The sequence below is a fragment of the Mediterraneibacter massiliensis genome (genome assembly GCF_001487105.1).
Taxonomy (GTDB): Bacteria; Bacillota; Clostridia; order Lachnospirales; family Lachnospiraceae; genus Mediterraneibacter; species Mediterraneibacter massiliensis.
Genome location: NZ_LN913001.1, coordinates 308698 through 366368, shown reverse-complemented (window position 1 = coordinate 366368; position 57671 = coordinate 308698). Strand labels below are relative to the sequence as shown.

At 41.1% G+C, this 57671-nt stretch carries 54 protein-coding genes (1 of these 54 running past the window's edge); 28 read left to right on the top strand and 26 right to left on the bottom strand.

The genetic code is table 11. The annotated features are described in order from the left end of the window. The 6 genes from guaA to spoIIID all read right to left on the bottom strand — a co-directional run. Positions 1-1246, bottom strand: the 5' portion of a protein-coding gene (guaA, locus tag BN3282_RS05910; protein WP_059067414.1) for a glutamine-hydrolyzing GMP synthase. It extends 302 nt beyond the left edge of the window; the window shows 1246 of its 1548 coding nt (coding positions 1-1246); its start codon is at positions 1244-1246; its stop codon lies off the left edge, out of view. Positions 1247-1421: 175 nt separating this feature from the next. Next, positions 1422-2780 (bottom strand): MATE family efflux transporter, encoded by a 1359-nt coding sequence (locus BN3282_RS05905; RefSeq protein ID WP_059067412.1) that lies wholly within the window; start codon positions 2778-2780, stop codon positions 1422-1424. Positions 2781-2883: 103 nt separating this feature from the next. After that, positions 2884-3111, bottom strand: coding sequence for an HPr family phosphocarrier protein (locus tag BN3282_RS05900; RefSeq protein WP_059067410.1), 228 nt, complete (start codon positions 3109-3111; stop codon positions 2884-2886). 185 nt (positions 3112-3296) lie between these two features. Then, positions 3297-4829: a response regulator gene (locus BN3282_RS05895; protein ID WP_059067408.1), complete on the bottom strand. Its 1533-nt coding sequence runs from the start codon at positions 4827-4829 to the stop codon at positions 3297-3299. Continuing rightward, on the bottom strand, positions 4817-6577 hold the full coding sequence (locus tag BN3282_RS05890) for a sensor histidine kinase (protein WP_242866608.1): 1761 nt from the start codon (positions 6575-6577) through the stop codon (positions 4817-4819). Before BN3282_RS05890 ends, BN3282_RS05895 begins: the two co-directional genes overlap by 13 nt. A 45-nt stretch (positions 6578-6622) precedes the next feature. Further along, entirely contained in the window at positions 6623-6886 is a 264-nt protein-coding gene (spoIIID, locus tag BN3282_RS05885) for a sporulation transcriptional regulator SpoIIID (protein ID WP_059067406.1), read from the bottom strand. 483 nt (positions 6887-7369) lie between these two features. Between spoIIID and BN3282_RS05880 the strand changes: the two genes are divergently transcribed. From BN3282_RS05880 to BN3282_RS05790, 20 genes are all read left to right on the top strand, one after another. Beyond that, complete coding sequence (locus tag BN3282_RS05880; RefSeq protein WP_008787610.1) at positions 7370-10423, top strand: SrtB-anchored collagen-binding adhesin; 3054 nt, start codon at positions 7370-7372, stop codon at positions 10421-10423. A gap of 234 nt (positions 10424-10657) precedes the next feature. Then, on the top strand, positions 10658-10984 hold the full coding sequence (locus tag BN3282_RS05875) for a YdcP family protein (RefSeq protein ID WP_005339720.1): 327 nt from the start codon (positions 10658-10660) through the stop codon (positions 10982-10984). Between the two features lie 15 nt (positions 10985-10999). Beyond that, positions 11000-11383 (top strand): YdcP family protein, encoded by a 384-nt coding sequence (locus tag BN3282_RS05870; protein ID WP_008787611.1) that lies wholly within the window; start codon positions 11000-11002, stop codon positions 11381-11383. A gap of 116 nt (positions 11384-11499) precedes the next feature. After that, positions 11500-12141: a DUF2178 domain-containing protein gene (locus tag BN3282_RS05865; protein WP_017143883.1), complete on the top strand. Its 642-nt coding sequence runs from the start codon at positions 11500-11502 to the stop codon at positions 12139-12141. A 3-nt stretch (positions 12142-12144) separates the two neighbouring features. Then, positions 12145-12348: a helix-turn-helix transcriptional regulator gene (locus BN3282_RS05860; protein WP_008787613.1), complete on the top strand. Its 204-nt coding sequence runs from the start codon at positions 12145-12147 to the stop codon at positions 12346-12348. 68 nt (positions 12349-12416) lie between these two features. Beyond that, on the top strand, positions 12417-13811 hold the full coding sequence (locus tag BN3282_RS05855) for an FtsK/SpoIIIE domain-containing protein (protein WP_008787614.1): 1395 nt from the start codon (positions 12417-12419) through the stop codon (positions 13809-13811). Positions 13812-13994: 183 nt separating this feature from the next. Then, on the top strand, positions 13995-15191 hold the full coding sequence (gene mobT / locus BN3282_RS05850) for a MobT family relaxase (RefSeq protein ID WP_008787615.1): 1197 nt from the start codon (positions 13995-13997) through the stop codon (positions 15189-15191). Positions 15192-15203: 12 nt separating this feature from the next. Beyond that, complete coding sequence (locus BN3282_RS05845; protein WP_017143882.1) at positions 15204-15338, top strand: DUF3789 domain-containing protein; 135 nt, start codon at positions 15204-15206, stop codon at positions 15336-15338. Then, on the top strand, positions 15339-15560 hold the full coding sequence (locus tag BN3282_RS05840) for a hypothetical protein (protein ID WP_002323342.1): 222 nt from the start codon (positions 15339-15341) through the stop codon (positions 15558-15560). 89 nt (positions 15561-15649) lie between these two features. Further along, positions 15650-16270, top strand: coding sequence for a hypothetical protein (locus tag BN3282_RS05835; protein ID WP_008787617.1), 621 nt, complete (start codon positions 15650-15652; stop codon positions 16268-16270). Positions 16271-16379: 109 nt separating this feature from the next. Next, positions 16380-16676, top strand: a complete 297-nt coding sequence (locus BN3282_RS14615; protein WP_008787618.1) for a hypothetical protein — start codon at positions 16380-16382, stop codon at positions 16674-16676. Then, positions 16595-17098 carry an antirestriction protein ArdA gene (locus BN3282_RS05830; RefSeq protein WP_008787619.1) on the top strand — a complete coding sequence of 168 codons (504 nt, stop codon included), beginning with the start codon at positions 16595-16597 and terminating at the stop codon, positions 17096-17098. The genes BN3282_RS14615 and BN3282_RS05830 overlap by 82 nt, the downstream gene beginning before the upstream one ends. Before the next feature lie 17 nt (positions 17099-17115). After that, positions 17116-17619, top strand: coding sequence for an antirestriction protein ArdA (locus tag BN3282_RS05825; RefSeq protein ID WP_006857105.1), 504 nt, complete (start codon positions 17116-17118; stop codon positions 17617-17619). Positions 17620-17737: 118 nt separating this feature from the next. Next, entirely contained in the window at positions 17738-18136 is a 399-nt protein-coding gene (locus tag BN3282_RS05820; protein ID WP_059067405.1) for a conjugal transfer protein, read from the top strand. Continuing rightward, on the top strand, positions 18114-20564 hold the full coding sequence (tcpF, locus tag BN3282_RS05815; RefSeq protein WP_059067403.1) for a conjugal transfer ATPase TcpF: 2451 nt from the start codon (positions 18114-18116) through the stop codon (positions 20562-20564). Before BN3282_RS05820 ends, tcpF begins: the two co-directional genes overlap by 23 nt. Then, positions 20564-22768, top strand: a complete 2205-nt coding sequence (locus BN3282_RS05810) for a CD3337/EF1877 family mobilome membrane protein (RefSeq protein ID WP_059067401.1) — start codon at positions 20564-20566, stop codon at positions 22766-22768. The genes tcpF and BN3282_RS05810 overlap by 1 nt, the downstream gene beginning before the upstream one ends. After that, positions 22765-23772 carry a bifunctional lytic transglycosylase/C40 family peptidase gene (locus BN3282_RS05805; protein WP_059067399.1) on the top strand — a complete coding sequence of 336 codons (1008 nt, stop codon included), beginning with the start codon at positions 22765-22767 and terminating at the stop codon, positions 23770-23772. Before BN3282_RS05810 ends, BN3282_RS05805 begins: the two co-directional genes overlap by 4 nt. 16 nt (positions 23773-23788) lie before the next feature. Continuing rightward, positions 23789-24700 (top strand): conjugal transfer protein, encoded by a 912-nt coding sequence (locus BN3282_RS05800; RefSeq protein WP_059067397.1) that lies wholly within the window; start codon positions 23789-23791, stop codon positions 24698-24700. Positions 24701-24800: 100 nt separating this feature from the next. Further along, entirely contained in the window at positions 24801-25004 is a 204-nt protein-coding gene (locus BN3282_RS05795; RefSeq protein WP_039930565.1) for a helix-turn-helix transcriptional regulator, read from the top strand. Continuing rightward, positions 25001-25417: a hypothetical protein gene (locus BN3282_RS05790; RefSeq protein WP_059067395.1), complete on the top strand. Its 417-nt coding sequence runs from the start codon at positions 25001-25003 to the stop codon at positions 25415-25417. Before BN3282_RS05795 ends, BN3282_RS05790 begins: the two co-directional genes overlap by 4 nt. 177 nt (positions 25418-25594) lie before the next feature. Here the strand turns inward: BN3282_RS05790 and BN3282_RS05785 are convergent, their stop codons facing one another. After that, positions 25595-25879, bottom strand: coding sequence for a topoisomerase C-terminal repeat-containing protein (locus BN3282_RS05785; protein WP_008787627.1), 285 nt, complete (start codon positions 25877-25879; stop codon positions 25595-25597). On the opposite strand from BN3282_RS05785, the gene BN3282_RS05780 reads away from it, so the two are divergent. From BN3282_RS05780 to BN3282_RS05755, 6 genes are all read left to right on the top strand, one after another. Beyond that, the gene (locus tag BN3282_RS05780; RefSeq protein ID WP_008787628.1) at positions 25854-26279 is read left to right on the top strand and encodes a hypothetical protein; all 426 of its coding nucleotides are present in this window, start codon (positions 25854-25856) and stop codon (positions 26277-26279) included. The genes BN3282_RS05785 and BN3282_RS05780 overlap by 26 nt on opposite strands. Before the next feature lie 31 nt (positions 26280-26310). Further along, complete coding sequence (locus BN3282_RS05775) at positions 26311-26535, top strand: hypothetical protein (RefSeq protein ID WP_008787629.1); 225 nt, start codon at positions 26311-26313, stop codon at positions 26533-26535. 279 nt (positions 26536-26814) lie between these two features. After that, entirely contained in the window at positions 26815-27243 is a 429-nt protein-coding gene (locus BN3282_RS05770) for an RNA polymerase sigma factor (protein WP_008787630.1), read from the top strand. Continuing rightward, positions 27236-27475 (top strand): helix-turn-helix domain-containing protein, encoded by a 240-nt coding sequence (locus BN3282_RS05765; protein WP_025487352.1) that lies wholly within the window; start codon positions 27236-27238, stop codon positions 27473-27475. The genes BN3282_RS05770 and BN3282_RS05765 overlap by 8 nt, the downstream gene beginning before the upstream one ends. Positions 27476-27849: 374 nt before the next feature. Further along, positions 27850-28053, top strand: coding sequence for an excisionase (locus BN3282_RS05760; RefSeq protein ID WP_004613735.1), 204 nt, complete (start codon positions 27850-27852; stop codon positions 28051-28053). A gap of 77 nt (positions 28054-28130) precedes the next feature. Continuing rightward, positions 28131-29321, top strand: coding sequence for a site-specific integrase (locus BN3282_RS05755; RefSeq protein WP_009271880.1), 1191 nt, complete (start codon positions 28131-28133; stop codon positions 29319-29321). Between the two features lie 454 nt (positions 29322-29775). On the opposite strand, the gene BN3282_RS05750 is transcribed toward BN3282_RS05755, so the two are convergent. The 17 genes from BN3282_RS05750 to BN3282_RS05670 form a co-directional block, all read right to left on the bottom strand. Next, positions 29776-30549 carry a DeoR/GlpR family DNA-binding transcription regulator gene (locus BN3282_RS05750; protein WP_059067393.1) on the bottom strand — a complete coding sequence of 258 codons (774 nt, stop codon included), beginning with the start codon at positions 30547-30549 and terminating at the stop codon, positions 29776-29778. A gap of 101 nt (positions 30550-30650) precedes the next feature. Beyond that, a complete protein-coding gene (gene tkt / locus BN3282_RS05745) occupies positions 30651-32642 on the bottom strand; it encodes a transketolase (protein WP_059067391.1) in 1992 nt (663 codons plus the stop codon). Beyond that, positions 32639-33583, bottom strand: coding sequence for an ABC transporter permease (locus BN3282_RS05740; RefSeq protein ID WP_059067389.1), 945 nt, complete (start codon positions 33581-33583; stop codon positions 32639-32641). The genes tkt and BN3282_RS05740 overlap by 4 nt, the downstream gene beginning before the upstream one ends. Beyond that, a complete protein-coding gene (locus BN3282_RS05735; RefSeq protein WP_059067387.1) occupies positions 33580-34671 on the bottom strand; it encodes an ABC transporter permease in 1092 nt (363 codons plus the stop codon). Before BN3282_RS05735 ends, BN3282_RS05740 begins: the two co-directional genes overlap by 4 nt. Next, the gene (locus tag BN3282_RS05730) at positions 34661-36199 is read right to left on the bottom strand and encodes an ABC transporter ATP-binding protein (protein WP_059067385.1); all 1539 of its coding nucleotides are present in this window, start codon (positions 36197-36199) and stop codon (positions 34661-34663) included. The genes BN3282_RS05735 and BN3282_RS05730 overlap by 11 nt, the downstream gene beginning before the upstream one ends. A gap of 15 nt (positions 36200-36214) precedes the next feature. Then, the gene (locus BN3282_RS05725; RefSeq protein ID WP_059067383.1) at positions 36215-37048 is read right to left on the bottom strand and encodes a nucleoside phosphorylase; all 834 of its coding nucleotides are present in this window, start codon (positions 37046-37048) and stop codon (positions 36215-36217) included. 114 nt (positions 37049-37162) lie between these two features. After that, a complete protein-coding gene (locus BN3282_RS05720; RefSeq protein ID WP_059067380.1) occupies positions 37163-38260 on the bottom strand; it encodes a BMP family ABC transporter substrate-binding protein in 1098 nt (365 codons plus the stop codon). Positions 38261-38289: 29 nt separating this feature from the next. Then, positions 38290-39618, bottom strand: a complete 1329-nt coding sequence (locus BN3282_RS05715) for an amidohydrolase family protein (protein WP_059067377.1) — start codon at positions 39616-39618, stop codon at positions 38290-38292. 30 nt (positions 39619-39648) lie between these two features. Beyond that, positions 39649-40818, bottom strand: a complete 1170-nt coding sequence (locus tag BN3282_RS05710; RefSeq protein ID WP_059067375.1) for an iron-containing alcohol dehydrogenase — start codon at positions 40816-40818, stop codon at positions 39649-39651. Between the two features lie 15 nt (positions 40819-40833). Beyond that, on the bottom strand, positions 40834-41997 hold the full coding sequence (locus tag BN3282_RS05705) for a phosphopentomutase (protein ID WP_059067373.1): 1164 nt from the start codon (positions 41995-41997) through the stop codon (positions 40834-40836). Positions 41998-42033: 36 nt separating this feature from the next. After that, a complete protein-coding gene (locus tag BN3282_RS05700) occupies positions 42034-42471 on the bottom strand; it encodes a VOC family protein (protein WP_059067370.1) in 438 nt (145 codons plus the stop codon). Between the two features lie 16 nt (positions 42472-42487). After that, positions 42488-43015, bottom strand: a complete 528-nt coding sequence (locus BN3282_RS05695; RefSeq protein ID WP_059067368.1) for a DUF1097 family protein — start codon at positions 43013-43015, stop codon at positions 42488-42490. A 64-nt stretch (positions 43016-43079) separates the two neighbouring features. After that, positions 43080-44393 (bottom strand): transaldolase family protein, encoded by a 1314-nt coding sequence (locus BN3282_RS05690; RefSeq protein WP_059067366.1) that lies wholly within the window; start codon positions 44391-44393, stop codon positions 43080-43082. A 17-nt stretch (positions 44394-44410) separates the two neighbouring features. Next, complete coding sequence (deoC, locus tag BN3282_RS05685; RefSeq protein WP_059067364.1) at positions 44411-45106, bottom strand: deoxyribose-phosphate aldolase; 696 nt, start codon at positions 45104-45106, stop codon at positions 44411-44413. Positions 45107-45389: 283 nt separating this feature from the next. Then, entirely contained in the window at positions 45390-46307 is a 918-nt protein-coding gene (locus tag BN3282_RS05680; protein WP_059067363.1) for a putative ABC transporter permease, read from the bottom strand. Between the two features lie 3 nt (positions 46308-46310). Continuing rightward, positions 46311-46874, bottom strand: coding sequence for an HdeD family acid-resistance protein (locus BN3282_RS05675; RefSeq protein WP_059067361.1), 564 nt, complete (start codon positions 46872-46874; stop codon positions 46311-46313). Positions 46875-47112: 238 nt separating this feature from the next. Then, positions 47113-49212: a sodium-translocating pyrophosphatase gene (locus tag BN3282_RS05670; RefSeq protein WP_059067359.1), complete on the bottom strand. Its 2100-nt coding sequence runs from the start codon at positions 49210-49212 to the stop codon at positions 47113-47115. A 276-nt stretch (positions 49213-49488) separates the two neighbouring features. Between BN3282_RS05670 and rpoN the strand changes: the two genes are divergently transcribed. Further along, entirely contained in the window at positions 49489-50814 is a 1326-nt protein-coding gene (gene rpoN, locus BN3282_RS05665) for an RNA polymerase factor sigma-54 (RefSeq protein ID WP_162858219.1), read from the top strand. A gap of 410 nt (positions 50815-51224) precedes the next feature. Here the strand turns inward: rpoN and glgB are convergent, their stop codons facing one another. After that, complete coding sequence (gene glgB, locus BN3282_RS05660) at positions 51225-53150, bottom strand: 1,4-alpha-glucan branching protein GlgB (protein ID WP_059067354.1); 1926 nt, start codon at positions 53148-53150, stop codon at positions 51225-51227. Between the two features lie 173 nt (positions 53151-53323). Beyond that, the gene (locus BN3282_RS05655) at positions 53324-56272 is read right to left on the bottom strand and encodes a hypothetical protein (RefSeq protein WP_330382160.1); all 2949 of its coding nucleotides are present in this window, start codon (positions 56270-56272) and stop codon (positions 53324-53326) included. Positions 56273-56546: 274 nt separating this feature from the next. Here BN3282_RS05655 and BN3282_RS05650 point away from each other — a divergent pair. Then, a partial coding sequence (locus BN3282_RS05650) for an IS1634 family transposase (protein ID WP_330382159.1) occupies positions 56547-57671 on the top strand: 1125 nt, incomplete at its 3' end.

Here is a 57671-nt window from a genome sequence, read left to right as displayed (position 1 = left end):
CCTGTACCATTTTCACCTTCTCTGCCGTCACTTCTCCGATGATACGGATACCAAGTCCGGGACCTGGGAACGGCTGACGAAATACAAGATGTTCCGGAATTCCCATTTCCAGTCCGGCTTTACGAACCTCATCTTTGAACAAATCACGCAACGGCTCGATGATTTCTTTGAAATCCACATAATCCGGTAATCCCCCAACATTGTGGTGAGATTTAATCACAGCGGATTCTCCTCCCAGACCACTTTCTACAACATCTGGATAAATGGTTCCCTGTACAAGGAAATCTACTGCGCCGATTTTCTTTGCTTCTTCTTCAAACACACGGATAAATTCTTCCCCTATGATCTTCCGCTTTTTCTCCGGTTCTTCCACACCCTTTAGCTTTCCATAGAAACGCTCCTGGGCATTCACACGGATAAAGTTCAAATCATACGGTCCGTCCGGTCCGAACACAGCCTCTACTTCATCACCTTCATTTTTTCGCAAAAGACCGTGGTCGACAAAGACACATGTCAACTGATTTCCAATCGCCTTAGACAACATAACGGCAGCCACAGAAGAATCCACACCGCCTGACAATGCACAAAGGACTTTTCCGTCCCCCACCTTGGCACGGATCTCTTTGATAGAATTTTCAACAAAGGCATCCATTTTCCAATCGCCGGAACATGCACAGACTTTTTTCACAAAATTATTGATCATCTTTGTTCCTTCTGCCGTATGCAGCACTTCCGGATGGAACTGAATCGCATATAACTTTTCTGCCTCATTTTCTGCCGCCGCAACTGGACAATCCGCCGTATGGGCCGTAATCTCAAAGCCTGGGGCAACCTGCGCGATATAGTCAAAATGGCTCATCCAGCAAACAGTCTGTGAGGCCACATCCTCGAACACTTTAGACTGCTTTTTGTCAATAAGCACTTCTGTTTTTCCATACTCGCGTACATCTGCCCTCTTCACTTCACCGCCCAGTACATGCGTCATAAGCTGCGCGCCATAGCACAGACCCAGGACCGGTATACCCAATTTAAATAACTCTTCTGAGTATGTCGGTGAATCTGCCTCATAACAACTATTTGGCCCTCCTGTCAGGATAATTCCTTTCGGATTCATTTCTTTGATTTTCTGAATATCGGTCTTGTATGAATATATTTCACAATACACCTTACATTCCCTGACACGCCTTGCAACCAGCTGATTATACTGTCCGCCAAAATCAAGAACAATCACTAATTCATTTTTCACGGTTTCCCTCCCGTTATCCTACTATTTTCTTTTGTTCCCTGTCGGCATCTTACTGTCTATATCCATATATTCCCTATTTCCGCCAACGGTATACGTCTTTATTATAAGTGAGACTTTCTGCTTTTACAAGCATTTTCCCAAACCCCTGCCTATATTAAACACTTCACATCAACCATCAAATACTCCGGATCAATTTCCATTTACCGCTCTTGTACCGAATACTCATGCATATAGAACGGACGCACCAGTCAATTACCATAGCAACCCAGATACCAAATACCCCCATCTTCAGATAGCCTCCCAATACATAGCTGAATACGATTCTGAAGATCCACATAGATACCAAAGCAATCACCATTGTTACCGCCGCATCCCCTGCAGCCCGCAGTGTTGACGGCAAAGAGAATGATATTGGCCATATAAGCATACAGCTTATACTATGAAAATATAAAATCTTTCGTGTCATCTCTGCCGTAATATCTGACAGATTATATGCCCATAAGATCAGCGGAAGCAAAAAGAAAATCAGGATATTTACCGCCCACATACACAAATACGCCAATTTTATCAATTTTTTTGTAAAATATTGCACCTGTTCATAATCTCCCGCTCCGACACATCGTGCAATTACGGCTGTAATAGCCAGATTAATTGCCATACCGGGAAGGATCTGAAAATTTGCCACTGCGTTACTCACCGCATTAGCTGCGATTGCGTATGTGCCAAAAGTAGAGACCAGACTCAACACAATAATTTTCCCCAGCTGGAACATACTGTTTTCCAATCCGTTTGGAATACCAATTCCCAGAACCCTTTTTATCATCCTCCAATCAGGTCTGTACCGTAGAGATTTCTCTATATGAATGATTCTTTTCTCCTGTGCCAACAAACCGATGATCAATACTGCTGCAATAATTCGTGAAACTAATGTAGGAATCGCGACACCTTCTGTTCCCCTGTGAAAACCAAAGATCAAAACTGCATTTCCCGTCACATTGATCACATTCATAATAATAGATACTTGCATAGAAACTTTAGAATTCCCCATTACTCTGAAAATAGCTGCGCCGCCATTATACAGCGCAATAAACGGGATCGATGCCGTCACGATCAATAGATATGTATTTGCATGGGTCATTACATCTGCATCGATCTGTCCAAACACTACATGCAGGATAAACCACTTTGCCAAATAGAGGCATCCCATGATAATAAGCGACAATATTGTGATAAACCATATCATCTGCGTCGCAGCTTTACAAGATTCCTTTTCATTTTTCTGTCCCAAGTACTGACCCGCAATAACCGCTCCACCTGTAGCAAGAGCAGCAAACGCATTGATGAATAATATCATAATATTATCCACCAGCGACACTCCCGATACAGCTGCCTCTCCTACACTGGCAACCATGATCGAATCTGCCATCCCAACAAACACAGCCAAAAGCTGTTCTATGATCAATGGGATGATCAGTGCCGCCAATGCTTTATTATCAAATAAAAGCCGCTCTTTCTCTATTTTATATTTTACCATATCCTCCCACCCTTCCTTCTTTAGACGATCAAAAAACTTCTTAAGCAGAATAAAACTTCCCAACGTATATTATACGCCGGGAAGTTTTATCAAACAAGCAGTCCTATGCAGCATACTTGGAAATCTCTTGTGTTAGTTCTTCACAATTATCCTCATAGACCTGCAATTCGATTATATTATTGATCCCAAGATGCATAATACCTAGTAAAGACTTTGCATCTACAACAACTCTGCCCTTCTTCAGATCCATATCAAAATCATATTTGGAAACTGTGTTTACAAAATCAAGAATTTCCTCTGGATTTTTAAATGTAATTTTCATTTCACACATGATCATCTCTCCTCTTTTTCACTTCTCCTATAGTATACCCTTCCGGCGCCTCGTAATACATGCCTTTCAGGCAGACGGAATTCGTCCGGCAAGGTACATATTCTGTTATCTCTTTGAAGTCTTTCGTATCATAGCACATAATTCGCTAATGAAAAGGAAGAAATTTCTAAAAAAGGGGGAAATTTTTAATGAACTAACTTTCGAAATTCATTTGGGAGCACTCCTACCTCCTCTTTAAACACCCTGCTCATATATTTAGGATCTGAATATCCCGCAAGCTCTGCAATCTGATTCAATTTCAAATGCGTATTCAAAAGAAGCTGTTTTACTTTCTCTATCCTGTATTTTCGCATCGTCTCACTGAAACTTACACCTGTTTCCTTTTTCAGCTGCTGACTTAAATATTCTTCTGATACAAACAGACGGTCAGCGATCTCCTCCAGTGTAATTCCTTGATCATAGTATCGCCTCATCAGTTTTTTTGCTTTTTTGACCAGTACACTTAACTGGGCGTCTCCTTCCTCCTCTTGCGAATCTAGGAGAAGGATCCGGAAAAATTTTTCCATTGCCCTTCGTATTTGTTCCCAGCTGATCGCATCCGCGATCCTCCCCATGACTCCCTGTATCTCCAGCTCAGATTCCAATTCTTTTATCGTCTTATATGTATTGACAATAAATAAATTATAGCGAATAAGCGTCTCTTTTATTGCTTTTGGCTCATGTGGGTCGCTCCGAAGATAATCATATAATTTATAATAGCATTTCCGTATTTTCTCCCGATCATTATTTAATACAGCCTGCTTCCCTTGTTCTTCCAGTTCAAGAGGATACTTTACAGGCAGCGGATGAATCGCGTCAATATCCTCTTTACGTATCAACGCACCGCGGTCAAACAAAAGATTCCATTCTCTTTCTCTTTGTATTATCTGCAATTCTCCTGCCATATTTATCATATGGTCCATTTCTCTCCAAATGCAGATCAAGGGACATTGCAGAGCCCTGCACAGAACTGGGACAACCGATTTTTGAAAATATTCATATTTTGACTTTTTGTCTGTTATTCTATATATGATCATGATCAGAGAGTCCCACGCATCCGCTTCTACGCTATGTATAGAAAAATCCAGCACATGATCTGCTACCCTTTCCATTTGTAGTTTCGCTTCCCGCTTTAGTTTATGATATTGGTTTCCCATCCAGACTATAAACAAGGCGGCATTTTCTTCTACAGTAAAGCCATACTTTTCCTTTGTCATCTGATGAAAAGCATCCGTCGGATGAAGTTGTCCGTTTAAACATCCCATAAAAATGTTATCCAGAGAAAATGCCGACTCCTTACTTTGCTCGCGCAGCATCTTTTCTTCTATCTGATAGAGTGCTTTCTTTAATTCTGCTACTTTGATCGGTTTCAAAAGATAGTTTTCAATTCCAAGTTCGATTGCCTGTTTCGCATAATTAAAATCAGAATGTGCTGTCAGTACTAAAAATCTGCATTCTATATTTTCCTGTCTGATCCTTTTTAGCATTTCCAGTCCGCCCATTTTAGGCATATATATATCTAGAATGACCAGATCGGGCTTCTTGTCACGGATTAGTCCATACCCTTCTATGCCATCTCCGGCTGTTCCAACCAACTCATAATCCGGATTAATCCTGACAAGGAGTTTTGCCAGTCCTTCCCGGATAAGCAGTTCATCTTCCACGATTATGATCCGCATGTGTTTTCCTCCTTTACCGGTATGAACAGATGTACTTTGGTATAACTGTCTTCTTCACTTTCAAAATAAAGAGCTGCTTTTTCTCCATAATATAATTTTAACCGCTTTCTTACGTTTCCAACCCCCATATGCCCGTCTAATTCTGTATTTTCATCATTTAACTTTTCTAAAGTCTCTGGAGGGATGGTTTCTCCGTTGTTCCCGATTATAATATGTAACTTATCTTCAGATTCCTTCATCTGTATCACGAGAATATCTTTTTCTTCTTTTCCTGTAAAACCATGGCGGATTGCATTTTCCACTAGTGGCTGCAGAATCAGTTTATGGATTTTATATCCTAAAAATTTTTCTGGCACCCGAAGCCTGACTTCTATCTTTTTTCCTTTTTTCGCATCCTGCAAAAGAATATATTGATTCAGCCATCCTAACTCCTGGCAAACAGTCGTCGTCCCACCCATATTATATACCGTATATCGCAATATGTCTGCCAGAGCACCTACCATTTCGCTGATTTCATACTGTCCGTTTTCAATCGCCTTCCAATTAATCGTATCTAGCGTATTGTATAGAAAATGCGGATCTATCTGCGCCTCTAATGCATATAATTCCGCATTTTTCTGCTCTACGACAGCTTGTTTTACCTGTTCCATCAGATCTTCCATATGCGCAACCATGTCATTGAATCCATTCTCTATCTTTTGTATCTCCTCAGGCATTTTTTTACCACCTGCTATTTTAACTGAAAAATCTCCCTTTTCTACACGGTTCATCGCAGACATCCACTCTTCTACCTCCCACAGATACGGTTTCGTCATAAAAGAAATCAGCAGGAACATAACAATCGTCACAATAACCGCAATACAAACCAAAAGCAGGATCTGTCGCTCTATCATATGATCATAAACAGAGAGCGGCTGTACATTACAGATCGTAAAACCGCTCATTTTATTTTCCTTTTCTGTATAACGATTTGTTTCCACCTTCACATCTTCTAACTTTTTCCCTATCAAAGATGTATCCGCCGCACTGATGATCTGCTTTCCATCCAAAAGGTAGCTTTCTATGTCTATCCCCGCTGTCAACGCATCCTGCACAGCTTTCTCACGGATACTAAAAATCACTTTTCCTACCACTTCGCCGCCTGAAATAATATTTGCCGCGATCTCAAATAAGGGAATTTCTTTTCCGCTTTCTGCTATATAAACTGCTGTTCCATAATAAATTTCATTTTCTTCTATCGCAGGAATCCCTGTACTTTTTAGCCACGTATCACTGTCCTTCATATTGTTAAACTGGTCATATGAGATTCTGTTTCCATTGACCGTTTGAACAGTGATACCCATTACTTCTGCGTTACCAACACAAATATGGCGCATTTCTCTCTGGACGGCTTCACGTTTATCCTTATTTTCTCCTTCTGCCAAAACACGGACAGACTCTGTTATCTTTTCATCCGTACTGAAATCATACATAAGTGTTCCATATTTATCCAGCATCATATTCAGACATCGCTCTGAAGTCAGCAGATTATGCTTTATCTGCCTCTCCATGTCTGCTTTCATTCCTCTCCAAAAATTTATCTGAGAAAAAAGTGCAAAAATCATAACCGGGATCAGCGCCGCAAAGATAAACCCTCGCAGCAGCCTTTTTCTTAAAGTTCTATCCTTTTTCATGGAGCCTCCCCATGCCTTTCTCTTATATTGTATTTCTTCACTATATAAAATCGGCTCCGGCATCGCTTTTGCCATGTCCGGAGCCAGTCCTTGTTGTTTCCGCTGTACATCTTGTATTCATTATACCATAAGTTCATGCTGGTGGAGATATTTTTCTCTAGTCGCAAGTCCTCCGCGTATATGACGTTCCGATTTATTCATATCCAGAACTTTCCTTGCTTCCTTTGCCAATGGCGGATTGATCAGCAAAAGCCTTTCTGTTACATCTTTATGTACCGTAGATTTACTTATCCCGAACTTTTTTGCCGTCTGCCTTACTGTCGCTTTCTCCTGAATAATATAGTTCGCTATTTCCATCGCCCGTTCTTCTATGTAATCTTTCAAGGATGCTCTCCCACACTCGTTTTTTACAATCTATGCAGGCAAATTTTTGTTTATGCAGACCTTCTTTTTAACTTACTAGATCAAAGAAACATGTTAATTGTATTATTTCCTTGTAGATTTATAAAAATGCGTATTATGATAAATCTATACATATGGAAGATAAAAAATGGAAAAATGCGCAGAAGAGATGTTTTGACCAAAAACACAATAAAAATCTGATTATCCGCTAAAACACAGTATCTATCAGCATTTTCAAGAAAACAAACACATCAATTTACTACTTATTTACTACTAAAGAATGAGCCTTGATACGCAAGTTTTCTTAGATATGCAAAGATATGGTACAGCACATCCGTATTGAAACAACAAAAAATTGAATATTTCATAGACTATGGAACGCCTAAAATGACGTTCCTTTTCTATTTCCAGCCGTTCTTATTGGACGGCTATTTTATTACCTAAAATGAAAGGAGCATTAGATTTATGAAAAAGACATGGAAACGATTGTGTACGGGCTTCTTAGCTCTTGCAACTGTCGTTACTGCTTTACCGACTACACCCGTCCATGCAGAAAGTAAGCAATACTGGACGGAAAGTGCAGAGCGTGTCGGTATCATTGAAAAAGTAATGAATGACGGTTCTATCGGTTCGACATTCAATGAGGGTTATATGAAAGTCGAGGGCGAAACTGCCTATTGTATCGACATCAATACAGATTTTAAGAATGGCTACAAGACCAGAGCTGACGCAAGCTCACGCATGAGTGCCGACCAGATTTCAGATGTGGCGTTATCCTTAGAGTATGTCAAACAGTATGGCGAAACTCACAAGGAATTGAACTACAAGCAAGTCTATCTGTTGGAACAATGTGTGGTCTGGCAGAGATTGAGCGTACATCTTGGCTGGCAATGCGACAACGTGCGAGCTTCTTATGATGAAATTCCAAAAGCTACGCAGGACGAAGTTTTCTCTGGTGCAAAAGCCTTTGTTAAAGAAAACAAAGGACGCTATGAATGTGGCGGTTATATCTACTCTGGCGAGGGGCAGGAATTGGGGCAATTCTGGGCGAAATTAAATGTCGGAAATGCGAAACTGCAAAAGACTTCCAGTAATACCAGTATTACAGACGGTAACGGGAATTACTCTGTCGCTGGTGCGACCTATGGTGTCTTTTCTGATAAGGACTGCACGAAACAGCTTGCCACCCTTACGACTGATGAAAACGGAAATACAGATGTTGTAGAGGTAAAGGCTGGCACAGTTTATATCAAGGAACTTTCTGCACCAGCAGGATATAAAGTAGATAAAACTGTATATTCCTTAAAGGTTGAAGCTGGAAAGACAGCGACCTTGAAAGTATCAGATATACCAAAAGTAACGGACACTTTGATTGAGCTTTTCAAGATTGATATGGAAACACAGAAAGACAATCCGCAGGGGAACGCTTCTCTAGCAGGTGCGGAATTTACATGGAAGTATTATGCTGGCTTCTATAACAAAGACAATCTCCCTGCCGAAGCTACTCGTACATGGGTTACAAAGACAATCGCCGAAACAGACAGCGACGGGACAACCCATTACATCACAAAATTAGGGGACGCTTACAAGGTATCTGGCGACAGTTTCTATATGCAGGACGGCAAAGCGGTTCTTCCTTTAGGAACACTAACCGTTGAGGAAACAAAAGCTCCAAACGGTTACTTGCTTGATGGTGCATATATGCAGGCTGGCGATAAGTCCGAACAGATTAAGGGCTTATATGTAACACAGATTACCGAGGACGGCGACCTTGCCGTATTATCTGGAAGTAACCAGTTTTCCGTATCAGATAAGATTATCCGTGGCGGTGTGAAAATTCAGAAACGAGATTTAGAAACGGGCGATACGAAGCCACAAGGAAGTGCCACTTTGAAAGATACTGCCTTTGACATCATTTCCTTAAATGATAATTCTGTTTTGGTTGAGGGCAAGCTATACAAGAAAAATGAAGTGGTAAAAACAATCCATACAGACCTTGAGGGTGTCGCTTCTACTTCTTCTGACCTTTTACCTTATGGAAACTTCCGTATCGTTGAAAGTGAAGCTCCCGACGGTTACTTAACTGACGGTGTAAAACCGATTGATTTTACAATCACAGAAAATGGAAAAATCGTGGACTTAACCGACGAATCTCATTCTATCTACAATCAGATTAAGCGTGGGGATATTGAGGGCGTAAAAATCGGTGCAGGCACACACAAGCGTCTTGCTGATGTTCCGTTTCGGATCACAAGCAAGACGACGGGAGAAAGTCATGTTGTAGTAACTGATGATAACGGGCAATTCTCCACTTCTGCTGACTGGGCTTCTCATAAGCACAATACCAACGCAGGCAAGACCAGCGAGGACGGTGTGTGGTTTGGAACTTCTGAACCAGACGACAGCAAGGGTGCATTGCCTTATGATACTTACATCATTGAAGAAATGAAATGCGACAGCAACAAAGGTTTTAAACTTATCCCACCTTTTGAAATCGTGGTATCAAGAAATAACCTTGTGATTGATTTAGGGACTTTGACTGATGAATACGAAAAAGAAATCTCTATCCATACCACAGCGACCAGCAAGGACGGCGAAAAGACAATCCTTGCAGGAAAAGAGGTTACAATCGTTGATACTGTCAAATTAGACGGACTTACCAAAGGCACAAAATATCAGCTCAAAGGCTGGCAGATGTTAAAGGAAGAAAACGCCGAGCTTGTCATTGACGGGAAACGTGTAGAAAACGATTATACCTTTATCGCTGATGATGAAGAAATGAAAGTGGAAATTTCTTATACATTCAATGCGTCTGCTTTAGGTGGCAAGAACCTTGTTACCTTTGAAGAATTGTATGATTTGAGCAATCCAAAAGAACCTGTAAAAGTTGCGGAACACAAAGACATTGAGGACGACGGGCAGACGGTACTTATTACAGAACGTATCATCAAAATTCATACGACTGCTACGGATAAGGACGGCAACAAAGAACTTGAAGCTGGAAAAGAGGTAACAATCATTGATACCGTAACCTTAGAGGGCTTAGAAGTCGGTACACAGTACAAACTTGTAGGCTGGCAGATGTTGAAAGAAGAAAATGCAGAGCTTCTTATCGACGGAAAACGTGTGGAAAGTGATTATACATTTACCGCTGACAGCGAAACTATGAAAGTGGAAGTTGCCTTTACCTTTGACGCTACTTCTCTTGATGGCAAACAGCTTGTAACTTTTGAAGAATTGTACGATTTAAGCAATCCAGACGAGCCGAAGAAAGTTACCGAGCATAAAGACATTGAGGACGAGGGACAGACGATTACCTTTAAGGAAAAACCAGAAGTCCCAGAAGAACCAGAGAAACCCGAAACACCGCCGACACCAGAGAAGCCACACCGACCTAGCGACAGTCCCAAAACGGGCGATAACACAAACCTTTACGGACTGCTTGCACTTCTTTTAACTTCTGGTGCTGGGCTGGCAGGTATCTTCTTCTACAAACGCCGTAAAATGAAGAAATCATAAGGCGGTAACGGTATGAGGAAAGAAAAATCACGCTCTCCGCCGAAGCTGTCAAACGGCAGACTTCCGCTTATTCTGGCTTGTCTGCTACTTACCTGCAAGAACACGGATAGTCAAGGGTGCGTAAGCATTGATTTTACCCTTTACTATCGGTGGGATTGCTGGTACTTCCCAAACCGCCAGAATAAGAAATCACAATCAATTTATCAAAAATAGAAAGAAACGAGGTAAAACAATATGGAAATGAAATATGTCGTGCCAGATATGGCACAGTCTTTTGGAACTCTTGAATTTGCAGGCGAAAGTGAGCCAGTCTTTGAAAGAGATAAAAATAACCGCAGGGTCTTAGCCAGACGAAGCTATAACCTTTATTCTGACGTACAAAAAGGCGAAAATGTTGTGGTGGAAATTCCCGTGCAGGCTGGCGAAAAGAAGTTCAAGTATGAACAGAAAGTAAAACTTGTCAATCCGAAGTTATACGGCAGAGGTTACGCAATCGGGGATATGGGACATACCGATTATGTGTTAGTTGCTGATGATATTGTAGCAGTTGAAGAAAAGTAAAGGAGTGAAGAATTTATGAGATTATCAAACGGGTTTGTTATTGACAAAGAGAAAACATTTGGAGAATTAAAATTTACAGCGGTGCGTGATGTGTTCTTACAGAATGAGGACGGGACACCGAGTACCCAGCTTAAAAAGCGTATCTATGATTTGAAGTGCAGTCTGCATGGTGGAATTATCCCCGTGTCCGTACCGCCAGAAGTACCGTTAAGGGAATTTCCGTACAATGCAGTTGTGGAGCTTGTCAATCCCGTAGCCGATACGGTATCAAGAAAGACTTATACGGGTGCAGATGTGGACTGGTATGTAAAGGCAGAGGATATTGTATTGAAGAATAAAGGCAACCAGAACGCAGGCAGTCCACAGAACCCTACAACGCAGGGACAGCCGAAGAAATAAAAGTGATGTATTTGTCTTAATTTTGATTGACCAATTTTGATTGACACAAACAATGCGGAGTGATATATTTATCTCATAAAGATACAAAAACATCTCATTTGAAAGGAGAGATAAATATGTCAAAGAAACAAATTAAAAAAATTATTTTTATGGGGGTAGGGTGTGCTTTATTGCTTATTGTTGGTACAATCTACTCCCTATTATACAATAATGGACGCTGGGTCAAAAATATGGATATGTCGGAATATGTATTTTCTTACAAGGATATTCCTATGTTAGTAATTGGAGCTTTAATAGCACTATATGCTATCTATATAGTAATTATCTGCTTTAAAAATGTCTTTTCAAAAAACAGCAGGGAAAAACGATATTCAAGAACAATTTCTCCTTACTGGGGATTTTGTGGAATGTTTGGTTTTCTGGGGTTTGGCGGATTTTGGACATACTATAAATTTGGAGAAATATTTCCTTTTGCTTTTTTCATATTTTTTGGTTTTTTCAGTTTTTTCTTTGAAGGTAAACTTTCTCATATCTTAGAAGATGAGCTTTTTCAAGAAAATAAACGTAAGGCACAATTAGAAGCTTACAAGATAGGTTTTAAACTATTATTTGTAGTTATCTGGCTTATGGCAATAGGTATGTTTTCCCGTAATGTTGAGTGGTGTGCAATGTTTATGCTGATTTCTGTTTCACTTATCTATGCTCTTGTTCTTTTTCTTAGCAACTATTTATTATATCGTTATGAAAAAAGGGAATAAATTATGGAAGCAAAGTTTGTATGTAATTTAAAAAAATATCGTGTAGCACAAGAATTAACACAAGAACAACTCGCTGACATTGTAGGTGTTCGTCGTGAAACTATTATGAGATTAGAAAAAGCACAATATAATCCGTCACTTAAATTGGCAATAGATATTTCAAGAGCTGTAAAAGCTCCGATAGAAGATATATTTATTTTTGAATAAAGACAGTTTAAAGCAGTTAGTCTTAGGATTGACTGCTTTTTTCGTACACAGAAAGGAGAGATTGTTTTATGCGTAAGATTTGGAATAAAGGACACCGTATCAGAGCCAGCGACAAGCACCTTGTTTACCACTTTTCCATAGGAACGCTTCTGTTTGTATTCGTGGCGGTTCTCCTGCTACTGAATAGTAAACAGCTCATGCGTACCGATTGGGAGCATTTCAGCTTGTTAGAGAACGGCTTGACGCTTTGCCCTTACAACTTCATAACTATACTGATAGCGACTGGTGTTTGTGCATTGGTCGCTTTTGGGTATTACCGCTTCTGTTACGACAGTTTCAAGAAGCTCCTGCACCGTCAAAAGCTGGCAAGAATGGTACTGGAAAACAAGTGGTATGAAGCCGATACCGTACAAGACAGCGGTTTTTTTACTGACCTGCAAAGCAGATCAAGGGAAAAAATCGTCTGGTTTCCAAAGATTTATTATCAAATGGAAAAAGGCTTGCTTCATATCCGCTGTGAAATCACGCTGGGAAAATATCAAGACCAGCTTTTACGGTTAGAGGATAAGCTGGAAAGTGGCTTGTATTGCGAGCTGACTGACAAGACCCTGCATGACGGCTATATTGAATATACCCTGCTTTATGATATGATAGCGAACCGCATTACCATTGATGAAGTACGGGCAGAAAATGGCTGTCTTAGACTGATGAAAAATCTTGTCTGGGAATATGACGCACTCCCTCACGCTCTGATTGCTGGTGGGACTGGTGGCGGTAAAACCTATTTTCTGCTGACGCTCATTGAAGCCTTACTGCATACAAACGCTGTCCTTTACATTTTAGACCCAAAGAACAGCGACCTTGCGGACTTGGGAACAGTCATGCCAAACGTCTACCATACTAAAGAAGAAATGATAGATTGCGTCAATGCCTTTTATGAGGGCATGGTACGACGAAGCGAGGAAATGAAACGACACCCGAACTATAAGACGGGCGAAAACTACGCCTATCTTGGACTGCCTCCCTGCTTTCTTATCTTTGATGAATATGTGGCATTTTTTGAAATGCTGGGGACGAAAGAAAGCGTGGGCTTACTTAGCCAGTTAAAGAAAATCGTTATGTTAGGACGACAAGCAGGTTATTTCCTTATCGTTGCCTGCCAGCGTCCAGACGCAAAGTATTTCTCGGACGGTATCAGAGATAACTTCAATTTCCGTGTGGGACTTGGGCGTATCAGCGAATTAGGTTACGGTATGCTGTTCGGTTCAGATGTGAAAAAGCAATTTTTCCAGAAGCGTATCAAGGGGCGTGGCTATTGTGATGTGGGAACAAGTGTTATCAGTGAATTTTACACGCCTTTAGTCCCGAAAGGACATGATTTTTTACAGACTATCTGCTCTCTTGCACAAGCAAGGAAGGACGGGACGGCGACGTGCGAAGCGAAAGGCGACGGCACGGACTAGCCGTTGCTGGTGTGGCGTAAGCCACGCCAGCAGGTAAAACCCCTCGGTATCTAACAGAGGGGTACGTTTGCAAATAGACAATAGACGAAAAACACAGGAAACATAAGGCTTATCGCATGGTTTCCTAGCAAAAATCGGCTGTGAAGTCGCCTTAAAAAACTTCACACTTGACAGATTGGGGGTATGGTTCTGAATGAAGAACAATGGATAAAAGAATTACGGGAAAAACGGATTGCTTACGGTATCTCACAAGGCAGGCTGGCGGTGGCGTCTGGTATCACAAGAGAATATCTCAACAAGATAGAAAGCGGAAAAATGAAGCCGTCAAAGGAACTTCTGAATACTCTGCATAAAGAACTGGCAAAGTTCAATCCAGAAGCACCGCTTACCATGCTGTTTGATTATGTGAAAATTCGTTTTCCCACGCTGGATATACAGCACATCATCAAAGATATATTAAAACTGAATATCAACTATATGCTCCATGAAAATTACGGGCGTTACAGTTATACGGAGCATTACTCTTTAGGGGACATCTTTATCTATACGTCGGCTGACGAAGAAAAAGGTGTCCTTTTAGAGTTAAAGGGGCGTGGTTGCAGGCAGTTTGAAAGTTACCTGCTGGCACAGCAAAGAAGCTGGTATGACTTTCTTATGGACGCACTTATAGACGGTGGCGTGATGAAGCGTATCGACCTTGCTATCAACGACCATACGGGCATTTTGGATATTCCAGAGCTTGCGGAAAAATGCAGGAAACGGGAATATATCGGAAAGTCCAGAAGCTATAAGTTTTACCAGTCGGGCGAGCTTATCAAGCACAGAGAGGACGACAGAGAATATATGGGGCGTACCCTTTATCTTGGGTCGCTGAAATCAGATGTGTATTTCTGTATCTATGAAAAGGACTATGAGCAGTACGTCAAGTTAGGGACACCTCTGGAAGAAGCCGACATTATCAACCGTTTTGAAATACGGCTTCGCAATGAACGAGCCTATTATGCGGTACGAGATTTACTGACCTATTATGACGCAGAACAGACCGCTTTTTCTATCATCAATCAGTATGTGCGGTTTGTTGATGAAGAACCCGACAAGCGAAAAAATGACTGGAAGCTCAATGACCGCTGGGCTTGGTTTATCGGCGATAACAGACAGAGCTTGAAGCTGACGACAAAACCAGAGCCTTACACCTTAGACCGCACATTGCGGTGGGTACAACGGCAGGTAGCACCGACCTTAAAAATGCTGAAAAAGATTGATAAGGGAAACGGTACAGACTACATGGAAACAATCGAACAGCAGGCAAAGCTCACAGAAAAGCATGAAATGATAATCAAACAGCAGACGACCCCTGCAAAAGATTTAGTAGAAAGTTAGGAGTGATAAAAAATGTGGGTATTATTAAAAGACTTCCTGCTGGTATCTATGGGAATGGGTATCGGCGTAGTCTTGATGTGTATTTTGAATGTCGGCAAAGAAGCTGACTATGAAATGGAACAATTAAAAGAAAGCGAGGACAATTAAATGAATTTCGGACAAAATTTATATCAATGGTTTTTATCAAACGCACAGAGCTTAGTGCTTATGGCGATTGTGGTTATCGGTATCTACTTAGGGTTCAAGCGTGAGTTTTCAAAGCTCATTGGCTTCTTGGTAGTTGCCTTGATTGCTGTCGGCTTGGTATTCAATGCCGGCGGTGTGAAAGATGTACTGTTAGAGCTGTTCAACAAGATTATCGGTGCATAAAATTTTATTGTAGTGCTAATATGTGAGTGATATAATATGGATATGAAGAAAACGACAAATATGAATTTGAACTTAGGAGGAAAACTATTGTGTCAAATATAAAACTAAGAAATACATATAAGTCTTATACAGCGATATTTGTAATTGGTATATTAGTAGGGTGTATATGTAGACTGTTAGATTATTTTCCCGCAGATACACTATGGAGTTTTTCATCACCTCAAACATTGTTTGGTTTTTGGATTATTACCAATACTATCATCGTTATGTTAAGCACCTCAAATATTTGTGCAGGAATTAGTTCGTTCTTGTATATGTTTGGAATGACATTAAGTTTTTATGCTTTACAAGCAATATTAGGAATGTTTATACCTATGTTTTCCGGCGGATTCCGCTTTGGGCTATTCATATTGTTTACTGTTTGGTCAATCGCTTGTGCAATAGCAGCATTTATTCTGTACTATTGGAATAGGGAACATATTTTTAGTTCAGTATTATATTCTTTACCAGTAGGAGCATTATTTGCTGAAACAATAGCAGTTTTTATTTATTTTTTGGAACATCAAACATTCCTATTTCAGTTGTTAATGGATATTATAGGAGCTGTTGTGTTTACCATAATATTTTTCAAAAAAGTAAACTATAGAAAAATGTATATTGTCGGAATTGTATTAAGTACTTTGGTATTTTATTATATTTTTCCATGGTAGTTTATATTGATAAATCCCAGTTTGACAATTTCATATCCATACACACAAAGCAGTTAGTCTTAGGATTGACTGCTTTTTTCTTACCTAAATTTTAGATTGGAGTGATGAAATGAGCGATATTTTTAAGGATATGCAGACGAAAGTCGGCTGTGATTATATTTCCGACCTGCCCTCTTACAAGCGTAAGGTGTGGCAGGAAATGAAACGACTGAACCCTGCCGATTATGAAGAAAGACAGTTAGAAGATTTTTCTAAATATGTGTTTGGTATGTCGTACCAGACCTTACAAGATGTGATGAAACAACAGAAAGGACGTGAGGAACAATGCAGGAAACAAGGGTGCTGGTGGAAACGAAAGGAACAACTGGCGAAGAAACAACATCATACTGGTTTGACCTGCCGATAGATGTTGCAGAGTTTGAAGAAAAGTTAGGTGTCGGTGCAGAAAGTGGGGATTACCGCATTATCGAAAAGGTACTGCCCTTTGCTGATGAAGTCCACGAACATACAAGCGTGTACCAGCTCAACGAATTAGATTTTATGTACCGCCAGCTTTCAAGCGATATGCAGGAAGAATATGTATCACTTCTTACCGTGTATGAAAATTTAGAAGCACTTTATATTTGCAGGAACGTGATTACGGTTTATCCCGACTGCAAAAGCATGATAGATGTTGCAAGGCAAAAGCTGATGAACGACCCGACATTTAAGCATTTATCCGAGGACTGTCAAGAATATTACTTTGACTTTGAAGCCTACGCTTCTCACTTGCAGGAACACGGGAAATTTTTAGTAACAGAACACGGTATCTTTGAACTGCCAGAGTAGGAAATGAGGTGGTGCTTATGATTGATGATATGGCGGTTTACATTGCTAATCTTGGCAAATACAATGAGGGCTATTTAGTCGGTGCTTGGTTCACGTTCCCCATTGACGAGGAAGATGTGAAAGAAAAAATCGGCTTGAATGAACAGTATGAGGAATACGCTATCCATGATACCGACAACTTCCCCATTGCGATTGGCGAGTATGTTTCCATTGAAGAACTCAATGAGATGTATGAAATGATAGAGGAACTTCCCGACTATATTGTAGAGTGTCTGGACGAATTTATCAGCCACTATGGGACGCTGGAAGAAGTCGTGGAACACAAGGACGATATTTATTATTATCCCGACTGTGAAACCATGACAGATATTGCCTACTACTACATAGACGAATTGCAGGCACTAGGGGACATTCCACCCAGCTTACAGAACTACATTGACTATGAAGCCTACGGGCGAGATTTGGATATGGGCGGTTGCTTTATTGAAACAAGCCGAGGTATGTGCGAGATACCATACTAACGCTGGAAGATCAGCGACAAGCATTGTTGCTACTGACAGCGTATTTCTCTTTTAAGGGACAGTCTGAAAATGGCTGTCCTTTTCTCTTTGAAGAACTTACGAAAGGAGCTGAAAGAACTTGAAAAAGATTAAATCTTATACGGGTATCTGGAACGTGGAAAAAGTCTTGTATGCAATCAATGACTTTAACTTACCCTTTCCCGTTACCTTTACACAGATTACATGGTTTGTGATTATGGAATTTATCATCATTCTGTTTGGGGATATTCCCCCACTTTCCATGATTGAGGGAGCATTTCTCAAATACTTCGGTATTCCCGTTGCTCTCACTTGGTTTATGTCGCAGAAAACCTTTGACGGAAAGAAGCCGTACAGCTTTTTGAAATCACAGATAACCTATGCCCTGCGACCAAAAATCACTTATGCAGGAAAAGCCGTAAAACTGCATAAGCAGATACTCAATGAAACAATCACGGCAGTAAGGAGTGTGAACTATGTTCCCGATAAAATATATTGACAATAACCTTGTCTGGAACAAGGACAATGAGGTATTCGCCTACTATGAGCTGATACCGTACAACTATTCTTTCTTATCCGCAGAGCAGAAATTTATCGTGCATGACAGCTTTCGCCAGCTTATCGCACAGTCCCGTGAGGGTAAAATTCATGCCTTGCAGATTGCCACAGAAAGCTCAATCCGCAGTATGCAGGAACAGTCAAAGAAGCTGGTAACGGGAAAATTAAAGGAAGTTGCCTATCAGAAGATAGACGAACAGACCGAAGCGTTAGTATCTATGATTGGGGACAATCAAGTGGACTACCGCTTTTTTCTTGGCTTTAAGCTCATGGTTACGGAAGAACAGTTCAATCTGAAGAACATCAAAAAATCGGCGTGGCTGACGTTCACGGAATTTCTCCATGAAGTGAACCACACGCTGATGAATGACTTTGTTTCCATGCCAAATGATGAAATCAACCGTTACATGAAAATGGAAAAGTTACTGGAAAATAAAATCTCCCGTCGTTTCAAGGTGCGTCGCTTGGAAATCAATGATTTTGGCTATCTCATGGAACATCTTTACGGCAGGGACGGTATCGCCTATGAAGATTATGAGTACCAGCTACCAAAGAAGAAATCGCAGAAAGAAACGCTGATAAAATACTACGACCTTATCCGTCCGACAAGGTGTATGATTGAGGAAAGCCAGCGGTATTTACGATTGGAACATGAGGACAAGGAAAGCTATGTGTCCTACTTTACTGTCAATGCGATTGTTGGCGAGCTTGACTTTCCGTCCTCTGAAATCTTCTATTTCCAACAACAGCAATTCACATTCCCCGTTGATACTTCTATGAATGTAGAAATCGTGGAGAACCGAAAAGCACTTATCACAGTAAGAAACAAGAAAAAGGAATTGAAAGACCTTGACAATCACGCCTATCAAGCTGGAAGTGAAACCAGCTCAAATGTGGTGGACGCTTTAGACAGCGTGGACGAGCTGGAAACAGACTTAGACCAGAGCAAAGAAAGTATGTATAAGTTAAGCTACGTTATACGGGTGTCTGCACCCGATCTTGACGAGCTGAAACGCCGTTGTGATGAAGTCAAAGACTTTTACGACGACCTCAATGTAAAGCTGGTGCGTCCTGCTGGGGATATGCTGGGGCTTCATTCTGAATTTCTTCCTGCCAGCAAGCGATATATCAACGACTATGTGCAGTATGTAAAATCAGACTTCTTGGCTGGGCTTGGCTTTGGAGCGACCCAGCAGTTAGGAGAAAACACGGGTATCTATATGGGCTATTCCGTTGATACGGGAAGAAATGTGTACCTGCAACCGTCCCTTGCCAGTCAAGGTATAAAAGGTACAGTTACCAACGCCCTTGCTTCTGCTTTTGTCGGTTCGCTTGGCGGTGGGAAGTCGTTCTGTAACAATCTTCTGGTGTATTATTCAGTTCTCTTTGGGGGACAAGCAGTCATTTTAGACCCCAAAGCTGAGAGGGGCAACTGGAAAGAAACGCTCCCAGAAATCGCCCATGAAATCAATATCGTAAACCTTACCAGCGACAAGGACAATGCAGGACTTCTTGACCCGTTCGTGATTATGAAGAATGTAAAAGACGCTGAAAGTCTGGCAATCGACATCTTGACATTCCTTACGGGTATTTCCTCTAGGGACGGCGAAAAATTCCCTGTACTTCGTAAGGCGGTACGCTCCGTTACCCAGAGCGACAGTCGGGGCTTGCTCCATGTGATAGACGAGCTACGCCGTGAAGATACACCCATATCAAGAAATATCGCAGAACATATCGACAGCTTCACGGACTACGACTTTGCACACCTGCTGTTTTCAGACGGTACGGTGGAAAATGCAATCAGTCTGGATAACCAACTCAATATCATTCAAGTAGCGGACTTAGTATTACCAGATAAGGATACAACATTTGAGGAATACACGACCATTGAATTATTGTCGGTGTCTATGCTGATTGTGATTAGTACCTTTGCCCTTGATTTTATCCATTCAGACAGAAGCATTTTTAAGATTGTAGACCTTGACGAAGCGTGGGCGTTCTTAAATGTGGCACAAGGCGAAACTTTATCAAATAAGCTGGTGCGTGCTGGACGAGCTATGCAGGCAGGCGTCTATTTTGTTACACAATCTTCTGGCGACGTGTCAAAGGAAAGTCTGAAAAACAATATCGGCTTGAAGTTTGCCTTTCGTTCTACTGACATCAACGAGATAAAGCAGACCTTAGAATTTTTCGGTATCGACAAGGACGACGAGAACAACCAGAAACGCTTGCGTGATTTGGAGAACGGACAATGCTTATTGCAGGACTTATACGGGCGTGTCGGTGTGGTGCAGATACACCCAGTCTTTGAAGAACTGCTACACGCCTTTGATACCAGACCGCCCGTACAGAGAAATGAGGTGGAGTGATGAAAGAAAGGATAAAAGGTGCGTTCACAAAAAGGAAGATACTTCACTTTCTCAAAATGGCTCTGTTTGTCGTGGCACTCTCCCTTATCCTGCTCTCACTTCTGGGGACGGTGGCTCATGCGACGGGGCTTGTGGACGATACCATAAACGCAGAAAATCTTTACTCAAAATATCCGCTGTCGAATTACCAGCTTGATTTTTATGTGGATAATAGCTGGTCGTGGCTTCCGTGGAACTGGCTGGACGGTATCGGAAAATCAGTACAGTACGGGCTTTACTGCATTACCAACTTTGTCTGGACGATAAGCCTTTATTTAAGCAATGCAACGGGCTATGTGGTGCAGGAAGCCTACAAACTTGATTTTATTAACGATATGGCAGACAGTATCGGAAAAAGCATACAGACCCTTGCAGGTGTTACAGCAAACGGTTTTTCCAGCTCTGGCTTCTATGTTGGTTTCCTGCTTCTCATTATCTTAGTGGTGGGACTTTATGTTGCCTATACGGGACTGATAAAAAGAGAAACCAGTAAAGCACTTCACGCTGTTATTAACTTTGTTGTGGTGTTCGTTCTGTCCGCTTCGTTTATTGCCTATGCTCCCGATTACATCAAGAAGATAAATGAGTTTTCATCAGACATCAGTACCGCTTCACTTGACTTGGGAACAAAAATCATGCTCCCAAACTCTGACAGCGAGGGCAAGGACAGCGTAGACTTGATACGGGACAGCTTATTTTCTATTCAAGTGGAACAGCCGTGGCTACTTCTGCAATTTGGCAACAGCAACGCAGAGGAAATCGGAACAGACCGTGTCGAAGCTCTTGTATCGGCAAGCCCAGAGGACGAGGACGGGAAAACCAGAGAGGAAGTCGTGAAAACAGAAATCGAGGACAACGACAACAACAATCTGACAATACCGCAGGTCGTGAACCGTTTAGGTATGGTGTTCTTCCTACTGTTCTTCAATTTAGGGATAACGATATTTGTATTCTTGCTTACGGGCATGATGTTGTTTAGCCAGATACTTTTTATTATCTTTGCAATGTTTTTACCTATCAGTTTTCTACTTTCCATGATACCGAGCTATGAAAGCATGGCAAAGCAGGCAATCGTAAGGGTGTTTAATACCATAATGACACGGGCAGGAATAACGCTCATTGTAACGGTGGCGTTCAGCATTTCCAGTATGTTTTATAACATATCCACGGACTATCCGTTTTTCATGGTAGCTTTCTTGCAAATAGTATGTTTCGCTGGTATCTATATGAAGCTGGGCGACTTAATGAGTATGTTCTCACTTAATGCTGGCGACAGTCAAAACATGGGACGAAGAATTTTCCGCAGACCGTATCTGTTTATGCGACATAGGGCTAGGCGTATGGAACACCGTATTGCAAGGGCGGTAAGTGCTGGCGGTATTTCGGGTGGTGTGGCTGGTGCGGTAGCTGGAAGTGCCGTTGCTGGCAAGAGAGCCGAAAGAAAAAATACGGCTTCTAAAGAAAATCGGGGCAATACCACTTCCAGCATGGGACAGCGTGCAGGCTCAAAGGTGGGTGCTGTCTTAGATACGAAAAATAAAGTGAAAGACAAGGCTAACGCTGTCAAAGAGAATATCAAGGATATGCCGACACAGACCGCTTATGCGGTGTATTCCGCAAAGGAAAAGGCAAAGTCCAGCGTATCAGACTTCAAGCGTGGCATGGTGCAGGAACAGCAGTCCAGACAGACGGGACGCTTGGAAAAGCAGGAACAGCATAGACAGAATATCGCTGACAAACGTATGGAGCTTCAAAAGGCACAAGAAGCAAGACAAAGAAAGACGGACGGATCAGCGACAACGGGAGCTACCCGTCCCCATGAGCGACCAGCCACAGCTTCAACCATTCCAAAGCCGAGTGCGGAAAAAATGCAGGAAGTGAAACGTCCTGCCACAGCGACCACTTCAAAAGCAAGTGAGCCAGTCAAGACAAATGTTATCAAAGAGCGTCCGTTATCTTCGGGTGCTTCTGATAAGAAAGCGACCCAGTCGGTACAGCCTGCACATAGGCAGAATGTAGAAAAAGTGGTATCGCAGGAAACACGCCAGAATTACACAAAAGACCGCAGGACAAAAGTTCAGCAGACCCATAGCGTCCAAAAGAACCAACAGACCATAGAGAAAAGCCGTAATCTTGTAACGAAGAAAGGACAGAAGAAAAAATGAAACTGAAACATATCGCTCTTATTGGCAGTCTGTTTCCTATCCTCTTTTCTCTGGTGCTTTTCTTTGGTGTCCTCATTAGTGCGGACAGCGACGATGAGAACAGCAATTTTTCTTCTGGCATTACGGGTATGAACCTATCCGCAGAAGTCTTGAAACATCAGCCTATGGTGGAAAAATATGCCAGAGAAAACGGTATCTCCGAGTATGTCAATGTGCTACTTGCTATCATTCAAGTAGAAAGTGGCGGTACGGCAGAAGATGTTATGCAGAGTTCGGAAAGTCTTGGTTTACCGCCTAACTCTTTAGATACGGAAAGCTCAATCAAGCAGGGGTGTAAATATTTTGCGTCCCTGCTTTCTTCCTGCCAAAATCAAGGTATCGACGATTTGAATGTAGCGATACAATCTTATAACTATGGCGGTGGCTATATGGGATATGTGGCAGGAAAAGGTAAGAAACACACCTTTAATCTTGCAGAGAGCTTCGCCCGTAAGAAATCGGGTGGAAAGAAAGTAATCTACACCAACCCGATAGCCGTTGCAAAGAACGGGGGCTGGCGGTATGGCTATGGAAATATGTTCTATGTGGAATTAGTCAATCAGTATTTAACTGTTCCGCAGGTATCGGGAGAACTGGCACAAAAGGTAATGAATGAAGCGTTGAAGTATCAAGGCTGGAAATATGTGTATGGTGGCAGTAACCCGAACACTTCCTTTGATTGTAGCGGACTTGTGCAATGGTGTTATGGAAAAGCTGGTATCTCCTTGCCGAGAACAGCACAAGCCCAGTATGACGCAACCCAACATCTTCCACTCTCGCAGGCAAAGGCTGGGGACTTGGTATTTTTCCATTCTACCTATAACGCTGGTTCGTATGTAACCCACATCGGAATTTATGTAGGAAATAACCAGATGTACCATGCAGGCGACCCGATAGGATATGCAGACCTAAGTAGTAGTTACTGGCAACAGCACTTAATCGGTGCAGGACGAGTAAAACAATAGAAAGGACTTGAAAAATATGTTTAAGAAGAATAAGAAACAGACAGAAACTCTCAAAGAACCAAAAGAAAAAAAGGTGCGTACTGTTAAGGTAGGCACACATAAGAAAACCGTGATTGCGTTGTGGGTGGTGCTTATTGCAAGCGTGAGCTTTGGAGTGTATAAGAATTTTACGGCTATCGACCAGCACACGACCCATGAAAAAGAAATCATAGAGCTTCGCTTGCAGGACACTAACGGGATAGAAAATTTCGTGAAAAATTTTGCGAAGTCCTACTACACATGGAATAACAGCAAAGAAGCGATTGAAGCAAGGACGCAGGCAATCAGCGGTTATCTGACAAAGGAATTGCAGGACTTGAATGTTGATACAATCAGAACGGATATACCGACCAGCTCCACAGTTACAGATGTGATTGTATGGAGTATCGAACAGTTGGGAACGGACACTTTTTCTGCTACCTACGAAGTAGATCAGCAGATAAAAGAGGGAGAACAGACAAGCAATGTGAAAGCAACCTATACCGTAAAAGTCCATGTGGACGCTGACGGGGATATGGTAATCGTTCAGAACCCTACCCTTGCACCAGCAATCGAAAAATCAGACTATGAGCCTAAGACACCAGAAGCAGATGCAAGTGTAGACGCTGATACTGTAAACGACGCTACCGCATTTCTGGAAACATTCTTTAAGCTGTACCCAACAGCCACAGAAAAAGAGCTTGCCTACTATGTATCTGATAATGTACTTGAACCTATCGGCAGGGACTACCTTTATTCTGAATTGGTAAACCCTATCTTTACAAAGGACGGGGACAATGTGAAAGTCAAGGTAGCGGTAAAATTTCTTGATAATCAGACAAAGGCGACGCAGGTATCACAGTATGAGCTTGTACTACATAAGGATAGTAACTGGAAGATTGTAGGATAATAAAACATGGAAAGTTTGCTTGACATTCTTTGCTCGCAGTAGTATCATAAGATTAGAAAAGGAAAGTGAACTTTCCATTCGTTCAAGAAAGGGGTATGTTGTGAAAAATCGTTTAGAAGAATTACGAAAACAAAGAGGTATTAAACAAGAAGATTTAGCGACTGCTCTTGAAGTATCTCGTCAAACAATAGGCTCTTTAGAAAATGGACGCTACAATCCCTCTATTATGTTAGCCTTTAAAATTGCAAGGTACTTTCAAATGAGCATTGAAGAAATTTTTATTTATGAGGAGGAAAGTAAATGAAGCATAAGATACAAAAAGTAGAATTATTTGTCGGTGTAATAATTCTTTTAGGTGGTTTACTAACTTATGGTTTAGGAGTACATCAACTATTACCTGTACCTCGTCCAGATTTGGTTGTCTATGGTACAACACTTATTGGAATAATATTGATTTTAATGGGGTGTGATATATTCAGTAAGCCGACAAAGGAAATGCAAATATTAGAAAATGATGAAAGAAATATCGCAATTACTAATGCTTCTCTTGCGAATGCTTACAAAGTAACACTTACATTATTGGTTCTTGTATTATTTGCTCTTGTCTTTATGGGATATATGAGTAAAGTTGTGTTTTTTTCGATAGCAGGAGTTATTGCTATCGGACAAATTACATGGGTTATAACAGCTCGTTATTTAGATAAAAATACGTCTTAATTCTTCAAGTATTTTTAGTTTTTCCTTCTCCATAACTACGCCCCATTCTTTTTTTGTATAGTAATATTGTATCATTAAGAATCACAAATCACAAGTGATTTGTGATTAATCACTTGTGATTTGTGATAAGTGATTTGTGATTAATATATAAAAGCCCTCTTTAAAGGGCTTTTATGTTTATTTTGAAAAAGAGATAAAATCAATATATCCCTTTTCCCCAATTTTTACAACGGCATTGTAGGGCTTTTTCTCTTTGTTTTTGATTCCTTTTACCAGGGTTTCTTTTCCCTCCAGTAATTCTTTTACATTCGTTTTGGTTAGTTTTTTCTTTCTAAAATGTTCAGCTAAAGTAAACTTACATTCAGGATAATTTGAACAACCATAAAACGATTTTTTTAATACAGAAAATGTAGTCTTTTGAAAGGTGGAATTAACAATGAAGAAAAAATTATCATTTATCATTGAGATTATTATAGGTATAATCTTTATATGTTTTGGATATTTCGTTATTGATACTGATTATTACGCTACACTTTTTTACGCAATGGGGTTCGGTTTAGCTTTTGCTTCTGGTGTTCAATTATTGAAAATTTGTTATTATGAAATGCCAAAAAATAAAGAAAAATTACAAAATATAAATAGAGAAAATCACATCAATAATGTTGATGAAAGAAAAATATTTTTAAGAATGAAAGCTGGTTCTTTAGTATATCAGTTAATGACTTTCGTGTACTTGTTTGTTGCTTTTGTACTTGCGTTACTTCATATTGAAGCATGGATTATAGGCATTATATTTGGTTTATTCCTACTGCAAACATTTTTAGGGATTATTCTATATAAGCATTTTGAAAAACATTTCTAAAACATTCAGTAAATTGTGACGAGGTAATACTATGATAGGACTTAAAAAACGAGATATTAAAAAAGCATTGAAAGCTGGTGCAAAAGCTGGCGGTGTGTCATTAGCTGATGTTCGAGCTGATATTGAAGCGACGATTGATGAAGCTATGAACAGCACCGACCCAGAAGTGCAGGAGAATTTCAGAAAGTATTTTGGAAATAAACGCCCTACTCCAGAAGAATATATTTACAAGATTACAAAAAAGACAAAAGTTTAATAGAAATCAAGTGCTGTAAGGGGGCTTGTGTCATGGAAAGTTTTAAGCATAATCTTATACGGTCATACACTACCTAACAGCATTTTATTAACAACTGAATATCTCACAGCTTTAATAGCTCGTACAGACTATATGTTTTGTGCGGGCTTTTTTTGTACCCGAAAAAATTTTTTCATTTTTTTTCAAAATCATGCAACAAATCACACCTTGCTGTACAGATATGGTGCGGAAAGAGGGATAAACACTTTTCACGTCATAACGGAAAGGGGGTGTGATGATATGAAACCGTCGGACTTCCAAAAGACAATACAATGTCAATTTGACTGCAAGCTCAAACGTGTAGTGAAAGGCATTGTCCGTAATTATCGCAAAGAATTAAAGCGACGAAGAAATAAGGAAATTTCCTATTGTGAACTTCCAGAAATCGTCGTAGAAAAGCTGGCAGTCTGGGACGAATACGAAAGCGATTATACCGCCTTTGATGTATGTGGTATTGAGGTTCGTGTCCTTGATGATGATTTAGCAGAAGCGATTAAGTATCTGTCTGAAAAAGACAGAGAAATCTTGTTGATGTATTTCTTCTTAGGCATGAGCGATACAGAAATCGGCGACAGATTAAAGATTAACCGTTCAACGTCGTTCCGCAGTAGGAAGAACTCACTTGAAGAAATCAAGAAAAAATTAAAGGAGAACATGAATGATGAATAACACACGCCCGTCATTTTACCTTATTTCGTCGGCTGTGGACGGCAACGTAAATGCGATTGAAAAGATACTGGCGTTGTATGACCCGTACATATCAAAATGTTGTTTGCGTCCGTTCTACGACAAATATGGTAATGTCTGCATAGTCGTAGACATGGAATTAAAAGGACGTATCAGAGAAGCACTTATCAAAATGATTTTGGACTTTGATATTCCTTTAGAAACCGAAGAATAACAAGCAGTAACCGCAGAGCATGATTTGTTCAATCCCCTCTTTCCTGCTCTGCCCCTGCTTTTACATGAAAGCAACACGCTTTCGCCACAGCTCTTTGACAACTGAATAAAGCAGACAGATACGTTTGTGAGATAGCGAGCCACGGGGACTGTACGCCACGACCTTTTCAAAAGAAAGCGAGCGACCCACGCAGTGATCCGAGAGCGACTGTTGGAAAAGTCGTTTTGCCACGACCTATCCTCACAGAATAATGATACGTCCGCATGGTGCGGTTCTGCCCACAAGAATGGGAATAGTTGAGATACTAACGGAGCTTTCCAAAGCCGTCTGCCTGCTTGTAAAAAATGACACACAGTAAAGGGGGTGCATAGATTATGAACAATACTGATGTGCCTATCTGGGAAAAATATACGCTGACGATTGAAGAAGCGTCCAAATACTTCCGCATTGGCGAAAAGAAATTGCGTAAATTAGCCGAAGAAAATATTGACGCTGGCTGGGTTATCGTGAACGGTAACCGTATTCAGATTAAGCGAAAACAATTTGAAAAAATCATAGATACATTGGACGAAATCTAATGTCATTGAGCCGTAGATATGGTATAATAAATATAGCGTATCACGGCTCATTCCATGACGGAAAGGAGCTTTACACTATGTCTAATGTAAAACGAAAAGACGGTAAAAATCGCAATTTGCGTAATGGAGAGAGCCAGCGAAAAGACGGAAGATACGTTTATAAATATACCGATATATACGGAAAGCCACAATTTGTCTATTCTTGGAAACTTGTACCGACAGACAAGACACCTGCTGGAAAGCGTGATGATATATCGTTGAGGGAAAAAGAAGCACAGATAAAAAAAGACCTTAACGACGGTATCGACACAGTCGGCGGTAAAATGACAGTCTGCCAGCTCTACGACAAGAAGAACAGCCAAAGAAAGAACATCAAAAGGGCTACTGAAAAAGGACGACAGTATCTTATGAACGCTCTGAAAAACGACCCGTTGGGTATGAGGGCGATTGATACTGTGAAGCAATCGGACGCTAAAGAATGGGCTATCAGAATGAGTGAAAAAGGATATGCCTATAAAACGATTGATAACTATAAGCGTTCCTTGAAAGCGTCATTTTACATGGCGATACAAGACGACTGTATCAGAAAGAACCCGTTTGAATTTAAGCTAAGTGATGTTCTGGAAGATGATACGGAGCAGAAAGTTATCCTTACACCAGAGCAGGAAGAACGCCTGCTTGCCTTTATGGAAAAGGACAAGATTTACAGCAAGTATTATGATGAGGTTGTGCTTCTGCTGGAAACGGGACTTCGTATTTCTGAATTTTGCGGACTGACGACGCATATTGATATGCAGAACAGAATACTCAATATAGACCACCAGCTATTGAAAGATAGCGAAATAGGCTACTATATTGAAACACCAAAGACCAAAAACGGAAAACGGGAACTTCCATTGACAGAACGGGCTTATCAAGCAATCCAAAGAATACTAAAGAGCAGAGGAAAAGCACAACCGCTGATTGTAGGTGGTTACAGCAATTTCCTATTCTTAAACCGTGAGGGCTTGCCTAAAGTTGCAGGAAACTATGAGGGTATGGTGCGAGGATTGATTAAGAAATATAACAAGTATCACACGGATAAGTTACCGAACATCACACCACATTCATTCAGGCATACTTATTGTACGAATATGGCAAATAGAGGAATGAACCCAAACACCCTGCAATATCTCATGGGACACGCTAACATAACCATGACACTTGGCTATTACGCACACGGTACATTTCAATCTGCAAAAGCGGAACTGGAAAGACTGGCTTGTTAATATCGGAGCTTATATTTACTACTCATTTACTACTTTTGGTTGCATTTTCATGCTGGTAAATGCCAGCTTATGCAAGGTATCTTCCAAAAAGAAAATACCGATAAAGCCCTAAAATACGGGATATATCGGCATTTACCAACTTATGAAAAGATAATCAGAAATTTAGTAAGTTTTTTTATAAAATACATAGATGATTACATAGATGAAACGCGAAAAAAATATTGTGTATATAGTTAGGTGTTCGATTCCGGCGCTCATAAAAAAGCGCTCCGGTTGTTAAATGAATTAACAACGCCATGGAACGATTTGGGTGCCCGAAAATTGGGGCGAGGACATAATTTCCTTGCTAAACACAGCACATACAAAATCGCTGTATCCCTTATATTGATTGTGATACAGCGATTTTGTATTTTCGTGATCGGCAAAATATCTCCATTCTGCCCCAGATATCATGCTATACAATATCCAGCATAATATCTTTTTTTTCTATAATTTCTACCCACTCTTGTGTAATGTCCGTATCGGTGATTATACGGTCAAATATCTCCAAATCTGTTATAAACCACGGTTTTATCAATCCAAATTTACTTGAATCAACTAATAAGATCTTTTCTGCTCCTGTTTGAATCAATTCTCGTTTTATTGTCAGTTCATAACTATTCATCCCGGTAATCCCCATCGACTCATGCACGCCTGCTGCCGAAAGAAAAGCTTTCGTTGCACGCACTTTTTTTAACAATGCAATGCTTTCCTCACATTCAAACAAAGTTGTATCCGGATGGTAATATCCTCCGCCAAAAATAATCGAAACATTCGGATGATTACATACCTTATTTACAATGTTCAGGTTGCATGTAAAAACAGAAATTTTCTTATCCGGTCCTATATTATCCGCCAGACATTCTGTTGTGGATCCATTGTCAATGACAATACAATCATCATCATGTATCAGCGTCGCCGCATATCGTCCTATGCGTTCTTTTTCTTTTGCATGAAATGTAGTTGCCATAGACAATAAATATTTATCTGCCTCATCTGCTGCAGAAGCATTTAAAACAGCCACTCCGGGAATATCCAGTATAATTCCCTTTGCTTTAAGCATTTCCATATCTCTGCGAATCGTCATCTCAGAAACATCCAATAAGACCGCTAATTCTTTAATTGTCGCACTATTCCGTTTTTTCAGAATATCAACCACTTGATTCAATCGTTCTTCTTTTCTACTCACATTCTCTCCTACTCCCTGTTACAACCGTGCAGATCAAAGATCTTTCCCCATAAATTCTTATTTGATTATATCACGCTTTATAACTCTTTAAAAGCAGTGATTTACTTATTTCTCATATAATTTTCTATTGTTGTAACCACATTATCTACTGAAAATCCATACTTTTCAAATAGTTGTCCTGCCGGTGCAGACGCCCCGAATGTGTCCATTGTAACAAAGCAGCCATCAATTCCTGCATACTTGTACCATGGCATGCTGCAGCCCGCTTCTATCGCAACGCGTTTTTTCACATTTGCAGGAATTACGGATTCCTTATATTCTTTCGTCTGCTCCTCAAACAATTCCATACACGGCATACTTACTACTCTGGCTGAAATTCCTTGTTCTTCAAGTTTCTCCGCTGCTTCTACTGCAAGGCCTGCTTCTGAACCAGTTGCAAACATTAACAGATCTGCTTCCGATTTTTTCTCCTTTCTGAGCACATATCCTCCAAAAAGGGCATCTTTTGACGTCCCCGCAAGTACTGGAAGATTCTGTCTGGAAACCACAAGACACGTCGGCGTTCGTTTTGATGTCACTGCAGTATACCATGCCGCTTTTGTCTCGATTTCATCAGCAGGACGGAATACATACATGTTCGGCATGGAACGAAGCATTGCAAGCTGTTCTATCGGTTCATGTGTCGGTCCATCTTCCCCAACGCCGATACTGTCATGAGAAAGTACTGCGATCTGCGGAATCTGCATCAAAGAGGATAAGCGAAGCATAGGTTTCATATAGTCAACAAAAACAAAAAATGTAGCCGTATATGTTTTTAAACCACCATGCAGAAGCATTCCGTTCGCAATTGCAGTCATTCCAATTTCACGCACTCCAAAATGAATATTTCTTCCGTCAGGTGTTTCCTTAGAGAATTCCCCTGCTTCACTCATGATCGTTTTATTCGATGGTCCTAAATCAGCAGATCCTCCAACAAGATTTGGCATCTTATCTTTGATATAATTCAACGCCTTACCAGAAATACTTCTTGTAGCCTCTGCCTTTCCTTCTCTCTTCCAGAAATCAACGTCCTCGATCAAGTTATCTTCACGATCTTCATCAAACCAGCGCTCTAACTCTGCCTTTAAGTCCGGATATTCTCTTGCGTACTCTTCCATCATCGCATTCCAAACAGTTTCTTTTTCTTCACCCTGAGATGCCAATTCTTTGTAGAAATCATATACCTCATCCGGAATCTTAAAAGGCTCTTCACATGGCCAATTTAATGTTTTTCTTAAAATTTTTACGTTTTCTTCTCCAAGAGGTTCTCCATGCGCACAGGCTTTCCCCTCTTTTGCAGGAACACCATATCCAATCTTGGTAGTAATCTTAATAAAGGCTGGTTTATCCGATTCCTCTTTGGCTTTTTCTATTGCTCTTCCTACGGCTTCTATATCATTTCCATCTTGCACAGTATATGTACGAAAACCAAATGCCTCAAAACGTTTCGTCACATCTTCTGTAAACGCAAGATCTGTTCCTCCTTCTATAGTAATAGAGTTTGAATCATAAAGTACGATCAACTTTCCAAGCCCTAATGTTCCCGCAAGAGACATCACCTCAGATGAAATTCCTTCCATAAGACAGCCGTCTCCACACAAAACATAGGTATAATGGTCTATTACCGGATAATTTTCTTTGTTAAATTTCGCTGCAAGATGTTTCTCCGCCATAGCCATTCCTACCGCCATCCCCAATCCGGCTCCCAAAGGACCAGTTGTAGCTTCCACTCCAACCGTATGGCGATATTCCGGATGTCCTGGTGTAAGAGAATCAAGTTGACGGAACTGCTTTAAATCTTCCACACTTAATTCCCCATACCCGAAAAGATGAAGCAGCGAATACAACATAGCCGAACCATGTCCCGCCGATAAAATAAATCTATCCCGATTCATCCATTTAGGATTTTTAGGATTATGGGACATGTGATGCGCCCATAACTCATATGCAATAGGAGCTGCTCCCAAAGGAAGCCCCGGATGTCCTGATTTTGCCTTTTGAATTGCGTCAGCCGACAAAATTCTTATGGCATTTATTGCTGTTTGCTCTTTCATGCTAACTTCTCCTTTTTCTTTTTCATTTTCACAGTACCTTTCAGTTTCCGCTTCATCATATAAGAACTAACCGCAAGTGCCGCGATTGCAAGCATATATGGGAACATGCTGATAATGGATGGGGAAATATCCATCCCCATAAGTTCGATTCGGATTCCGATCGCCTCTGCAAGTCCAAACAATAAAGATACCAGTGATGCAAATATTGGATGTGATCCACCAAATACATAGGCTGTAAATGCTGTAAAACCACGTCCTTGGATCATATTTTCCGAGAACTGGGATACGGAAATTGTAGATAAATAGGCTCCTGCAAGTCCTGACAGTGCTCCAGATATCAAAATCACTTTCCATTTGACCAGTTCTGGTTTTATACCTGCTGTTCTTGCTGCTACATCCGATTCCCCAACTGCACAAACTGCAAGTCCTGTTTTTGTGCGGAACAACATAATGAAAATAGCAATGATCAATAGTACCGTAAAATACGTCACGATACTCTGCCCGCTAATACATTTCAAAATAGGAATATCTTTAATGATCGGAATTTGGATCATCGGTAATTTATTTATTTTATCTGGCGCAAATGCACCCTGCACTCCAAAAATAGCTCTCAGAAGATAGGATGTTAAACCTGCGCCTAACGTATTCATCGCAATAGAAGCGATAATATTATCTGCTTTAAATTTCGTAACAAACAAGCCGAAAAGCGCGCTGTATAATGCGCCTACCAGGATTGCTGCCAAAAGTCCCATCCAAACACTGCCTCCTGAAAACTGCACTGCCGCAACTGCCGCAAAAGCGCCCACGAGAGCAAACCCTTCCATAGCAATGTTAAATACGCCCGCTCTGTCACACAACAGACCGCCAAGAGCCATGAGCATCAAAGGAGTCGCAATCCTGATCATGGATGCTAAAGTATCTGTAATAACTGCTACATTCATACCGTTTTTCCTCCTTTATTCTCAGATTTTTTTGCTGCAATTGCTTTTTTTATCTTCGGAAGCACAAATTTTGCTCCAATCGTCAAGAATATAATACCTGTTACAATATCCGTAACTGCTGACGGCACATCGGTGATACGTTCCATATTGATACCGCCATTATGAAGAGCTCCAAAGAAAGCGCCTGAAAAGAACACACCGATCGGATTATTATTTGCCAAGAGCGAGACAACAATTCCTGTCATACCAAAATCAGGGTTGAAACCAGCAAGCAGTCTATGCTGTACTGCCGTCACTTCTATTGCACCGATAATCCCTCCAATAGCGCCGCTGATCGCCATAACCTGAATGATCGTTTTTTTAGGCTTCATACCAGAATATCTCGCAAGTACTGGATTCGAACCAACGATCTTGATCTCATGACCAAATGATGTTTTAAAAAATACAAATGCTAACACCACCATTACGATGATCGCGATATAAAATCCTATATTAGCAGAAGATGGATGGAGCCAGGAAAGCCGCGGCAGCCAAGTATTTTCCGGAAGGACCGCACTTGCGTTTAAGTTGGTTCCTTCTGCCGGGTCTCTAAGAGGGCCCGTTACCAGATATTCAATAAATAATTCTGCAATAAAATTCAGCAGCAAAGTGGATACTATTTCATTTGTATTCAGATACACTTTCATAAGAGCCGGTATCATCGCAAATGCGGCGCCTGCAAGCATAGCCGCAAAAAATACAACTACAACAGATACTCCCTGATTAAGATCAACGGGAAGATTCACCGCCACTGCTGTTGCTGCCGCCGCTCCCATGTACAGCTGGCCGTCAACGCCCAGATTAAACACTTTCGCTTTATATGTCACACATACTGCAAGACCGGCAAGAGCTAACGGTGTCATCCAACGGATCGTACCTGCAATGTCCGAAGTCATACTGTTCCATATACCACGTATAATAGCAAACGGATCGTAGTCAGAAGCTGCAAGGAAGATTGTCGCAAGCAACAGAGCTACAATGATCAAGCCTACTTGCTTGCCCACTATTCCAAGAGCCGAAATAATTTTACTTTTTTTCTTATTCTCCATTGCTCTCACCACCTTTTTCCTGTCTCTTTGCACCGGTCATATATACTGCGATCTTTCTTTCATCTGCCTCTCCCCTTAAGAATTCTGCCATAATTTCCCCTTCATACATAACAAGAATTCTATCAGAAAGAGATAATATTTCATCTAATTCAGCGCTTACAAGAAGAACACCTCTGTCTGAGTCACGAACTTCTACAATTTTCTTATGAATAGATTCAATGGCTCCGATATCTACTCCTCTTGTCGGCTGTGCTGCTATCAAAAGATCCGGATTTGCCTCCATCTCCCTTGCAAAAATTACTTTCTGCATATTTCCGCCTGACAATGTCCCCAACTGATAATCAGAGTCAGGGGTTTTTACGCCAAAGTCTCTGCATAATTGTTCAGACATATCATGTAATTTTCCACTGTTTAAAATCCCCATTTTACAATATGGTTTCTGATAATATCTGTTTAAGATAAGATTATCTCTGATCGTGCAATCTTTTGCACTTCCCATTTTCAAACGATCTTCCGGTATATGCGACATTCCGTCTTCTCTACGTTTTCTTACGGAATACTCGGTTATGTCTTCACCTTTGAACAGCACTTTCCCCTCTGTTGGTTTGAGCATCCCTGAAATCGTTTCGATCAGCTCTGTCTGTCCATTTCCCTCTACTCCTGCGATTCCGACAATTTCTCCTCTATGCACTTTGAGATCTACACCTCTAAGCGCCGGAAGCCCTCTCTGATTGAGCGCTTTCAAGCCCTCAACTTCAAGCACAGTTTCTCCTGGATCATATTCTTTTCTGGGGATCTCTAAATTTACTTTACGGCCAACCATCATATTAGACAGACCATCTGTATGTGCTTCTGCTGTGTCGAGCGCACCTGTTACAAGACCTTTACGCATTACAACGATTTTATCCGTAATAGCCATAACTTCTCTCAATTTATGCGTGATAAAAATAATTGCACAGCCCTGCGCTTTTAATTGTTTTAATACAACTAACAGTTTATCTGTCTCCGTCGGTGTCAAGACTGCCGTCGGTTCATCCATGATCAGCACTTTTGCATCCCTGTAAAGCGCTTTGATTATCTCGACTCGCTGCTTTTCACCTACTGACAGCTGGTAGATCTTCTCATCAAGATTGACCGGAAGATCATACTTTTTCATGATCTCTTCTATTTTTTCTTTCGCCGTTTTCACGTCGATCAAGCCGTTTTTTGTCGGCGTATTTCCAAGAATAATATTCTGAAGTACGGTCAGATTTGGCATCAGCATGAAATGCTGATGCACCATTCCTATCCCTAATTTTATCGCCATATTAGGAGACTGGATTCGTACTTTTTTTCCAAACAATCTGATCTCACCGATATCCGGTTCTGTCATACCGTAAAGCATGTTCATCATAGTAGATTTTCCCGCTCCGTTTTCTCCGATCAAGCCAAGTATCTGCCCTTCATCTACACGCAAAGATACATTGTCTGTCGCAACCACACCGGGATAAAATTTAGATATATTCAACATTTCTACTGCTGTTGCCATAAGTCCACCCTCTTTTTATCTCTTCAGTTTTGCACTCAGTTTAACTTCCCCTGATTCATCCCACTCCTGAAGTATTTTCATTGCTTCAGCTGCTGCCAAACAAGCTTTTTCTTCACCGCCGTTGTCTCCCCATCTGTCGAGAACACGGTTAGAAATCACAGAAAGAATTGCTCCCATTCTCATTCCGTGAAGATACCCTACAACAAGCTGACCGGATGTCTCCATTTCAATATTCGTAACACCGGCTGATTGCAGGTCCGGAATGATTTTTTCTGCAAATGACGGCCAGTATCCTGATCCATCTTCATTCAGAGGTCTTCCTTGTCCGATATAAAAGGAACCAACCGTATAATCCAGACCAAGTCCGTATCTAAAACCAAGTCTTTCACACGCCTCGATCAGCGCCATTACAACATAAGGATTTGCAAACGCCGGAAATTCTGGCTCTACATATGTAGCAGACGTCCCATCTTTTCTATATGCCGCAACCGGTATGATCAAATCTCCAAGATCAAACTCTGGTACGATACACCCTGTTGTGCCCACACGAATGCAGGTATGAACGCCTAATGTATTTAACTCGTGAAGACAAATCTCTGAACTCGGACCTCCGATTCCTGTTGATGTACAAGCTAATTCTGCGCCTTTATATGTTCCTGTTACTGTTTTATATTCTCTGTAGGATGCAACTTCTTTTACATTTTCCCAATTTTTAGCTATTTTAACGGTTCTTTCTGGCGCTCCAGGTAATATTACGTACGGTGGTACGTCTCCCTTTTTCAACTGAAGATGATACACCCCTTCATTCTCTGCTTTTGGAGCCGATGCCCTGTTTACATTTTCTTCCATGTCAGTTCTCCTTCCACTGCTATGCGTGTTCAGCCTCTTTTGTATCTGTGTCTTATAGACGTCCCCGCCATATTGTGTATATACACGCAAGCGGGGACTATTTACATATGATTTTTATTTACCGTATGTTGTCTTTATTCTGTCCCAGCTTGGTACTTCTGTGTCAAACGGGATCTCGAGACTTCCGTCTTTGATCTGTTCCTCTAAGCTCTGAGCATCTGCGATCGCTGCTTTCATGACTTCGCTGTACTCTTCATTTGCATCTGCAAATCTATTGAAAGAATCCCAATCCATAAAGTATCCACCATTTGTAAGATCACGGATACCATGTGTTCCACCTTCAAAGTTGTCGTTGATCAGCATTTCAATTGCTTTATATGCTGTATCCCCAAAACCGATTCCTTCGATTCCATAGAAGCCTTCATATGCATCATAATAATCTGTAATTTCACCTGCGCAGAGAATACCGGCATCCTTACTTGCTTCTACAACACCTGCATTTGAGGCGCCAGAATCTGTCTGAAGCACATCACATCCCTGAGAAATCATAGCGCTTGCAATTTCTTTTGCCTTAGCCGGATCTTCATAACTTCCTACATAGGCGAACTCAACTGTTGCCTCTGGATTAGCTGCAAGAACTCCCATCATAAAACCATTACCCTCAGCATTCGGCGTTGGCTCTTCTCCACCAACGATGAACCCTACATGGTTAGCTTTTGTAAGTTTACCAGCAATATATCCGCCAAGGTAGAATGCGCCTTCACCATGGAACTCTGTATCCCAGACATTTTCAAACTTTTCGTCTCCCTGATTGATCATCTGGAAAACGCCTGCAAATTTAGTATCCGGATACTCCTGTGAAACAAGCTTTGTAGCATCTGTCATATACGGATATGTAGTTACGATCAGATCATATCCTGCATCTGCCATCGCACGAACATCTTCTTCAAACTTAGATGCTTCAGCTGATTCCAGTTTCTTGATTTCCACTCCAAAATCCTCTGCTGCCTGGTCTGCACCTTTTGCAAGATCGTCCATGGAAGCTTTGTCTCCGAATTTCTGGTTAACAACGAGCGCTACTTTATACTGCTTTTCTCCGTTGTCTGCTTTGTCGGATCCTTGGTCAGCCTTGTCTTTTCCGCCACCACATCCTGCTACCATACTCATAACGAGCGCTGCTGTCAGTAACATTGATAAAACTTTTTTCTTCATAATAATTACCCTTCCTTTCCTTTTTCATGCTACTGTTTCTGTAAATAATCCGCTATTTTCTCCGAAGCGGCTTTTACCTTATTCATGATTTCTTCTACCTTCACTGTAAGAAGTTCTCCATTTGATACAACATGTCTGCCATTAACGAACACATCTGTAACATCTTGTCCTGTTGCATTAAAAACAATTGCTGATGTTACATTTTCATTTACTCCCATACGAATTGGCTGCATATGTGGAGTATTCGTTTCAATCAGAAGAAGATCTGCTTTCTTTCCTTCTTCAATTGTACCCATCTCTTTTTCTAATCCAAAGCACTTCGCCCCATTGATCGTTGCCATATCCAATATTTCTTTCTTTGTAAGGCTTCGTATTCCACTATTGATGGTATGCAGAAGTGACATTCCTTTCATTTCACGGAAAATATCATTCGAATTGTTCCACATACTTCCATCCGTTCCTAAGCAGACTGTAACCCCCTGCTTTACCATTTCCGGAATAGGCGCTATGCCATCACAGATCTTCATCTCACAAAGAGGTGTATTCACAACTTTTGTGTCTGTTTCCTTTAATTGCTTAACTTCTTCATCAGTCGCATAAACAACATGGGAACCTATCACATCACTCCCAAGAAGGTCAGTCCCATACAAATAATCAATGGCAGTCGTGTTATATCTTTCTCTTACTATGTCTCTTCGCCAAGTATTTTCCGCTAAGTGGCATGTAAGTTTCATGCCATGCTTTCGGGCGATCTCAAGAATTCTTTTTAAACGTTCTGTCTTGTAATCTTCTTCAGATATTCCACCAAGTATTGGCAATATTCCATTCTTTTGGCACACTTCCCCGTATGCTTCCAAAAATGCATCTGAAACAAAATCATCCGGTCTTACGAAACTCACTCTTATATCTTCTGCAAGAGCTCCTTTAATTCCCGTCTCAACCATTGCCTTAACAGAATCTTCCCCAAGCCCCCAATACATGTTCTCCATTATAAATGTCGTACCAGAAAGAAGTGCTTCGCAATATGTTAATTGCCTGGAATAATAACGATCTTCATCACTTATGAGCGTATAAAACCACTCGGTATCGGCAAATTTTTCATTCTGTTCAAGAAGTGTAAGGTCATCGCCCAATCCTCTTGCCAGTGTCATATCCCCGTGGCAATGTGCATTCACAAGTCCCGGCATAAGAATCTTGCCAGTACCGTCGATCCATTCCTCGCAGTCCTCTTTCTCCAAACTTCCTGTTACGACTTTCTCGATCCTGTCCCCTCTGATAGCAACCGAACCGATAAATGGCTCGTATCCATTATGCCCGGAAACAATGATCGCGCCACTGATACCCATTTCGTATTTCATACTTTCCTCCCCAAAACACTTGATTCCGTATTACATGGAAAGTCTGTAAATTGCTTCTACATCATCTGCATCCAGTGCTTTTAATCCTCCTATAGAGCCGAATCGACATGCGTCCTCCGCCATCTGACGTATCTTTTCATCATTTTCCACGCCAAGATCTGCTAATGTTACCGGACCTCCCATGGAATGGAAGAATTCCGCCATTTTTTCGATTCCTTCAAGCGCTGTTTTTTCTTGATCATAGAGATCAATTTCTATTCCAAATACTCGATTAGCAAACTGTACAAATCTAGGCAGATTGTCCTTATATACATATCTTGCCCAATTCGGGAACAAAACGGAAAGCGTTGCCCCATGTACACAATTGTACTGTGCTCCTAATTGTACTCCTATTGTATGCGTTGCCCAATCCTGATTCCGTCCTGTCGCGAGAAGTCCATTATGCGCCACAACTGATGTCCACATAAGCTCTGCTCTGGCATTATAATCTTTGAGATCTTTCATAAGCGCTTTTGCGTTGACGAGGATCGATTTCATGACACCCTCGCACAAATAATCTGTCAGATAGGTGTTTACAGAGCTTGAAAAATATCTTTCCAATACATGTGAAAACATGTCAATAATTCCAAATACTGTTTGTCTTTTCGGAACCGTAAGTGTCAGATCCGGGTTCATCAATGTAAATACCGGTCTGATAAAATCCGCCATAACATCTGCGCTCTCGCCTGTTTCCGGATTCTTGATGACACTTCCGTTACTTCCTTCACTTCCTGTTGCGGGAAGAGTCATGATCGTTCCTACCGGAAGTGAACCTGTCGGGACCGCCTTCTTGCTATAAAAATCCCAAACATCCCCATCATATTTTGCTCCAATTCCAACTGCTTTTGCTGTATCTATGACACTTCCTCCTCCAGCAGCCAAAATGCAGCCAATATTATGTTTCTTACATAACTCAATACCTTTACGAACAAGATCGACCTTCGGATTTGGTTCAACTCCCGGCAATTCATAACACGTAACTCCCGCCTCTTCAAGAGCCTTCGTTATTCTTGCATGAAGTCCTGACTCATATGTAAAACTATCTCCATAATGAACAAAAAGGACATTATCAGAAATCTTTTTCACTTCGCTGCCACACAACAAATCTGCATCTTTCTCCAGAATAAATTTAGTAGGTGACATAAATTCAAAATTGTCCATATTTCCTCCTGTCTGCTATTCTACAATTTCCTTAAGGAACGATGTCCCTGCTGAAAATTCATAGCCAAAATACTCTGCCACAGTTGCCGCTATATCTGCAAATGTCTCCCGCACTCCAAGATTTACTCCTTTTCGGAGATTTTTTCCATACACCAGAATAGGAATATGTTCCCGTGTATGATCCGTCCCCGGTGTCGTCGGATCACATCCATGGTCAGCTGTAACGATTAAAATATCATCTTCCTTAAGTTTATCCATCATATCCGGAAGATACTTATCAAAATATTCTAAGGCCTCTGCATATCCATTCGGATTGTTTCTATGCCCATATAACATATCAAAATCTACAAGGTTCACAAAAAGCAATCCGTCATAATCTGTATCCAGATACTTTAATGTCGCCTGTATTCCTTCTCTATTATTTTTGGTATGATCTATCTTTGTGATTCCTCTTCGATTAAATATATCCTCTATCTTTCCTACGGCAATTACATCTTTTCCTTTTTCTTTCAAAAGGTCTAATACCGTTTCTCCCGGAGGATCGACCGAGAAATCTTTTCTATTTTCTGTACGGTAATAATTTCCGCTCTCGCCTGTGAAAGGTCTGCATATCACCCTGCTTACTGTATCGTCACCCGTCAGAAGTTCTCTTGCGATCCGGCAGATTTCATACTGCCGCTCCAGCGGGATAACACTTTCATGCATTGCGATCTGCATTAAACTATCTGCCGAAAGATAGACAATAGGATAGCCCGTTCGAACATGCTCATCTCCCAGCACTTGGATAATTTCTGTTCCTGATGCAGGATAATTTCCAATTACTTTTGTTCCGATCCGCTTTTCCAGCTCAGAAATTATTCTTGGTGGGAACTCGTCTCCAAACACTTTAAACGGGGTTTCTACTACAAGTCCCGCAATCTCAAAATGTCCGTTTGTTGTATCTTTGGCTTTTCCTCTCTCCCGAGATTTACCAAAGCAACCTATCGGATCCCCGATTGGCTTCAACCCTGTATCCTCTATATTAAATAAACCAAGATTTTTCAAATTCGGAATAGTCATTCCACCAACATATTCATCCACATGGCGAATTGTGTTCGTCCCCGCATCGCCAAACTCTGCTGCGTCAGGAAGTTCTCCGACTCCACAACTATCCAATACGATCAAAGCAATTCTTGACATAAGCGCCTCCTTTTCACTCTGACTATTCTGCTGCCATTAAAGAAGCCCTGGACCATTTCCCTCTTCCCATGCAAATACTTCCCATACATTTCCTTCATGATCCTGGAAATATGCTGCACGTGAGCCAAATGGATATGTTGTAGGGGGTGTAAGACAATTTACTCCGTTTCCGATCAGTTCTTCAGCAATATCATCAACATCCTGAAGTTCTGGCACTTTAACCGCTATCATGAAATGATGCCCGTCACCGTCAATATATTTGTGATCTACAACCTCGCAAAGTCCCTTTTTCTCCCATAATGTCACCGCAGTTCCATGAAATTCAAACTCAGCATAATTCGCATGTTCTGGATCTGGCTGAAGTCTCTTTATTTTAAAGCCGAATTTTTCTGTATAAAACTTCAACGCCCCCTGAAAATCTTTCACAAACAAACAAATATCATTAATGTATGTAAGCTTATCAAGTTTGCTCATCTATTTTCCTCCTTTATCACTTTAACGAGTGATATTGCTTATTTTCATACCAATTTCTAAATAAAACTGTCATCCAACCACTGGCCAGTCCCAATACACAATACAGCATTTCTATCATTGAGGTCTGTATGATCGTAATTCCCTCTACGTAATTATAAATCCCATAGAACGCTCCAGCTCCCACAAAAAATGTTGCTACATCACTAATGTAGAACGGGGCATACTCAAAATACATCATGATCGGAACAATGATAAGTGCTGTAACAGGAATAGCAAATATTCCCAGTCCGCCCAGTATACCGCCCATCTTGAGCATGACTATCGCAAATACGATTCCCATAAAATATCCAGCTAAACCTTTTAACCCTTTTTTCACAGTACTTCCTAAGAGAAAATACAATGCCCAGCTTTGAAAAGCTACAAACACAAACCCTTTTGTTCCTCCCGAAACGAATCGCGCTCCAATCAGCTGATCAACAAGTTGGAGTAAGAAAGATTGAAGACCAACATATACAGCAAATACAAAAAAACGGGTCTTGCTCATCTTTTATTTTTCCTCCTATCAATGTTCAAAAAGGCGCCAATTAGCATTGGCGCCTTTCTAAATCTTATTTCTCACCATTTGCTGCATTCATAAATCTTCTTTGATATGTAATGATCTGTGGTGCTGAAGTATTCTGCGCAAGATATGCCGGTTCTGTTGTGATAACGATCTTATCCGTCATGTCCTGGAACTCTGGCTCTGTCATTAACTTATCAAGTTCCGGATACATTCTTGATCCTTCAATACTACAGATGATCAATCTTGTGTCTTCCAGGTTTGAGTTGCGAAGCATTCTCAGGTTATGTCTCACACCATCCATGCCGTCAAAGCCTTCTTTTTCATTAATCTTTCTATATTCTATAGTCTCTCTGGCGATTTTTTCTACAAGGCGAAGATCTGCATCTTCATCATTTTTAGAAAGAATATCCCACTGGATCATAAATGCCCTAAGATCTTTCAGGAATCTTTCATCAAATGTCTTCTGGTAAGCTGTTAAAAGTCCATTAATATATGTTGTCACTCCAAAACGCTGGCGTACAAAGCTATTGATAAAGTATGGTTTTGCTTGAAGAGCCATTCCTGTCTGCCATGGTTCAAACATCAGCGTATAGTTGATCCGGAAACCATGTTCTTTCATCTTAAGAGCCAGATTATGTCCTCTTAAATAATCTGCCGTATTAGCCTGATTCCAACGTGTGGAAAGACGCTTGTCCCCTTCCAGCAACTGACCCACGTTCTGTGCATTAACCGGACCCGTATGCGGAATCTTAAGAACCATTCTATAATCAGAGAACATTTCACGGAATTCTTCTGCTTCCTCCAAAATCTGCTTCTCATCCGCAAACGGATTATTAACTTCAACACTGATGTCACATCCTGGTCCCAATATATCCGCGATTTCTTTCATAACTTCATTTCTTGTTTTGAATTTATGTCCAACATTGGCCTCAGGATTGTTAATAAACAGGTCATAAATAATACCCGGGTTACATGTTAAATTACCAATAAGATTTTTGATCGGTTCAACTTCATACGGGTTCGCTGTATCTGCTGAATAGATAAATTTAGTAGGTCTTTTCTTTCCGTTCTTATCATATGAAATATTTCGAACAAGGTCAATCTCTAAATAGCGATTTTCTTTCATATTATATTCAATTTTAAAACCTGCCGGTGTTTCTCCTTCCGGTACATGAAAAAGATCGATCACGTCTTTAAACCTTGCGCTTACACCGATATAATCAATTGTTTTCTGAAGGAACTCGAATTCTTCAAAGCTAATACTTTGGTGAAGAGCTCTTCTTACATAACTTTCGTCCTGTGATACGATCTGAATATTCCCACCCACAAGTGATGCTAATGTATAATTAACAGTCTGCATAATAACCTCCTAAAATCTTATTTTGCTTCCAACTCTTTTAAATAATCACTGTATTCCTGAACAAGTTTCCCTGCACTTCTCGTTCCACAAAGGCTGACTCCAAGATGTTCAAACATATAGAGCGCTGCTGACATTGTAAATGTTCTAGGTACGCCTGAAACTTTAATCTTTGTATCTCCTGAAAGATTTTCTTTCATGATTCTTACCTGATGTTCTGTTGGAAACGCCTGAGATCCCGTTGCCGTTTTAACATATGTTACTCCGCACTCACAACATATCTGTGTCAACTTTGCAATTTCTTCATCTGTTAAAAATCCAACTTCAAAAATAAGCTTAGTATCACAATTTTCCCCACAAATTCGAACAAACTCACTCACTTCATGACGAACAAGTTCCCAATCTCCATCTTTCACAGCGCCAATATTAATTACCATATCGCATGCTGTACATCCCAGGTCAACCATCTCCTGGAGTTCATACAGCTTTGACTTAGTAGACATTGCGCCATACGGGAATCCAATTACTGCACTAGGACCAACATCTGTTCCTTTCAGTTCATTCACGACTAATTCTGCCCAACAAGAATTTACATTCACCGCATTTACATGATATTTTTTTGCTATCTCGCAGGCTTCAATAATGTCCTTTTTCTGAAGATTCGGAGCTAAATACGCCAAATCCAGATGCTTCGCAAATTCATTTACTGATAACATTTTCCATTCCTCCTAATTCACACTGATTGTCATCCTCTTTTTATCTTTGAAATTTACTACACTGTAAATATAACACCGCATTTTTGTTATGTCAATAACAAATGTTAAATATATTACATTTTTATTCTTTTTTATAACTCTCCTTGTTTTATTCTTAACAATTTTTGCACCTCATTCTATTTTTAGTCAAAAAAATGAGTGTCTGTGCAATACGGCACACAACACTCATTCTTCCTCTTTTTTACCCATATGTATTTAGTCCGGCTTTACATCATTTGCTTCCCTACATCAGCTTCTTAATATCATCCAATACTTCCTGGTATTTCTTGGAGATTACCTTTGGGTTTCTTCTTATATGATGCACGACTTTTTTATATTCTTTCGTCCTTCTTTCACCCATTTTCAGAAGTTCTTCTCGAATCCCTTCTTTTATTTCTGCCCATTCCTTCACGTTGCCATTTTCTTTCTTCAGTGCTTCTGCCTTATTCCACAGTTCCTCCAACATCTTCTTTCTTACCGTACGCATAGCTGCAAGATTCTCTGCAAACTGCTCTTTCCGTCCTGCCTTTTTCTGTTCCCGCTCCTTAAGATACTGATGGTATTCATCTGCCGCAACTGCCGAGATCACTTCAAGCCTTTTTTGCATTCTATGTATATAATCCTTGCTTTCCTGCAGTTTTTCCAGCATTTCCCGCATATCCATAGCCTCTCTGAAAGAAACCGTGAAATCTATGCTCATATATATTGTAAAGCAAAAGGCTACTGCTTCTCCTGCCACTTCCGGTAATGACAACACAGCCTTTTCAACAGGGATATGGATTCCCTTTATCATAATAACTGAAAAAAGTCCCCATCCCAGAGAAGCAAGCAGACATATATGCCCGTTCAAATTGAAGGGCTGCCTGCTGTAATCCCAGTATTTGACCTTAAAAAGTTTTTCCATTCCCCATCCGGTGAAATATTCTAGGATAGTTGCCCCTGTCATTCCAAAGACAAAAATCAGCAGCACATTTTCTCTGACCGGTATCGTGCTCACCAAAACTGCCAATGCCCCGCAGCCATAGATAGGAAGAAAAGGTCCGTTTAAAAAGCCTCGGTTTACCCACTTTCTTTTCTGCGCTGAAACATAGCAAGATTCCCATATCCAGCCTATGAAACTGTATATATAGAAAAATAAAAGCCATTGCCACAAATCATACATATCCTATTCTCCTCTTCTGTATGCATTTTCCTCGTGTTCATATTTTTTAAAATAAATAATTCCTATAATATCACATGCCCCATCTGCTATTAAAAAAATGCCAAACACCATGATCAGCGCAGCCGCCGCCTTAAATGGAAAAGCCACTAAAAACACACCGAACAATAACGGCAAAACAGCTGATAATGCTATCGGAATGTGCAGGGCACTTCCCACTTTCATCATTTCAATAACGACCGGCGCTTTTACAATTCCATCCAAGATCAATGCCGCTCCCGTGACAAATGGCAAAAAAGAAAGTATCGTCTCAGGACTAAAAATCCCAAGCAATCCTATGAAGCCAAATACGAGGCCGAGCATAAAATCTCCGATCGCAAGATACCCCTTTATCCGTTCCTTTCTCCATCTATAAAAACGTACTGCCGCATAGATCAAGGTTCCCACTGCCAGTCCTCTGGTAAACACGATCCCACTCATCTCAGGATATATTGCCAATACCATGCCAAGTATGATAAAAACAACCGATGTCCACAGAGCAGATCTTCTAAACTCTATATATTTTCTCATTCCGCTTACCTCCTTATTCATCATTATAGCAGACTTTCCCATTAAATTATATATATGCGGCAAACAGAGCCTATTTGAAACAACACGATACTTTTTTTACCGCAGCGTAATCCGTACGTAGTATTTTCATTTCATAGGAAATAATTTCCTATGAAATGAAAAAGGATGGAAACACTCTCCACCCTTTCTTCTGCATTTTATTTTTCCGAGAAATACACTAAGCCAAACATTCCGTCGGTCAGAATATATGATAATTGACTACCAATGCCGCAAATACGATAGAAACCATGGATAACAGCTTGATAAGAATATTGATAGACGGTCCTGATGTGTCCTTGAAAGGATCGCCCACCGTATCTCCAACAACAGCCGCCTTATGGCATTCACTGCCTTTTCCTCCGTGAGCACCGCTTTCAATATATTTCTTTGCATTATCCCATGCTCCTCCGGCATTCGACATGAATACCGCCATCAAAAAGCCTGTAGACGTAGAACCTGCCAGCATACCGATCACACCGTTATATCCGAGAACCAAGCCTGTCACTACCGGCGTAACGATTGCCAGGATCGTCGGAAGGATCATTTCCTTTAAGCTAGATCTTGTACAAATATCGACGCATGTTTCATAGTCCGCCTCTGCCTTTCCTTCCATCAGTCCCGTGATCTCATGGAACTGCCGCCTTACTTCCACAACAATACTCTGCGCTGCACGCCCCACAGAAGACATCGTAAGCGCCGCGAATACAAATGGAAGGCAAGCTCCTATGAAAATACCGACTAATACCGCCGGATTCATGACACTCATGTCCAGTTCTATATTTGCGCCCCCTACTTCCTGTACCTTTTCCACATAAGACGCGATCAAAGCAAGCGCTGTCAATGCTGCCGAACCGATCGCAAAACCTTTCCCTGTTGCTGCCGTTGTATTTCCAAGTGAATCTAACGCATCTGTACGTTTTCTCACTTCCGGATCCAGTCCGGCCATTTCTGCAATTCCTCCTGCATTATCCGCAATTGGTCCATATGCGTCTGTAGCAAGTGTGATGCCCAATGTTGAAAGCATTCCAACCGCTGCCAGAGCAATTCCGTAGAGTCCTCTTGTAGTTTCTATAAAACCTCCGGAAAGTGTATACGCTGCCATGACACAAACCGCAATGATCAAGATGGGGATCGCTGTTGACAGCATGCCGAGGCTCAGCCCACCAATAATAATGGTAGCAGAACCCGTCTCTGACTTTGAGGCAAGATTTTTCGTCGGTTTATATGTATCTGATGTAAAGTATTCTGTAAAGAAACCGATTAATACACCTGCAAGAAGGCCTCCCAGTATCGCAAAATAAAAACCAATAAAATCTTTGCCCAAAATGAACCATACAAGCGGGAATGCTACAACCGCAATAATAACAGCACTGGTATTTGTGCCTCTTCTAAGCGCTTTCAAAAGTGTACTCTGCTCAGTACTTTCCCCCGTCTTGACCAGCATAGATCCCAGGATAGACGCAAGGACACCTACCGCTGCCAGGATCATAGGGATCACGACCGCATTCACACGGTCAACGGATTCAATCTTATTAAATGCAATGACACCAAGCGCACATGCTGATAAGATAGAACCTACATAAGATTCGTATAGATCTGCACCCATTCCGGCTACATCTCCTACATTATCACCTACATTATCCGCAATAACTGCTGGATTTCGCGGGTCATCCTCCGGAATTCCCGCTTCCACCTTACCTACCAAGTCAGCACCCACATCTGCCGCTTTCGTATAGATACCTCCTCCCACACGGGCAAATAACGCCATAGATGAGGCTCCCATACCAAATGTCAGCATTGTGCTGGTAATATCCTCAATCGGGAGATCAAATACCAGACGAAGCAGCAGATACCAAATAGAAATATCCAAAAGTCCCAGTCCGACTACTGTAAATCCCATAACAGAACCTGCCGAAAACGCTACGCGCAGTCCTTTATTCAGTCCTTTCTGGCAGGCTGCCGCGGTCCTTGCATTTGCTCTTGTTGCGATCTGCATTCCGACGAATCCGGACAATCCGGAAAAGAATCCCCCTGTAATGAACGCAAACGGAACGAACCAGGTCAGTAATCCAAGTGCTGCCATCACGCTAAGAATGATAAACATTCCTGCAAAGAATGCCAGCAGAATACGATACTGCCTTTTGAGATATGCCATGGCTCCTCTGTGGATAGACGCTGAAATCTTTTTCATTACGTCGTTTCCTTCCGGGAAACGCAGAACCTTCTGCGCTCTGCTTCCTGCAAACAAAAGCGCTATAATGGAGCCACATAAAGTAAGTAGTGCCAGTTGATTATCCATTTTTCTTCCTCCATTCCTATATTCATTCTAGATCTTCGTTATTTATTGTAGCACTTTAGCATAATATTGAACAGGTTTTCGTATAATTTTTCATTCTTAGTACACTTCTTATGTATATCATACAGAATTTTAGAAACCTTTTAAAAATGGTCAAATAATTATGATAATACTGTTATCGTATTCTAAGTCTGCAAAAAAAGTGCTATAATAAGACAGAATATACGACAGATGCCCCTTCACCCGACGGGGAATAAAAAGACGAAAGTGGTGTTTTACATGGATTTGAATTTAACTTTACAGCAGCGCCAGCAATTATCTCAATCACAGATCCAGTCTTTGGAGATTCTTGCAATGGACAGCCTGGAACTCAATCATCTTCTTAAAAATGAATATCTTGAAAATCCTATGATGGAACATGCGGAAGGAACTTCTGAAGACAATTATTCAGAACCTTTGACTGCTTATTATGAAACCTCCGCCGGCTCTTACATATCCACCGATGAAGAAGATGACCGCCGCCGAGATTTTTCCGCTCCGAAAGAAGATCTTCTTCAGGAGTATCTTCTTTCTCAGCTTGATATAAAACTATATTCCCCACAGGAATGGAGCCTTTTCCACTATTTGATCGACTGTCTGGATGACAATGGTTTCTTTACAATGCCGGTCGAAGAAGTCGCGCAAAAAAACAATGTCCCCCTTGATTTTGTAAAACAATGCCTCTATACCCTCAAACAGCTCGAGCCTTATGGTATATTTTCTCCCAATCTGCAAGAAAGCCTGCTGCACCAACTGGATGCTCTGGATATGAATAACGAAGTCCTGACGCAGATGATCCTTTATCACTTACACGACATCGCAGAAGGAAAAATCAGCAATATCTCGCGTTCTCTGCATATTTCCACTGCAGATGTACGAAAAAATCTGGAGATCATCACTCGTCTGAATCCGCGTCCTCTGTCCGGTTTTAACTCTGGAACGAACGGCTATATCATCCCGGATATCATCTTTCAAAAAGAGAACGATTCCTGGACAGTCCGGCTGAACGATTCCTGGGTCAGAAACTACTCCTTAAATGATTATTATCTAAAAATGATGAATTCTTCTTCTGACACAGAACTTATCGCTTATTTTAAAGAAAAATTGCGCCGTGTCCAGTTTATATTAAACAGTATCGAACAGCGGCGCCAAACGATCCTCTCTATTGCAGAGATCATTCTCGATATACAGCAAGATTTCTTTGATAACAATGGGCCTCTCGTGCCTATGACTATGTCCGATGTAGCAAACCGAGCCAATATACATACATCTACTGTAAGCCGTGCCGTAAAAGGCAAATACTTGCAATACACGGGTGGGAGTCTTTTCTTGAAAAATATGTTTACCACTTCTGTTTCCAGACAGGATAATGGCTCTGTCACTCCAATGGTTGTAAAACAATACATCAAAGAATTCATAGAAGCAGAAAACAAACAGAAACCTTATAGCGATCAAACTCTTGTAAAACTGCTCTCCGAGCAAAATATACACGTATCAAGACGCGCCATTGCCAAATATAGAGAAGAACTAGGGATAAAAGGAAGCTTTGACAGAAGAACAATATAAATTTAACGAAGCAATAAGCACTGCAAAAAGGAACAGAACATGCCCTGTGTCATGCTTGCATGTAAACAGGGTGTGAACTGTTCCTTTTCATTCGGCGATAGCCGATAGCAAAATGAAGCGTAAGCGGAATTGAATTGACACTGCGGAAGTATTCGAAAAAATGATTGTGCGTTAACTGCATACTGCATCGCCCGTCAGGGCTTTGCCGAAATTCCTCCCACCACAGGTAAACCGCATGCACTTTCATCGCTTAAGTTCATGTTTCTGTTAAAAAAATCGACTTCACGCTGCTGCGGACTTCCAAACAGAAGTATGTATTTCCTTCCGATTGGAGACATATAACAGCGTGAAGTCGTCTTTTCTTCTGCAATCTAATTGCGGAATCTGCCTTCTGGCAGTAAATTTATATATTAAAACTCAAATACCGCCACTCCATATGCCGGCAGCGGATATGCAAAGGAATATTTTTTACCATCGCATTCTTTACTCACAGCTTTATAAATTTCCGGTCTTTTTTCTCCTGCTCCCCCGTACTTTACATCATCACTGTTAAGAACCAATTTGTATTGCTTTCTTTTTGGTACTCCTATACAATAATCCGGTCTCTCAACCGGTGTAAAGTTACATACGAACAATAAATTCTTCTTCCTATCTTTAGAATACCGCACAAAACTGAAAATACTGCGGAATCCGTCGTTTGCATTGATCCATTCAAATCCTTCCGGATCTGTATCCAACTCATACATTGCTTTATTTTTCTTATAGAGATGGAGCAGGGCACGATACCATGCCTGTATCTGCTGATGCGCAGGTTCTGCCAAGAGGAACCAATCCAGTTCTCTTTCCTCACTCCACTCTCGCAGCTGCGCAAACTCCTGCCCCATAAACAAAAGTTTCTTTCCCGGATGCCCCATCATAAAGGCATATCCCACTTTCAAATTGGCAAATTTGTCAGCTCCCTCGCCCGGCATTTTATTGATCATAGAACATTTGAGATGTACCACCTCATCATGGGAAAGTACCAGAATATAATTTTCACTGTAAGCATAGGACATGGCAAATGTCATCATATGATGCGCATTCTTCCGGAACAATGGATCCAGCTTCATATACTCTGTAAAATCATGCATCCAGCCCATATTCCATTTCAGGCTGAAGCCCAGCCCATCCTCTTCCGGCGCTCCTGTCACTTTTGGCCATGCAGTGGATTCCTCTGCGATCATGACACAACCCGGATTTCTTCCAAGAACAACAGAATTTAAATGTTTGAAAAAAGCAATCGCCTCTAGGTTTTCATTTCCGCCATATTGATTCGCTGTCCACTGTCCATCCTGTTTTCCATAATCCAGATATAGCATAGAAGCCACAGCATCTACACGCAGCCCGTCCACATGGTAGTGTTCGATCCAAAACAGCGCATTTGCGATCAGGAAATTCTGTACCTCCGGCTTTCCATAATCGAAAATTTTTGTTCCCCAGTCCGGGTGTTCTCCTTTTTTAGGATCCGCATATTCAAATGTCGGCGTACCATCAAAATCTGCCAGTCCATGTGCATCCCGCGGAAAATGTGCCGGTACCCAATCTAAGATCACACCAATCTTATTACGGTGCAGATAGTTGATCATATAGGCAAAATCTTCTGGTGTTCCATATCGAGATGTGGGCGCATAATATCCTGTCACCTGATATCCCCAGGAACCGTCAAACGGATGCTCTGCAATCCCCATAAGTTCTACATGTGTATATCCCATTTCTTTTACGTATTTTGTGAGTGCTTTTGCAAACTCCCGGTACGTATAGAAACCTTCATCCTCTCTGCCCGGATGCCGCATCCAGGAACCCGGATGCACCTCGTAGATAGACATTGGATTTTTCTTGTGTTCCCACTCTTTTCGCGCCTCCATCCATACCTGGTCTGTCCATTTCAGATTGCAGATATCCGTAATCCTTGAAGCCGTCCCCGGACGCAGTTCTGCGTAATTTGCAAAAGGATCCGCTTTAAAGATACGCTTCCCTTGTTTTGTTTCAATACAAAATTTATACAGATCTCCTTCTCTGGCTTCCGGCACAAAACATGTATAAATCCCAAGCGGCTCCTGCCTCTCCATATAATTCGTTTCAAAATCCCAGTCGTTAAACTCGCCAATGACCGCCACTCTTCTTGCATGGGGAGCCCATACGGCAAAATATACACCCTCTCCCTCATCTCCGACTGCCTTATGCGCGCCCATCTTCTGGTAAATCTCATAATGTGTTCCCTGACCAAAAAGATACTGGTCAAGTTCTCCAATTTCATAGGGAAGCACTTTCTTTTGTTTGTTTTTTTCCTTTCCCATAAGCCCACCTCACAGCCTCAGTTTATATAATTTCATTATACTTTATTGCAGATAAAAATAAAAGGAAAAAGCAATTCCTTTATATACTTTTCCATAATATAGCTAAACTTTACATAAAAAAGACATCCGAATATCTGATTTTCCAGAATCGAATGTCTTCCTTCACATATCTTTTAAATATTAAAATCCTTCTCCGACAATAAAATCCTGTCTGCATCATCGGTATTTCTTCCAAACACTCTTTTTACCAGCTTCTTTGCAGACGCCTTTTGTGAGTGTTGGATTGCTTCGTCCATCACATCTTTTACTTCTGCCACTGTAACCGCATGGTCTTCTCTCTGCAGGGAATCAATTCTACTGTAAAGGGCCAGAATACCCATCTCATCAATCCGATATCCATTTTCCTGTGCGTATGTCTGACCAAACGTAACAAGTTCGTCGTTGATAAAAATCGGCACCTCTAAACGACTGGTGAATTTCCTTCTAAATTCTCTGTTAGAAGAAAGAAGTCTGTCAAGTGGTTTTCTCTGTTCCTCTAATACAATAAGCAGCTCTCCCGTATCACGCTCCATAGCTTTATTCAGTCTTGCAACGGTTTTTTCATTCATTTTGCCGGCTTTTTCAATGATCAAAGCACCACCATATAATTTATTAAATATGTCACTGATTTTCTTTTTATTCAGAGAATCTCCTGTCACGATGGCAACTTTTCCCTGTCGGATATTTCTCTGCTTCTGTACTGCCTTTACGACATCCACAGCCAGCACCGTCTTACCATTTCCTTTATTTCCAATGATCAATAAATTACCTGTTCTGGAAGTCCCTTCCCGATTTGTACAGTTTCTGTCCTGCTCCAACACATCTACCAACTGTTCACTCATGCCACGCACCGGAACAAAGTAAGAAAATAATTTCTTCTGTTCTTCCGTCAGACCTGCCCGTGTTCCAATACCACTTTGTGTCTTCAGATCATAGCGACCATGTACGACAAACCCTGTATCTGACATAGAAAGTGCGTCGGATATTTCATCCAGCGGAAGCGGAGCCGTCTTTCCTGTTGCGATCATCTTTGCAGTTTCTTTTCTGCTAAGCGGGGTTGTGGCAGAAAGAATATCCATTTCATCATCATCGTCATCTGGTATCTCTCTGTCATCCGGTTCCATACCATATTTAGGGTCAGGACGGAATTCATCTTCCCAGCTAGTCTTCTCATCTTCCCAGTCTTCCTCGGAATCTTCTTCTGCGATTTCTTCTTCCCAATCCTCCTCGGAATCTTCTTCTGCGATTTCTTCTTCCCAATCCTCCTCAGAATCTTCTTCTGCGATTTCTTCTTCCCAATCCTCCTCGGAGTCTTCTTCTGCGATTTCTTCTTCCCAATCTTCCTCAGAGTCTTCTTCTACGATTTCCTCCTCGGAGTCGTAGAATGATCCTTCCTCCTCGTCAGCAAGCATGTCTGCCTCTTCCTCAAAAGATGTATATTCTACTTCGTCATCAAAAAATTCTTCTGCATCATCTTCCAAAAGGTCTTCCGAATCATCTGCTGGCAGTTCTTCCAAATCATCATCCAGGAATTCATCTGCCTCCACTGTGGCTTCCGAATCATTAGCTGCCGCATCGGTCTCCTGAAGTATATCTTCTTCGTATTCATCTTCATCCAGAATATCGTCGAAATCTTCAAAATCTTCTGCATCATCATCTACGCGCAATTCTTCCGCTAATTTCCCCATATTTTCACGAGGGATATCTTCTTCCTTTTCCCGCGCAGGGCGTTTAGGCTTTGGCTCCTCCGGAGGGATGATCCCTTCTATCTCATCAATCATACGCTGAATATCCGGTGGGAGGATTGGCTCTGCGGTCTTTTGTGCTTCTTTCTGCACAGGCGCCGGATGCTCTGCCTGGCTTTCCCAGTCAGAGAAAATATCTTCAAAGCTCATCTGCCCTTCTATCTGTTCTTCTGTATCATTTGACAGAAACCCTGTTTCTTCCGCTTCTGTATTTTCAGGTACAGCTTTTATCTCATTTTCTGCCATAAATTCTTCTGCTCCGTCTTCTGTCAGTTTTTCTTCTTCGAAGTCATCATCCACTGTCAATTCTGTCAGCGTACCTGAAACAGAAACCGGCTTGGATCTCTCCTTCTTTTCCTGTGCCGCTTCCTTCTCTTCTGCAATCTCATTTACAATATTCAAATCAACTACCGATTCTATCTCATCAATCGCATCTTCCAGACCAGCCATCTCGTCGTCTTCTTTTTCTTCCTCTTCTGACGGATGCAAAAGTTTTTGCAAAGCCTCATCCAAGCGCATCGTGTTCCCAATCTTACTCTTTTTCGTTTCCGTTTCTGTCTGTGCCGTCATGCTCTCTTCTGCGTCTTCTGCTGCATCCGCTTTTGACATAGTCTCCTCTGGTTTTTCAGAATCTTCTTCGCTTTCTGTCTCAGCGTTCTCTGTTTGCTTTTTCTTCTCGCTATATTCTATAATATTGGGTATTTCTTCCGTCTCGGAAGATAATTTTTCATATCTGTGGTCATACTTTTCCTGCTGTGATGGAGTCAGTGGTTTATACTGCATTTTTAATTCCATCGCTTTATATACATACTGCCCCTCACTGAACCACAAAATCAGATCATCACATTCCTCAAGGCACTCCGCAGTCATCCCCGCTTCCTGATACAGTTTTGCAAGCTCATATGCCCATTCTTCTATATATTCTGCTTTTTTAAACTCTTCCAGTGATTCTATCTGTTGCTCAATAGGTGCTCTCTGTGCACGCAGGATCTGGTATCTAAGGATATGCTGATTTGGATCCTTTGGAGCTATCTGCATGAAATCATCATAATAATCAATCGCCTCATCTACGTTTCCGGTTTTCAAGGCTAGTGTGCACAGACGATAAACCACCTTTCTGCTCCCCTCAGCACGGTGATAAGCAATATTCAGTACATCATAGCTTTTCTGGTATTCTCTGTTTTTCTCATAAATATCACTGACATTCGTCAGCATCGTTACATTTCGTACTCTCTTCCAATCGACCGTATCGGCTATTTCAGCCGCTTTGTTATATGCACCGTCTTCCATAAGTTCAAGCATTTGTTCTGTCTTCAGCTTATATTCATACTTATCCACTGCGCTCACCTCATTAAATATTTATATTATTTTAATCTGTAATCTTGTCTGGATCCACTAAGCGATAATTCTCTCATTAGTTTAACATACGGCTTGCATAATGTCAAAAAAATGCATCCTCAATTGACATTGAAGATGCACGGGAGTTTGACAGTTGAATAAAGAAAAAAACCTTACGATGCCTATAAAAAGGCACTTTTTTTGTCAAATTTTTTAAATTTATTAGTGCTTGTTTGTGCTAGTTGTGATATAATAAAAAGAAAAGAGGTTTTTTATGTACGTAAATATCACAGGTAGTGCAAACAACAAAGATGTATATATTTATCAGTCCTTCCGCAAAGAGAATGGAAAAACTTCCTCCCATATCTATAAAAAATTGGGAAAGATGAACGATCTCCTCGCACAATTCGACAATGATAAGGATAAGATGATGGCGTGGGCCAGAAACGAGGCAAAGAAAGAAACCGAACTTTATAATCTGAAAAATGGAAAAGTATCAGTGGACTTTTCACAAGGAGCTCGCATCCTAAAAAATGAACAGCGCCTTTTTAATACCGGATATCTCTTTCTCCAGTCTCTGGTTACAGAGCTCCGGCTGGATAAGATCTGTCGGTCGATCAAAAGTCGTCACAAGTATCAGTATGACCTGCTCGCTGTTTTTACGGATCTGATCTATGCACGCATTCTCCATCCTTCCAGTAAACGTGAAAGCTATGAGTACTGCAAAACTCTGCTGGAACCACCAAAGTATCATTTGCAGGATGTTTACCGCGCCCTTTCTGTTATTGCAGAAGAATCCGATTTTATACAAAGTGAGTTATACCGGAATTCCAACTTTGTCCATCCCCGGAACAAAAAAATCCTGTACTATGACTGCACAAACTTCTATTTCGAGATCGAGCAGGAAGATGAACTACGCAAATACGGCAAAAGCAAAGAACACCGACCAAATCCGATTGTCACCATGGGATTATTTATGGATGCGGATGGAATTCCTCTGTCTTTCGATATTTTTCCCGGAAACCAGAATGAGCAGACCACTTTAAAACCGTTAGAGCAAAAGATCATCCGGGATTTCAACTGCAGCGAATTTATTTTCTGTTCAGACAGTGGATTGGGTTCTCACAACAACCGCCGCTTCAACAGTTTCAACCACAGGGCTTATGTAATCACACATTCCCTGAAAAAAATGAAGGCGGAAGAGCGAAAAGAAGCGATGAATCCCACACAGTTCCGCAAGATAGGAGCACAGAAGTTCATCGACCTTCGTACACTGGATGAAACAGATGAAGAAATCTATAACTCCGTTTACTATAAGGAATATCCCCTTATAACAGGAGATATGGATGAGACACTGATTGTTACCTATTCTCCGAAATATGCTGCTTACCAGAGAAAG

What these genes read in the sequence shown, in the direction of transcription:
- BN3282_RS05905 (WP_059067412.1), bottom strand. Translation starts at nt 2,780, where the DNA reads ATGGTAAAATATAAAATAGAGAAAGAGCGGCTTTTATTTGATAATAAA.
- BN3282_RS05900 (WP_059067410.1), bottom strand. Translation starts at nt 3,111, where the DNA reads ATGTGTGAAATGAAAATTACATTTAAAAATCCAGAGGAAATTCTTGAT.
- BN3282_RS05895 (WP_059067408.1), bottom strand. Translation starts at nt 4,829, where the DNA reads ATGCGGATCATAATCGTGGAAGATGAACTGCTTATCCGGGAAGGACTG.
- BN3282_RS05890 (WP_242866608.1), bottom strand. Translation starts at nt 6,577, where the DNA reads ATGGCAAAAGCGATGCCGGAGCCGATTTTATATAGTGAAGAAATACAA.
- BN3282_RS05880 (WP_008787610.1), top strand. Translation starts at nt 7,370, where the DNA reads ATGAAAAAGACATGGAAACGATTGTGTACGGGCTTCTTAGCTCTTGCA.
- BN3282_RS05875 (WP_005339720.1), top strand. Translation starts at nt 10,658, where the DNA reads ATGGAAATGAAATATGTCGTGCCAGATATGGCACAGTCTTTTGGAACT.
- BN3282_RS05870 (WP_008787611.1), top strand. Translation starts at nt 11,000, where the DNA reads ATGAGATTATCAAACGGGTTTGTTATTGACAAAGAGAAAACATTTGGA.
- BN3282_RS05865 (WP_017143883.1), top strand. Translation starts at nt 11,500, where the DNA reads ATGTCAAAGAAACAAATTAAAAAAATTATTTTTATGGGGGTAGGGTGT.
- BN3282_RS05860 (WP_008787613.1), top strand. Translation starts at nt 12,145, where the DNA reads ATGGAAGCAAAGTTTGTATGTAATTTAAAAAAATATCGTGTAGCACAA.
- BN3282_RS05855 (WP_008787614.1), top strand. Translation starts at nt 12,417, where the DNA reads ATGCGTAAGATTTGGAATAAAGGACACCGTATCAGAGCCAGCGACAAG.
- mobT (WP_008787615.1), top strand. Translation starts at nt 13,995, where the DNA reads ATGGTTCTGAATGAAGAACAATGGATAAAAGAATTACGGGAAAAACGG.
- BN3282_RS05845 (WP_017143882.1), top strand. Translation starts at nt 15,204, where the DNA reads ATGTGGGTATTATTAAAAGACTTCCTGCTGGTATCTATGGGAATGGGT.
- BN3282_RS05840 (WP_002323342.1), top strand. Translation starts at nt 15,339, where the DNA reads ATGAATTTCGGACAAAATTTATATCAATGGTTTTTATCAAACGCACAG.
- BN3282_RS14615 (WP_008787618.1), top strand. Translation starts at nt 16,380, where the DNA reads ATGAGCGATATTTTTAAGGATATGCAGACGAAAGTCGGCTGTGATTAT.
- BN3282_RS05830 (WP_008787619.1), top strand. Translation starts at nt 16,595, where the DNA reads ATGCAGGAAACAAGGGTGCTGGTGGAAACGAAAGGAACAACTGGCGAA.
- BN3282_RS05825 (WP_006857105.1), top strand. Translation starts at nt 17,116, where the DNA reads ATGATTGATGATATGGCGGTTTACATTGCTAATCTTGGCAAATACAAT.
- tcpF (WP_059067403.1), top strand. Translation starts at nt 18,114, where the DNA reads ATGTTCCCGATAAAATATATTGACAATAACCTTGTCTGGAACAAGGAC.
- BN3282_RS05810 (WP_059067401.1), top strand. Translation starts at nt 20,564, where the DNA reads ATGAAAGAAAGGATAAAAGGTGCGTTCACAAAAAGGAAGATACTTCAC.
- BN3282_RS05805 (WP_059067399.1), top strand. Translation starts at nt 22,765, where the DNA reads ATGAAACTGAAACATATCGCTCTTATTGGCAGTCTGTTTCCTATCCTC.
- BN3282_RS05800 (WP_059067397.1), top strand. Translation starts at nt 23,789, where the DNA reads ATGTTTAAGAAGAATAAGAAACAGACAGAAACTCTCAAAGAACCAAAA.
- BN3282_RS05790 (WP_059067395.1), top strand. Translation starts at nt 25,001, where the DNA reads ATGAAGCATAAGATACAAAAAGTAGAATTATTTGTCGGTGTAATAATT.
- BN3282_RS05780 (WP_008787628.1), top strand. Translation starts at nt 25,854, where the DNA reads ATGAAGAAAAAATTATCATTTATCATTGAGATTATTATAGGTATAATC.
- BN3282_RS05785 (WP_008787627.1), bottom strand. Translation starts at nt 25,879, where the DNA reads ATGATAAATGATAATTTTTTCTTCATTGTTAATTCCACCTTTCAAAAG.
- BN3282_RS05775 (WP_008787629.1), top strand. Translation starts at nt 26,311, where the DNA reads ATGATAGGACTTAAAAAACGAGATATTAAAAAAGCATTGAAAGCTGGT.
- BN3282_RS05770 (WP_008787630.1), top strand. Translation starts at nt 26,815, where the DNA reads ATGAAACCGTCGGACTTCCAAAAGACAATACAATGTCAATTTGACTGC.
- BN3282_RS05765 (WP_025487352.1), top strand. Translation starts at nt 27,236, where the DNA reads ATGAATAACACACGCCCGTCATTTTACCTTATTTCGTCGGCTGTGGAC.
- BN3282_RS05760 (WP_004613735.1), top strand. Translation starts at nt 27,850, where the DNA reads ATGAACAATACTGATGTGCCTATCTGGGAAAAATATACGCTGACGATT.
- BN3282_RS05755 (WP_009271880.1), top strand. Translation starts at nt 28,131, where the DNA reads ATGTCTAATGTAAAACGAAAAGACGGTAAAAATCGCAATTTGCGTAAT.
- tkt (WP_059067391.1), bottom strand. Translation starts at nt 32,642, where the DNA reads ATGAAAGAGCAAACAGCAATAAATGCCATAAGAATTTTGTCGGCTGAC.
- BN3282_RS05740 (WP_059067389.1), bottom strand. Translation starts at nt 33,583, where the DNA reads ATGAATGTAGCAGTTATTACAGATACTTTAGCATCCATGATCAGGATT.
- BN3282_RS05735 (WP_059067387.1), bottom strand. Translation starts at nt 34,671, where the DNA reads ATGGAGAATAAGAAAAAAAGTAAAATTATTTCGGCTCTTGGAATAGTG.
- BN3282_RS05730 (WP_059067385.1), bottom strand. Translation starts at nt 36,199, where the DNA reads ATGGCAACAGCAGTAGAAATGTTGAATATATCTAAATTTTATCCCGGT.
- BN3282_RS05725 (WP_059067383.1), bottom strand. Translation starts at nt 37,048, where the DNA reads ATGGAAGAAAATGTAAACAGGGCATCGGCTCCAAAAGCAGAGAATGAA.
- BN3282_RS05720 (WP_059067380.1), bottom strand. Translation starts at nt 38,260, where the DNA reads ATGAAGAAAAAAGTTTTATCAATGTTACTGACAGCAGCGCTCGTTATG.
- BN3282_RS05715 (WP_059067377.1), bottom strand. Translation starts at nt 39,618, where the DNA reads ATGAAATACGAAATGGGTATCAGTGGCGCGATCATTGTTTCCGGGCAT.
- BN3282_RS05710 (WP_059067375.1), bottom strand. Translation starts at nt 40,818, where the DNA reads ATGGACAATTTTGAATTTATGTCACCTACTAAATTTATTCTGGAGAAA.
- BN3282_RS05705 (WP_059067373.1), bottom strand. Translation starts at nt 41,997, where the DNA reads ATGTCAAGAATTGCTTTGATCGTATTGGATAGTTGTGGAGTCGGAGAA.
- BN3282_RS05700 (WP_059067370.1), bottom strand. Translation starts at nt 42,471, where the DNA reads ATGAGCAAACTTGATAAGCTTACATACATTAATGATATTTGTTTGTTT.
- BN3282_RS05695 (WP_059067368.1), bottom strand. Translation starts at nt 43,015, where the DNA reads ATGAGCAAGACCCGTTTTTTTGTATTTGCTGTATATGTTGGTCTTCAA.
- BN3282_RS05690 (WP_059067366.1), bottom strand. Translation starts at nt 44,393, where the DNA reads ATGCAGACTGTTAATTATACATTAGCATCACTTGTGGGTGGGAATATT.
- deoC (WP_059067364.1), bottom strand. Translation starts at nt 45,106, where the DNA reads ATGTTATCAGTAAATGAATTTGCGAAGCATCTGGATTTGGCGTATTTA.
- BN3282_RS05680 (WP_059067363.1), bottom strand. Translation starts at nt 46,307, where the DNA reads ATGTATGATTTGTGGCAATGGCTTTTATTTTTCTATATATACAGTTTC.
- BN3282_RS05675 (WP_059067361.1), bottom strand. Translation starts at nt 46,874, where the DNA reads ATGAGAAAATATATAGAGTTTAGAAGATCTGCTCTGTGGACATCGGTT.
- BN3282_RS05670 (WP_059067359.1), bottom strand. Translation starts at nt 49,212, where the DNA reads ATGGATAATCAACTGGCACTACTTACTTTATGTGGCTCCATTATAGCG.
- rpoN (WP_162858219.1), top strand. Translation starts at nt 49,489, where the DNA reads ATGGATTTGAATTTAACTTTACAGCAGCGCCAGCAATTATCTCAATCA.
- glgB (WP_059067354.1), bottom strand. Translation starts at nt 53,150, where the DNA reads ATGGGAAAGGAAAAAAACAAACAAAAGAAAGTGCTTCCCTATGAAATT.